Origin of the sequence: Delftia sp. ASV31 (assembly GCF_016428765.1) — a bacterium.
Taxonomy (GTDB): domain Bacteria; phylum Pseudomonadota; class Gammaproteobacteria; order Burkholderiales; family Burkholderiaceae_C; genus Comamonas; species Comamonas acidovorans.
In genome coordinates this window covers 1-52,866 of the sequence record NZ_JAELTK010000003.1, presented here as the reverse complement: position 1 = coordinate 52,866, position 52,866 = coordinate 1, and the positions used below count along the sequence as shown (strand labels likewise).

Annotated in this window: 66 protein-coding genes and 2 pseudogenes (1 of these 68 only partly in view); 16 read left to right on the top strand and 52 right to left on the bottom strand. The window is 65.8% G+C overall.

The window, feature by feature from the left end:
- Window positions 1-1,133 carry the 3' portion of an integrase family protein gene (locus JHD82_RS01915; RefSeq protein WP_199135257.1) on the top strand. Its footprint begins 157 nt before the window's first position, so 1,133 of the gene's 1,290 nt are visible here — the last part of the coding sequence; the start codon falls outside the window, past its left edge; the stop codon is at window positions 1,131-1,133.
- On the opposite strand, the gene JHD82_RS01910 is transcribed toward JHD82_RS01915, so the two are convergent.
- From JHD82_RS01910 to JHD82_RS01860, 11 genes are all read right to left on the bottom strand, one after another.
- Window positions 1,090-1,407: an AlpA family transcriptional regulator gene (locus tag JHD82_RS01910; RefSeq protein WP_199135256.1), complete on the bottom strand. Its 318-nt coding sequence runs from the start codon at window positions 1,405-1,407 to the stop codon at window positions 1,090-1,092. The genes JHD82_RS01915 and JHD82_RS01910 overlap by 44 nt on opposite strands.
- On the bottom strand, window positions 1,404-2,114 hold the full coding sequence (locus JHD82_RS01905) for a hypothetical protein (RefSeq protein ID WP_199135255.1): 711 nt from the start codon (window positions 2,112-2,114) through the stop codon (window positions 1,404-1,406). Before JHD82_RS01905 ends, JHD82_RS01910 begins: the two co-directional genes overlap by 4 nt.
- Window positions 2,111-2,347 (bottom strand): hypothetical protein, encoded by a 237-nt coding sequence (locus JHD82_RS01900; protein ID WP_199135254.1) that lies wholly within the window; start codon window positions 2,345-2,347, stop codon window positions 2,111-2,113. The genes JHD82_RS01905 and JHD82_RS01900 overlap by 4 nt, the downstream gene beginning before the upstream one ends.
- A 3-nt stretch (window positions 2,348-2,350) precedes the next feature.
- Window positions 2,351-2,557 (bottom strand): hypothetical protein, encoded by a 207-nt coding sequence (locus JHD82_RS01895; RefSeq protein ID WP_199135253.1) that lies wholly within the window; start codon window positions 2,555-2,557, stop codon window positions 2,351-2,353.
- Window positions 2,558-2,581: 24 nt separating this feature from the next.
- Window positions 2,582-2,812: a hypothetical protein gene (locus JHD82_RS01890; protein WP_199135252.1), complete on the bottom strand. Its 231-nt coding sequence runs from the start codon at window positions 2,810-2,812 to the stop codon at window positions 2,582-2,584.
- A gap of 15 nt (window positions 2,813-2,827) precedes the next feature.
- On the bottom strand, window positions 2,828-4,756 hold the full coding sequence (locus JHD82_RS01885) for a replication endonuclease (RefSeq protein WP_199135251.1): 1,929 nt from the start codon (window positions 4,754-4,756) through the stop codon (window positions 2,828-2,830).
- 2 nt (window positions 4,757-4,758) lie between these two features.
- Window positions 4,759-5,172 carry a hypothetical protein gene (locus JHD82_RS01880; protein WP_133073829.1) on the bottom strand — a complete coding sequence of 138 codons (414 nt, stop codon included), beginning with the start codon at window positions 5,170-5,172 and terminating at the stop codon, window positions 4,759-4,761.
- Window positions 5,169-5,327, bottom strand: coding sequence for a hypothetical protein (locus JHD82_RS01875; protein WP_199135250.1), 159 nt, complete (start codon window positions 5,325-5,327; stop codon window positions 5,169-5,171). Before JHD82_RS01875 ends, JHD82_RS01880 begins: the two co-directional genes overlap by 4 nt.
- Entirely contained in the window at window positions 5,324-5,734 is a 411-nt protein-coding gene (locus tag JHD82_RS01870) for a hypothetical protein (RefSeq protein WP_199135249.1), read from the bottom strand. The genes JHD82_RS01875 and JHD82_RS01870 overlap by 4 nt, the downstream gene beginning before the upstream one ends.
- 111 nt (window positions 5,735-5,845) lie before the next feature.
- On the bottom strand, window positions 5,846-6,256 hold the full coding sequence (locus tag JHD82_RS01865) for an ogr/Delta-like zinc finger family protein (RefSeq protein WP_307838072.1): 411 nt from the start codon (window positions 6,254-6,256) through the stop codon (window positions 5,846-5,848).
- A gap of 147 nt (window positions 6,257-6,403) precedes the next feature.
- The gene (locus JHD82_RS01860; RefSeq protein ID WP_034368495.1) at window positions 6,404-6,676 is read right to left on the bottom strand and encodes a hypothetical protein; all 273 of its coding nucleotides are present in this window, start codon (window positions 6,674-6,676) and stop codon (window positions 6,404-6,406) included.
- Between the two features lie 82 nt (window positions 6,677-6,758).
- Between JHD82_RS01860 and JHD82_RS01855 the strand changes: the two genes are divergently transcribed.
- The 5 genes from JHD82_RS01855 to JHD82_RS01835 all read left to right on the top strand — a co-directional run bounded on the left by JHD82_RS01855 (window position 6,759) and on the right by JHD82_RS01835 (window position 9,471).
- A complete protein-coding gene (locus tag JHD82_RS01855) occupies window positions 6,759-7,331 on the top strand; it encodes a helix-turn-helix domain-containing protein (RefSeq protein ID WP_199135247.1) in 573 nt (190 codons plus the stop codon).
- Window positions 7,332-7,407: 76 nt separating this feature from the next.
- Complete coding sequence (locus JHD82_RS01850; protein WP_199135246.1) at window positions 7,408-8,346, top strand: WYL domain-containing protein; 939 nt, start codon at window positions 7,408-7,410, stop codon at window positions 8,344-8,346.
- 153 nt (window positions 8,347-8,499) lie between these two features.
- Window positions 8,500-8,925 (top strand): hypothetical protein, encoded by a 426-nt coding sequence (locus JHD82_RS01845; RefSeq protein ID WP_199135245.1) that lies wholly within the window; start codon window positions 8,500-8,502, stop codon window positions 8,923-8,925.
- Window positions 8,909-9,130 (top strand): hypothetical protein, encoded by a 222-nt coding sequence (locus JHD82_RS01840; RefSeq protein ID WP_096915329.1) that lies wholly within the window; start codon window positions 8,909-8,911, stop codon window positions 9,128-9,130. The genes JHD82_RS01845 and JHD82_RS01840 overlap by 17 nt, the downstream gene beginning before the upstream one ends.
- A gap of 131 nt (window positions 9,131-9,261) precedes the next feature.
- The gene (locus JHD82_RS01835) at window positions 9,262-9,471 is read left to right on the top strand and encodes a hypothetical protein (RefSeq protein WP_199135244.1); all 210 of its coding nucleotides are present in this window, start codon (window positions 9,262-9,264) and stop codon (window positions 9,469-9,471) included.
- Window positions 9,472-9,534: 63 nt separating this feature from the next.
- On the opposite strand, the gene JHD82_RS01830 is transcribed toward JHD82_RS01835, so the two are convergent.
- From JHD82_RS01830 to JHD82_RS01700, 28 genes and pseudogenes are all read right to left on the bottom strand, one after another.
- Window positions 9,535-10,320 carry a hypothetical protein gene (locus JHD82_RS01830; protein ID WP_199135243.1) on the bottom strand — a complete coding sequence of 262 codons (786 nt, stop codon included), beginning with the start codon at window positions 10,318-10,320 and terminating at the stop codon, window positions 9,535-9,537.
- 128 nt (window positions 10,321-10,448) lie between these two features.
- Window positions 10,449-11,522, bottom strand: coding sequence for a contractile injection system protein, VgrG/Pvc8 family (locus JHD82_RS01825; protein WP_199135242.1), 1,074 nt, complete (start codon window positions 11,520-11,522; stop codon window positions 10,449-10,451).
- Window positions 11,522-11,986, bottom strand: a complete 465-nt coding sequence (locus JHD82_RS01820) for a phage tail protein (protein ID WP_199135241.1) — start codon at window positions 11,984-11,986, stop codon at window positions 11,522-11,524. Before JHD82_RS01820 ends, JHD82_RS01825 begins: the two co-directional genes overlap by 1 nt.
- Window positions 11,987-11,997: 11 nt before the next feature.
- On the bottom strand, window positions 11,998-14,502 hold the full coding sequence (locus JHD82_RS01815; protein WP_199135240.1) for a phage tail tape measure protein: 2,505 nt from the start codon (window positions 14,500-14,502) through the stop codon (window positions 11,998-12,000).
- Complete coding sequence (locus tag JHD82_RS01810; protein ID WP_016454096.1) at window positions 14,495-14,620, bottom strand: GpE family phage tail protein; 126 nt, start codon at window positions 14,618-14,620, stop codon at window positions 14,495-14,497. The genes JHD82_RS01815 and JHD82_RS01810 overlap by 8 nt, the downstream gene beginning before the upstream one ends.
- A gap of 8 nt (window positions 14,621-14,628) precedes the next feature.
- On the bottom strand, window positions 14,629-14,994 hold the full coding sequence (locus tag JHD82_RS01805) for a phage tail assembly protein (RefSeq protein ID WP_199135239.1): 366 nt from the start codon (window positions 14,992-14,994) through the stop codon (window positions 14,629-14,631).
- Window positions 14,995-15,127: 133 nt separating this feature from the next.
- Window positions 15,128-15,637: a phage major tail tube protein gene (locus JHD82_RS01800; RefSeq protein ID WP_199135238.1), complete on the bottom strand. Its 510-nt coding sequence runs from the start codon at window positions 15,635-15,637 to the stop codon at window positions 15,128-15,130.
- Window positions 15,638-15,673: 36 nt separating this feature from the next.
- Complete coding sequence (locus JHD82_RS01795; protein ID WP_199135237.1) at window positions 15,674-16,870, bottom strand: phage tail sheath protein; 1,197 nt, start codon at window positions 16,868-16,870, stop codon at window positions 15,674-15,676.
- Window positions 16,871-17,037: 167 nt separating this feature from the next.
- Window positions 17,038-17,463, bottom strand: a complete 426-nt coding sequence (locus JHD82_RS01790; RefSeq protein ID WP_199135236.1) for a hypothetical protein — start codon at window positions 17,461-17,463, stop codon at window positions 17,038-17,040.
- Between the two features lies 1 nt (window position 17,464).
- Window positions 17,465-18,277, bottom strand: a complete 813-nt coding sequence (locus JHD82_RS01785; protein ID WP_199135235.1) for a hypothetical protein — start codon at window positions 18,275-18,277, stop codon at window positions 17,465-17,467.
- A gap of 110 nt (window positions 18,278-18,387) precedes the next feature.
- On the bottom strand, window positions 18,388-19,092 hold the full coding sequence (locus tag JHD82_RS01780) for a hypothetical protein (protein ID WP_199135234.1): 705 nt from the start codon (window positions 19,090-19,092) through the stop codon (window positions 18,388-18,390).
- Window positions 19,093-19,100: 8 nt separating this feature from the next.
- Window positions 19,101-20,135 (bottom strand): virulence-associated protein, encoded by a 1,035-nt coding sequence (locus JHD82_RS01775; protein ID WP_199135233.1) that lies wholly within the window; start codon window positions 20,133-20,135, stop codon window positions 19,101-19,103.
- Window positions 20,125-22,281, bottom strand: coding sequence for a DUF4815 domain-containing protein (locus tag JHD82_RS01770; RefSeq protein WP_199135232.1), 2,157 nt, complete (start codon window positions 22,279-22,281; stop codon window positions 20,125-20,127). The genes JHD82_RS01775 and JHD82_RS01770 overlap by 11 nt, the downstream gene beginning before the upstream one ends.
- Before the next feature lie 7 nt (window positions 22,282-22,288).
- On the bottom strand, window positions 22,289-22,777 hold the full coding sequence (locus tag JHD82_RS01765; protein WP_199135231.1) for a hypothetical protein: 489 nt from the start codon (window positions 22,775-22,777) through the stop codon (window positions 22,289-22,291).
- A 3-nt stretch (window positions 22,778-22,780) separates the two neighbouring features.
- Window positions 22,781-23,728 carry a phage tail protein gene (locus JHD82_RS01760; protein ID WP_199135230.1) on the bottom strand — a complete coding sequence of 316 codons (948 nt, stop codon included), beginning with the start codon at window positions 23,726-23,728 and terminating at the stop codon, window positions 22,781-22,783.
- Window positions 23,728-24,582 carry a baseplate J/gp47 family protein gene (locus tag JHD82_RS01755; RefSeq protein ID WP_199135229.1) on the bottom strand — a complete coding sequence of 285 codons (855 nt, stop codon included), beginning with the start codon at window positions 24,580-24,582 and terminating at the stop codon, window positions 23,728-23,730. Before JHD82_RS01755 ends, JHD82_RS01760 begins: the two co-directional genes overlap by 1 nt.
- A complete protein-coding gene (locus JHD82_RS01750) occupies window positions 24,579-24,932 on the bottom strand; it encodes a GPW/gp25 family protein (RefSeq protein WP_034348225.1) in 354 nt (117 codons plus the stop codon). The genes JHD82_RS01755 and JHD82_RS01750 overlap by 4 nt, the downstream gene beginning before the upstream one ends.
- Entirely contained in the window at window positions 24,932-25,531 is a 600-nt protein-coding gene (locus JHD82_RS01745; protein ID WP_199135228.1) for a phage baseplate assembly protein V, read from the bottom strand. Before JHD82_RS01745 ends, JHD82_RS01750 begins: the two co-directional genes overlap by 1 nt.
- 97 nt (window positions 25,532-25,628) lie before the next feature.
- Window positions 25,629-26,081 (bottom strand): annotated as a pseudogene (locus tag JHD82_RS30440) (phage virion morphogenesis protein); the annotation flags it as partial.
- Window positions 26,082-26,084: 3 nt separating this feature from the next.
- Window positions 26,085-26,621 (bottom strand): phage tail protein, encoded by a 537-nt coding sequence (locus tag JHD82_RS01740; RefSeq protein ID WP_199135227.1) that lies wholly within the window; start codon window positions 26,619-26,621, stop codon window positions 26,085-26,087.
- 1 nt (window position 26,622) lies between these two features.
- Entirely contained in the window at window positions 26,623-27,204 is a 582-nt protein-coding gene (locus tag JHD82_RS01735; RefSeq protein WP_199135226.1) for a hypothetical protein, read from the bottom strand.
- Window positions 27,201-27,785, bottom strand: a complete 585-nt coding sequence (locus JHD82_RS01730) for a glycoside hydrolase family protein (RefSeq protein ID WP_199135225.1) — start codon at window positions 27,783-27,785, stop codon at window positions 27,201-27,203. Before JHD82_RS01730 ends, JHD82_RS01735 begins: the two co-directional genes overlap by 4 nt.
- Window positions 27,782-28,033: a hypothetical protein gene (locus tag JHD82_RS01725; RefSeq protein WP_096915352.1), complete on the bottom strand. Its 252-nt coding sequence runs from the start codon at window positions 28,031-28,033 to the stop codon at window positions 27,782-27,784. The genes JHD82_RS01730 and JHD82_RS01725 overlap by 4 nt, the downstream gene beginning before the upstream one ends.
- A gap of 1 nt (window position 28,034) precedes the next feature.
- Complete coding sequence (locus JHD82_RS01720) at window positions 28,035-28,259, bottom strand: tail protein X (RefSeq protein WP_133073860.1); 225 nt, start codon at window positions 28,257-28,259, stop codon at window positions 28,035-28,037.
- Window positions 28,260-28,261: 2 nt separating this feature from the next.
- On the bottom strand, window positions 28,262-28,747 hold the full coding sequence (locus JHD82_RS01715) for a head completion/stabilization protein (RefSeq protein WP_199135224.1): 486 nt from the start codon (window positions 28,745-28,747) through the stop codon (window positions 28,262-28,264).
- A 107-nt stretch (window positions 28,748-28,854) separates the two neighbouring features.
- A complete protein-coding gene (gene gpM, locus JHD82_RS01710) occupies window positions 28,855-29,577 on the bottom strand; it encodes a phage terminase small subunit (RefSeq protein WP_199135223.1) in 723 nt (240 codons plus the stop codon).
- Window positions 29,578-29,689: 112 nt separating this feature from the next.
- Window positions 29,690-30,700 carry a phage major capsid protein, P2 family gene (locus tag JHD82_RS01705; protein WP_096915356.1) on the bottom strand — a complete coding sequence of 337 codons (1,011 nt, stop codon included), beginning with the start codon at window positions 30,698-30,700 and terminating at the stop codon, window positions 29,690-29,692.
- Between the two features lie 49 nt (window positions 30,701-30,749).
- Window positions 30,750-31,589: a GPO family capsid scaffolding protein gene (locus JHD82_RS01700; protein ID WP_199135222.1), complete on the bottom strand. Its 840-nt coding sequence runs from the start codon at window positions 31,587-31,589 to the stop codon at window positions 30,750-30,752.
- A 157-nt stretch (window positions 31,590-31,746) separates the two neighbouring features.
- On the opposite strand from JHD82_RS01700, the gene JHD82_RS01695 reads away from it, so the two are divergent.
- Window positions 31,747-33,600 (top strand): terminase large subunit domain-containing protein, encoded by a 1,854-nt coding sequence (locus JHD82_RS01695; RefSeq protein ID WP_233174583.1) that lies wholly within the window; start codon window positions 31,747-31,749, stop codon window positions 33,598-33,600.
- Window positions 33,597-34,634 (top strand): phage portal protein, encoded by a 1,038-nt coding sequence (locus JHD82_RS01690; RefSeq protein WP_199135220.1) that lies wholly within the window; start codon window positions 33,597-33,599, stop codon window positions 34,632-34,634. The genes JHD82_RS01695 and JHD82_RS01690 overlap by 4 nt, the downstream gene beginning before the upstream one ends.
- A 56-nt stretch (window positions 34,635-34,690) precedes the next feature.
- Here JHD82_RS01690 and JHD82_RS01685 read toward each other — a convergent pair whose 3' ends face one another.
- The 3 genes from JHD82_RS01685 to JHD82_RS01675 all read right to left on the bottom strand — a co-directional run bounded on the left by JHD82_RS01685 (window position 34,691) and on the right by JHD82_RS01675 (window position 37,494).
- The gene (locus JHD82_RS01685; protein ID WP_199135219.1) at window positions 34,691-34,867 is read right to left on the bottom strand and encodes a hypothetical protein; all 177 of its coding nucleotides are present in this window, start codon (window positions 34,865-34,867) and stop codon (window positions 34,691-34,693) included.
- 649 nt (window positions 34,868-35,516) lie between these two features.
- Complete coding sequence (locus tag JHD82_RS01680; protein ID WP_199135218.1) at window positions 35,517-36,281, bottom strand: hypothetical protein; 765 nt, start codon at window positions 36,279-36,281, stop codon at window positions 35,517-35,519.
- Between the two features lie 508 nt (window positions 36,282-36,789).
- Window positions 36,790-37,494 (bottom strand): GntR family transcriptional regulator, encoded by a 705-nt coding sequence (locus JHD82_RS01675; RefSeq protein WP_199135217.1) that lies wholly within the window; start codon window positions 37,492-37,494, stop codon window positions 36,790-36,792.
- A 146-nt stretch (window positions 37,495-37,640) separates the two neighbouring features.
- Here JHD82_RS01675 and JHD82_RS01670 point away from each other — a divergent pair, with 146 nt between their 5' ends.
- From JHD82_RS01670 to JHD82_RS01655, 4 genes are all read left to right on the top strand, one after another.
- The gene (locus JHD82_RS01670; protein ID WP_199135216.1) at window positions 37,641-38,597 is read left to right on the top strand and encodes an SMP-30/gluconolactonase/LRE family protein; all 957 of its coding nucleotides are present in this window, start codon (window positions 37,641-37,643) and stop codon (window positions 38,595-38,597) included.
- Window positions 38,598-38,687: 90 nt separating this feature from the next.
- Window positions 38,688-40,415 carry an acetolactate synthase catalytic subunit gene (locus JHD82_RS01665; protein ID WP_199135215.1) on the top strand — a complete coding sequence of 576 codons (1,728 nt, stop codon included), beginning with the start codon at window positions 38,688-38,690 and terminating at the stop codon, window positions 40,413-40,415.
- Window positions 40,415-41,182, top strand: a complete 768-nt coding sequence (locus JHD82_RS01660) for an SDR family oxidoreductase (protein ID WP_012204207.1) — start codon at window positions 40,415-40,417, stop codon at window positions 41,180-41,182. Before JHD82_RS01665 ends, JHD82_RS01660 begins: the two co-directional genes overlap by 1 nt.
- A gap of 199 nt (window positions 41,183-41,381) precedes the next feature.
- Complete coding sequence (locus JHD82_RS01655; protein ID WP_199135214.1) at window positions 41,382-42,374, top strand: tripartite tricarboxylate transporter substrate binding protein; 993 nt, start codon at window positions 41,382-41,384, stop codon at window positions 42,372-42,374.
- A gap of 236 nt (window positions 42,375-42,610) precedes the next feature.
- Here JHD82_RS01655 and JHD82_RS01650 read toward each other — a convergent pair whose 3' ends face one another.
- The 4 genes from JHD82_RS01650 to JHD82_RS30265 form a co-directional block, all read right to left on the bottom strand.
- Entirely contained in the window at window positions 42,611-43,708 is a 1,098-nt protein-coding gene (locus JHD82_RS01650; protein ID WP_199135213.1) for a DNA glycosylase AlkZ-like family protein, read from the bottom strand.
- A 79-nt stretch (window positions 43,709-43,787) separates the two neighbouring features.
- Window positions 43,788-44,720: a DUF4349 domain-containing protein gene (locus tag JHD82_RS01645; RefSeq protein ID WP_199135212.1), complete on the bottom strand. Its 933-nt coding sequence runs from the start codon at window positions 44,718-44,720 to the stop codon at window positions 43,788-43,790.
- Between the two features lie 58 nt (window positions 44,721-44,778).
- Window positions 44,779-45,606: a hypothetical protein gene (locus JHD82_RS01640; protein WP_199135211.1), complete on the bottom strand. Its 828-nt coding sequence runs from the start codon at window positions 45,604-45,606 to the stop codon at window positions 44,779-44,781.
- A complete protein-coding gene (locus JHD82_RS30265) occupies window positions 45,597-45,731 on the bottom strand; it encodes a hypothetical protein (protein ID WP_269848126.1) in 135 nt (44 codons plus the stop codon). Before JHD82_RS30265 ends, JHD82_RS01640 begins: the two co-directional genes overlap by 10 nt.
- Window positions 45,732-45,966: 235 nt before the next feature.
- Between JHD82_RS30265 and JHD82_RS01635 the strand changes: the two genes are divergently transcribed.
- The 3 genes from JHD82_RS01635 to JHD82_RS01625 all read left to right on the top strand — a co-directional run bounded on the left by JHD82_RS01635 (window position 45,967) and on the right by JHD82_RS01625 (window position 49,431).
- Window positions 45,967-47,211, top strand: coding sequence for a cyclopropane-fatty-acyl-phospholipid synthase family protein (locus tag JHD82_RS01635; protein WP_199135210.1), 1,245 nt, complete (start codon window positions 45,967-45,969; stop codon window positions 47,209-47,211).
- Between the two features lie 473 nt (window positions 47,212-47,684).
- A complete protein-coding gene (locus tag JHD82_RS01630) occupies window positions 47,685-48,458 on the top strand; it encodes an SDR family oxidoreductase (RefSeq protein ID WP_016453872.1) in 774 nt (257 codons plus the stop codon).
- A gap of 40 nt (window positions 48,459-48,498) precedes the next feature.
- Complete coding sequence (locus JHD82_RS01625) at window positions 48,499-49,431, top strand: LysR family transcriptional regulator (protein WP_199135209.1); 933 nt, start codon at window positions 48,499-48,501, stop codon at window positions 49,429-49,431.
- On the opposite strand, the gene JHD82_RS01620 is transcribed toward JHD82_RS01625, so the two are convergent.
- Together JHD82_RS01620 and JHD82_RS01615 are read right to left on the bottom strand one after the other, a co-directional pair.
- Entirely contained in the window at window positions 49,385-50,509 is a 1,125-nt protein-coding gene (locus tag JHD82_RS01620; protein ID WP_199135208.1) for a sterol desaturase family protein, read from the bottom strand. The genes JHD82_RS01625 and JHD82_RS01620 overlap by 47 nt on opposite strands.
- A 155-nt stretch (window positions 50,510-50,664) precedes the next feature.
- Window positions 50,665-50,880 carry a hypothetical protein gene (locus JHD82_RS01615; RefSeq protein WP_199135207.1) on the bottom strand — a complete coding sequence of 72 codons (216 nt, stop codon included), beginning with the start codon at window positions 50,878-50,880 and terminating at the stop codon, window positions 50,665-50,667.
- Window positions 50,881-50,908: 28 nt separating this feature from the next.
- On the opposite strand from JHD82_RS01615, the gene JHD82_RS30435 reads away from it, so the two are divergent.
- Window positions 50,909-51,433: an IclR family transcriptional regulator C-terminal domain-containing protein gene (locus JHD82_RS30435; protein ID WP_199135300.1), complete on the top strand. Its 525-nt coding sequence runs from the start codon at window positions 50,909-50,911 to the stop codon at window positions 51,431-51,433.
- On the opposite strand, the gene JHD82_RS01605 is transcribed toward JHD82_RS30435, so the two are convergent.
- From JHD82_RS01605 to JHD82_RS30255, 4 genes and pseudogenes are all read right to left on the bottom strand, one after another.
- Entirely contained in the window at window positions 51,405-51,566 is a 162-nt protein-coding gene (locus JHD82_RS01605) for a TonB-dependent receptor (protein WP_199135206.1), read from the bottom strand. The two genes, JHD82_RS30435 and JHD82_RS01605, sit on opposite strands and share 29 nt — an antisense overlap.
- Window positions 51,567-51,698, bottom strand: coding sequence for a hypothetical protein (locus JHD82_RS30260; RefSeq protein WP_269848125.1), 132 nt, complete (start codon window positions 51,696-51,698; stop codon window positions 51,567-51,569).
- Between the two features lie 31 nt (window positions 51,699-51,729).
- A pseudogene (locus tag JHD82_RS29830) lies at window positions 51,730-52,235 on the bottom strand (IS3 family transposase); the annotation flags it as partial.
- A gap of 441 nt (window positions 52,236-52,676) precedes the next feature.
- Window positions 52,677-52,866: hypothetical protein (locus JHD82_RS30255; protein ID WP_269848124.1), on the bottom strand; the 190-nt coding region annotated here is incomplete at its 5' end.

The window sequence follows — 52,866 nt, the reverse complement described above, 5'->3', positions numbered from 1 at the left end:
TGGGCCAATGGCCCGAGATGAGCTACCCCAGCGCGCTTGCTGTGTGGGAGCAGCTCAAGCGAAGGCGCGATGCGGGTGAGGACTTGGCCAGGGAAAAGCGGCGTGCAGCCGCTGTCGCTCAGGCCCGATCCGATGTGCGGGGCCGCGATGGCATCTACACCGTGCGGCAGCTGATTGAGGACTACCTGCAGGGGCACGTCGAGCGGCATCGCAAGCCCAAGGGCAGCGCCGAAACGCGGCGCCTGATGGTCAACTACACCACCAAGATTCACGCACTGGAGCCGGCAGACGTTGGGCGCAGCATGGCGTTTTCTCTGCTGGAAGGCGTGGCTGTCAAAACGCCCGTGCTGGCAAACAGCCTGCGTTCAGAACTTGGCGCGGCCTGGGACTATGCGCTTGACGCAGGCCGTGTGCCGGAAGAGACGCCGAACTGGTGGCGCCAAGTGCTGCGCGGCAAGCTGCGCAGTCGGGGGAAGATCGTGGACGGCAAGCACCAGGGCGTGAAGCTCAGAACGCTGCAGGGCCGTGAGGTCGCGCAGCTGATCGCCCATCTACCCAGGTTCTCGGCCATGGTGGCGGACCTGCTGACGCTGTACCTTTGGACGGGCGCCCGTGGCGCCGAAATCATCGCCATGACCGGCGATGAGGTGGAGCAGGAGGCTGACGGCTGGTGGTGGACCGTGCCGCGCGAAAAGCAAAAGATGGCGCGCAATGAGAATTTGACCGACCTGCGCGTGCCGCTGGTGGGCCGCGCTCTGGACGTGGTCAGGCGCCGGCGCAGTGCCTATGGAGCCGGGTATCTATTCCCGTCCCGACCCGGCTCCAAGATGATGCATGTGGAGCAGAAGCTGATCGGCGTAGCGGTCTGGACCAGCCGGCCCGATGTGGTGAAGCGCTACAACTACGCGCCCGAGCGGGTTCTGGATATGGACCCCTGGGCTCCCCACGATTTGCGGCGCACGGTGCGCACGCAACTGGCGGCCCTGGGCTGCCAGGATGGAGTGGCCGAGGCAGTGCTCGGCCACTTGCCCGCCGGCATCGTGGGCACCTACAACCGGCACTCCTACGATGCGGAGAGGCGCACCTGGCTCACAAGGCTTTCGGAACACTGGGAGCAACTTGCTGCGCGATGACCTGGGCCTTTGTCAGACGGCTGCGCCTGATTCCGCAGTTCTCCGGGGGCAGCTGCGTGGAGATGGGCAGCCCCTGCAGCCAGGCGTCCAGATCCGAGCGCAGCCAAACGACTCGGCGCCGGCCTGGGATCTGGCGCGGCTTCGGCGCGATGCCTTTTTGCACGCAGTCTTCAAAGGTGGTGAGGCCAAGCGACACATACTCGGCGGCCAGTTCGCGGCTCAGGCCAGCGGGTGGGTAGTTGAGGATCATCTGGTTGCTTTCGTGCCGGGTCATGCCAGCGTCTCCATTTTTGGCAGTGACTTGAATGCAGAGGAATGGGGAGTGCAGGGCATTTGCTGTTTCGTGCTCCTTGCATTTCTTGCGATAGCCAGCAGCACTGATCGAAACTGCAGGGGCGTGGCATTGCGTATTCGGGTTTTGTCCTTGCCACCCACCAGGGCCATGCGGCCCACCCTACGCGCTTTTTCGTAGCCGTACCGCTCGATCATTTGCATGGTTGGGCCGCTGTCGCTTGGCCCCCAAATCAGCTCTGGCAATTGGTCAGGAGCATCGACAACGGCATAGAGCCAAGTGCCTTTGCCTGCGAAATGGCCGAAGTGTCCTTGCCAAACGCAGCAGGTCCATCCGCCGAAAGCATCGGCTTTCACCCAACCTCCTGCAGCAGGTGGATGCGTCAGACCGAAGTACTTCCATGCCAGAGAGTCTTTCGGGTGCTCCAGTACACCACCGTAGTTGCGCACGGCAGTAAGTGCGGCTGCGAAGCAGCCGCCATCCTCACCCAGGCGGTACTGATGAGGCTTGCGTGGAGCGCCGTGCCAGTAACGGCCCCAGCGCTGGCAGGGTGGGTGTGCGACAACCGGGTGTGGGCCGCTGTACTGGCGTGCATCGCGCTCGATATCCCAGGGCGTGACTTCGTCAAGGTCGAAATATGCACCGCGCGTTTCAACGTACAAGGCAGCGACTTCTATTGTCTTGGTCATGTGCGGACTCCCTCAATCGGTGTCGTTGCAAACGCGCCTTGGTCGCTGGCCAAGTCGCGCAGCACCATCAGGGTGGTGTGCAACTCCTGCTCGTGGTTGCGGATCTCGCGCACGGACTGTGCGCCCCACTCGCGTACTGGTGTGTTGGCCAATCGGCTGGCCAAGCCCTGGCGCGCTGTCTTGATGCGCTCCATCACTTGGCTCAGAGTCAGTTCGGGCAGTGGCTGGGCCATGGCTCAGGTCTCCACGCGCTCGACGCGCAGCACGGGCCGGCCGCTGGCGGCGCAGGCGCTGGTGGTGGCGTGGGATGCGCTGGCTGCTTTCAGCTGCAGCACGGGCAGCAGCTTGGCGTCGGCCAGTTGCTCCAGTTCTTCGGGGCAGGCGTCCTTGGGGATCAGGATTGCGCGGTAGCTGTGCGCGGTGGTGATGTTGTGCAGATGCATGGCGGTCCTCGGTAGTGGTGGTGATCAGGCGACCAGCGACAGCTGGGCGGGGTGGGAGATTGGTGGTGCTGGGCGCGCAGCGCGCCGGCGGCGCGGTTTGGCCAGGGCGGCAAGGCGCTCGCGCTCGGCGGCGAACACGCGTGCCAGGTGCTCGGGCGTCGTGCCTACGGCGTTGACGTAGCCGCCGTGCAGCGGCCGGGCCCAGCAGTGCACGGTGGGGTCCGTTCGGCGGGCGTGGGGTATGGATGCGGACACGGGTAGACCTCCTTTTCAGGAACAACGAGAAGAAGCGGGGGATGCGGTGGCGGTAGCTGGCCTGTAGAGCACTGAATCCGGGCTCGAAGGGCTGTTCCAGTCCTCGGCCTCATGGCGTCCACGGCCAAAAAGGGCTCGCAGCGTCTCGCCGCGCAGGCGGGCCGTACAGTTATTGAAACCAGTCCAAGGGCGCGCCAGCGGCGCGCGGTCAGCGCCCATCGCAAGCGCTTTGCCGCTATCGGCATCGGTGCACGTTGCGGGGTCGAAAGTCTCGGTTTCCTTGGGCACGCTGCGCCAGGAAATGCGGCGCGACACCAGCCAGCGGCCGGCACGGGTTTCCAGGCCCACCACGCGGCCCTGGCCCGGGGCAATCTCTTCGCCGTACTGGTTCACGGCGCCGGCCGGCACGGGGCGGCGTGCAATGCTCAGGTGCCAGCGGCCACGGCCCACGCAGTGGCCGCCCATGGCCTCCATGTAGCGGCGCCAATCGGCCTTGATGTCCTCGCTGTGCTTGTGGCATGCGCCCCAGGCCTGCCAGGTGGCGCGGTCGCCGTCCAGGCGCATGGTTTCGATCTGGTCTTTGCCCACGCGGCGCAGCTCGCGCCACACGCACACGCTGGGCATGCCAATGGCTTGGAACTGGCGAATGCCCCAGCACGCGGCCCAGGCGTCTACGCGGCGGTGGCCGGGCATATCGCCCTGCTCCACGTCCCACAGCTGGCCTTGCACCACATCCAGGTGGTCAGCCAGGGCCGCATGGCCCACGCTCTTGGCGATGTACTTGGCCACATAGCCGGCCGCGCCGCCCGTGGTCATGCGCTTGACGTTGATTCGATTCTTGGCCGCGCCGCGCTCGTCGCCATCGTCGGCCAGCCACTTGTCGCGGATGACCTGCTCAATGCGCTGGGCTGCGGCCTCATGCTCGGCCCAGACCAGGGCGTGCCAGTGGGGCGTGGCGTCGTGGTGGGGCTCGGCCACGCGGATGCCGTACATCCGCACGCCGTCGCGGTCCAATTGCGAGCGCACGCGCTGCCATTTGTTGCGCAGCCACAGCTGCGCATCGCGCGGGGTGCTCACGCCGTCATAGCGGGGATTGGGGCGGGGCCGGCCGCCGCTGCCCAGCGTCACGGCGTGGAAACGGCTGGGCGCTGTCAGCGTCAGGAACAGACCCACATGATTGCGGGCGTCTGCATATTCCTCGGCGCCACGGATGCGCGTCATCAGCTCGCCGCCGCGAATCACCGGGTTGGACGGGGACAGGGCCGCCAGCTCTGCCAGCGTGAACACCTGGCCGGCCTCGTTTTTGAACAGCGAGCGCTCCAGCGCCTTGGCGTTGCGCTCCAGCTGTGCGGTGCGGCGGCGCACCGTCGCATTGCTGGCATAGCCGCCCGCGAAGCGGTTGACCACGCCCAGCTTGACGGCGCCGGCCTCCACCGTGCGCGTGACGTGCTTGCGCAGCAGGCGCCGCCACCATGCGGGGTCCATGGCGCGCCGAATGGCAGGCTCACCGATCAGGGGCGCAGACTCCTGCACGCCCATCATGCGCAGCATCAGCCGCACCAGGTCCACGCGGGCTGGCAAGTCCAGCTCCTGCGCCTGGGCGCCTGAATCCAGCTCGGCCACCTCTTCGGCCAGGCGCTTGGCCATTCGGCATATTTCGTCGTGACCCAGATTCCACTCGGCCGCATTGCCGTGGCGCGCTGCAAAGTCGTCAATGGCCACCAGCGCGTCGAAGCACGCCGCCCACTCGGGCAGATCGCCCGCGCCCAGCTTGCCCAGGCCCATGGCGCGGATGGGCTGCAGCCACTGCGGCGGCAATGCCTTCTCCAGCGCCTGCATGGCGGCTTGCACCATGTGGGGCCTGGGCTTGTGGCGCTTCCATTCCTGCTGCGACGCAGTGCGCAGGCGGCGGCCGGTGGGCTTGGCGTTGAGCAGCGCGGACATGGCTAGTTCTTCACCGTCAGCGAATGCAGCTTCGCCATCTCGTCGGCCATGTAGCGGATCTGGGCCTTGATGGCATTGCGCTCAGGCGGCGGCAGCTCGCGCCACTCGCGGCGGCCCAGCTCTTCCAGCTCGCCCTCGATGCCCGCCAGCAGCAGCACCGACATGCGAATGCTGATGTGCAGCGTGGACCACTCGCGCGCCTCGGCATCGCTCCAGCGGCCATTGCTGGAGCGGTACACGGCATCGTCCTTGAGGCGGCGCAGATGCTCGCGGCACTCTGCAGGGGTCATGCGGGCAATGTGCGGCGCCACGGGCGGCGCAGGCAGGCGATGCAGGGCGGGCGCCAGGGACGGGGCAGCGTTGTGCACGCCCACCCACTGCAGGAATTGCGGTGCGGAGATTTCGGACAGGTTCACCGCGCACCCCCGTTCACGCGCACGGCGGTCAGGAACCAGGGCAGGCCGTAGATGCGTTCCACGGCGGCCTGGGCGGCGGCGCGGTTGGCGGCGCTGAGCACCAGGCGGCGGCGCACAAGCATTTCGTCCACATGGGTCACGGCGTACTGGCTCATGCCGCACTCCCTTGCGCACCGGCCCCAGCTGCGCGCGGGTCCACGTAGAAAGACAGGTGCAGGCCACCCAGGTCCAGCTCCACGGCAAAGCCGCCATCGCGGAAGGCAGCTTTGTTGCGGGCCTTGCCGCCCAGGCCCATGAGGGCCTGCAGCATGCGGCCGTTGCGGGCGCGGTCCTGGCCGCCGTGGATGAACAGGCCGTTGATGTTGGCGCACTCGTGGCCGCCCAGCTCCACGCCGGCCGCGCGCAGGGCGGGCAGGTGCTGCTGCAGCCGCTGCAGGTCGCTGGCGAGGCCGTCAATTTCCTTGAGCCGCGCAGCGTGCCGGGTGTGCTCGGCCCGCAGGGCCTCATCCACCAGGGTGATCTGCTGCGCGGGCCGGGGCCTGCGGAGTTCAAAGAATTGCATTGCGTCCTCTCGGGTTGCGTTTTTCAGGGTGAGCACGTCCCGCAGGGCCTTCTTTCAGGCTCCGCAGGGCAGGGGAAACGGGGTAGTTGGGTGGGGCTCTAAGCCCCGGGGTCAGTCCGCTGGCGGGCTGGTGCCGAACAGCTCCAGGGTGCTGGGCGCGGTCTGGGTGGTGCGGTAGTCCGATGGCTGGGCGCAGGCCAGCTGCTCGCGCATCAGATCGCGGCGCACATGGGTGCTCAGGGGCAGGCGCACGGTGGGGTTGGGCGTGGCGCTGGGGCTCAGGGTGCGCGTGATTTCCATCGTGGCGCTGAACGTGTGGCCGCACTCGAAATTCGTGCAGGCGAAGGCGTACTCGCGCGTCAGGTTGGTGACCTGGTTGCTGCGGCGGATGGTGGCCGGGCTCTCGCAGTGCGGGCAGGCGATGCGGTGGAATTCGGATTTCAGGCGCGGGCCTTCGTCCTGGGCCTGGGCCTGCGTGTCGGCGGTTGTTTCCGGCTTGGACAGGTTGTTACAGCCTTGCACGCCTTTTCGTACACCGGGGCGCGCCTTGGGGGCGGCCTTGCCGGCCCGGTGGCTTACAGCCAGTGCGGCCTTGGTGAATCCAATATTCGGCTGCGTGCCGAGCAGGGGCTGGAAGGGGTTTGGAGCTGCCTGTGCCATGGCTGTGCCTTAGACGCGGTCGCCGGTAGCGTTGCTGTCGGTGGCGCGTGTGGTGAGCCTTGCCACGGCGCCGAGTTCGATGCGCCCCAGGTGCTCATACAACTCCATGCCCATCAAGTGGATCATGCGAGCGAAATTGCTCTGGCTGCGGCCTTCGTGGGATGCGCCACCTTGCACCGCGTGGCGCTCACCATTTGTGAGTCGCAGAGCAATTTGCTTGTCATGCACAAGTGGCTCGACCGTGGCCGAGCGGTGGCGGGTCTGGTGCGCTGGGGTGGTCATGTAGTATTTGGATCTAGGTTGTTACAAGGTGGCTCGATTTTTATCGACGAATGTCGAGTTGTCAATAGGAAAGTATCGGCACATGTCGAATTTTTGCGAGAGGCTGAAAGAAGCCCGCAAGCATCTCAAGCTGAATCAGGGGGCTTTTGGCGCCCTTGCTGGCGTATCTGCTGAGACGCAGCTCAACTATGAAAAGGGCTCGCGTAAGCCCGATTCGTCGTACCTTGAGGCAGTGGCCGCACATGGGGTTGATGTCGCCTATCTGCTAACTGGTCTACGTTCGTTGGACCCTTGCGCTGCCCCGCACCCAAACCCAGGACAAACGCTTGCCGAGCGGCTGCAACAGGAGCGCAAGCGGCTGGAGTTGACCGTGGGCCAGCTAGCAGACAAGTCGGGCGTGGATCGCCTGGCACTGCTGAAATTTGAAGAGGGCGAGTTCGCACCCGACGCCAAGGCGCTGCAGCAGCTGCACGCCGTGGGCGTGGATGTGGGCTATGTGCTGCTGTCGCTGCGCGCAGGCGCGGCCGGTGGCAATGCCGGCGCGGCGGGCTCAGTCAGTTCTGAGTTACAGCAGCTGCTGCAGCACTACGAAAAGGTGCCCCAAGAGGCGCAGGCTGCGCTGCGCACGCTGGCGGCCATGCTGGCGCGCGGGTAGGCGGCCCGCCGCCTTCGCCAGCGGCTGATGGCCGCGACGAATTTGCAGAGAGGGGGAGCACATGGGAAATGGACTATTGGCACTCTTGCTGCTGGGCGGCTTGGTGCTTGGCGGCGCTTGGGCATATCGAGTGGTAGCCACGGCTCTGCAGGCACGGCGCTGGCCCGCGCGTATTTTGGCGGCGGTGCTCAGTGTGGGCGGCATGTTCGGGGGGCTTTGCGTGGGGGGCGGAATGGCACCCCAGCCGCATGGCAGCCCGATGATGGTGGTGCTGGGCCTGCTGGTGCTCTCGCCTTATGCCGTTGTGGCTTGGCGCGCTCATCGGCGCAAGCGAACTGCAGAGGAACGCACAGTTCCTGCAGCAAGCGCACCGCCTGCAGCTCCCGTAGCTCCTGCAGATCGTCCTGAGCCGGTATTGGCGCCCATAGCGCCCGAGCAATTCCACCTGGTTGCATCGCCTGCAGGTGCCACGCAGCCCGGAGCCGCTGCCCGCAGCACGTCCAACCCGTTGCCCCATCGCTACCGTTTCACTTACCAAGGATTCTCACGCGATGAGGGCCAGCGCACAGTTCTGGTGCAGAGCATTGGAGAGAACGAGGCGAACACCTACCTTGAAGGTCACTGCGAGCAGGCCGAGGCGCCGCGCACGTTTCGCACAGACCGCATCAGCGGCCCGCTGTTGGATATGGATACAGGCGAGCTATTGCAGGTGCAGGAGTTGCTGGACATGGTCCCGCAGCGAACCTACGTGGATGCAACATCCCCATCTGCGCCTGCACGCAAGTCAAAGGAGTGGCGCAATGCTGTGCTCTTCACGGGCTTCTCGCAGGATCGGCGCGATGAACTGGAAGAGATGGCCGAGGCGGCCGGCTGGCTGGTGCGCGGAAGTGTCGGGCCAACGCTCGATTACATGGTGACGGGGCCAAGGGCAGGCATGTCAAAGCTGACACAGGCCCAGGTGCACGGCACGATTGTGGTGGGCGAGGATGAGTTCCTCGCCATGCTGCGCAGCTGACCAACCCAAGCCCGCTGCATGCGGGCTTTTTTGCGCGCCGTCGCGCGCGGGCCACGACGCCCCTGCGATAGAGATTTTCAAAAACGGTAGTGAGTGCTGACACTGTATATTTATACAGTGAACTGCGAAATTACATTCCTCCGCCGCAACGGGGTGCGCCTGCACCCCCGTGACTGGCCCGCGCCCGTGGCAGGCGATCTGCGCATGGAGTACGCGGACGGCCGCAAGAACAACATGCGCCGCACGCTGCGCGAGTTCCAGCTGTGCGAGTGGTGGATATCGCTGGAACACTCCCGGTACCGGCTTGCGGACCCCGTGCCGGTGGACATCCTGGGCGACGCAATGCTGTGGCGTGGCTACACCACGGCGATGACGCCCGAGGGGCTGGCCGAGTTTGAGCAGCTGTGGCTGATCCGCCCCAGGCCCACGCTGGACGGCGAGCCACTGCCGCCCTTCGACTGGTCCGCGCATGTCCAGCAGCTGCCGCAAGCCATTGCACCCACGCCCGAGCGCGGCGCACGCACGGAAACCGTGGCAGAGCAGTGGCACAGGGAGCACGTCCGTGTACCCAGACGATGACCCGCTCAACGTGCTGCACCCCACCCTGGTGCGCCCGCCCCGCTGGGCAGGCATCTGGGGGGAGCGGGTGTTGCCGCTGCGCCCCGAGGACTACCGCGTAGAGCACACAGGGCCGCACTGGACGAGGGTTTACGCACCTGATGGTGAGCTCGTCTACGACTTTGTGGGCCCGGCCGAAGTGATTCGTTCACCTGCGCCGTTTTGAAAAAAGAAAACCCCGCAGTGCGGGGTTTGTTTAAATGGGTGAAGCGATTGAGGGCTACTCAAAAGTGATTGACCTCATGGTGATCAAGCGGCAGTTGCGCCACGGCGGGGAGCCCCCCAGATAATGGGGACATGGAAGCCCGTATCGCCAAGCTCGAAAGCACCACGCAGGATCTGCGGGATCGGCTTGTGCGCATCGAGGCCAAGCAAGACGAGTTCATCAAGCACTATGCGACCAAGGCTGATCTGACTGAGGCCAAGAACAGCATCATCATGTGGGTGGTCAGTGCCATCCTGCTTGCTCAGGTGCTTCCAGGGATACTCAAAAAGTTCGGGCTCTGACCTTTTTGGTGGATCTGTGGAACGAAAAAAGCCCGCTATCAGCGGGCTTTTGGTTTTGGATCGTCAGTCTGTTTGGGCCGCCTCAGGGTGGGAAGGCTTAGGCGTCCTGAGTCCTTGGGGTGCACGCTGAACCCCCAAGCGATGCAACAGCAGGTGCCACATGGCAAAACTTATCTTTTGGTGACTTTCAGCACCTTCATGAGCGGTGTACTTGCGGAAATTTTGAGCCGTAACGCCAACTAGCTCAGCGGCCTTCGGCCCCGACATGTTGATGTAGTCAACCAGAGCGCCTTGCGAGGCAACATGGCGGATCTCCCAACTAGTTGGCGCCCTCCACTCCCATTGATCGTGCGTTAGTACAGATCGAGGAAGCATTCCTGCGATCCATCCGTTGCGTGCTTCTTGCTCCGACGGTACATGGTTGGCGACGATCTCCATGTACTCGCGAATGTCATGGACATTGCGAACACGACCAGTCCTGGTGCAGCGCAACTGCCACTTCGTATCGGGGACGACCAGCTCGAGCGGCTCAAGACCTAGCTGGGTTGTGTCATAGCAGGCGAAGTCTGCAATAGAGCTGCCAGCCTTGACATCCATGAGGTCTACGCGTGTTGGACTATGGGTGTGTTTGGCTTTTTTGACAAAAGCCGTCAGAGCGTCGCTGAAGGCATCCATCAGCGTGCCTCGCGTGATTTCTAGGCCTGCTATGTGTCGCTGGGAGACCTGCTGGTCTCCATAGAACATGGTCCAACTACGACCAGGGGAGCCATTGGAAACACTGGGGAAGCTTGACTTGAAGTCGAACGGCCCGTGCCTGTACCCAGGGGTCTCGGAAAAAACTATCTTCATGGCCAACGTCCTTTCTGGTGCAGCGCTACAAAAAAATGCGCTCACAAAAGGATTCTACAGTGCGATTCGAGCTAGCGCAAATCGCGCTAGCTCAATGCGATCTAGCGCACTTCGATTTATTTTGTTACTTAAGGTGCTTCCGGATTAGGAGGCTCATCGTCAAGTTCAGGCCCCGAATCGGCATCGCCCCCGCCCTGTCGCTCCAACTCGATCTGCGTGGTGAAGCCGCCATCCCCCAGGGCATGCTCCACGGACTTGACCAGCCAGCCCTCGCCGTCAATCTCGGGCTTGAAGCCCTCCACGGTCACGGCCGCCTGGGGCATGAGGTGGGGCCGGCCCAGGGCCAGGGCCAGGCTCAGGGTGGCGGCGCCACGGTCCACGCGCTGCATCTCCGATTGCGCGGCCTGGCGCGCGGCTTCGGCGCTGGAGAATGTGTCTTTCAGGGTCTTGACGCTGCCGGTCTTGGAGCCCGCCAGCACGCCCCTGCGGCGAGCGCGCTTGCCGTCAGTCCAGTAGGCGCGCACCCCGGTGTAGTTGGTGCGGTCTGCGGTGTGCCATCGGTGTTGGTCGCCCGATTCGCGCGTGATGTGCATAGGGGCAATGGGCTGGCCGCTGGCGTTTGTCCTGCTGTTGGTGCGCAGAAAGATCAGCTGCCCCTTTTTGACCGTGGCCACGGCGTCGTGCTGGCGCGCCAGGCGGGAGAGGAAATGCAGGTCCGATTCGTTGGTCTGGTCGATGTGCTGTACCTTGCGCTCGGCCAGCTCAGGCGCAATGCGCGCCGGCAGGCTGTTGCGCGCGGCAATGTCCTGCACCACGGCGCCCACGGTCGAGTCGTTCCAGCTGTGGCTGGCACGCTCGCGCAGGCTCTTGGCCATGTCCGCGCTGCGCGCGCGCACGCTGATGCGGTCAGGGCTGCCGCCGTGCTCCACTTCGTCCACCACAAAGCTGCCCTTGTCCACCAGGCCCTCGTGCAGCCAGCCCAGGCGGATGGAGATGGTGGCGCCCTTGGGCGGGATGGCCATGCGGCCGTCTGCGTCGTCCAGGGTCAGATCCAGCTGGTCGGCCTCTTCGCCGCGGCTTTCGCGCAGGCGCAATTCGATCAGGCGTTTGCCCACCTTGGGCGTGATGTTGGCGCCGTTGATGGTGAGTTCGTAATCGGGCTGTTGGTAGGCGCCCGTAGCCTGGTTCTCTGTGCCCGCCATCACATCCACCAATCCCAGAAGTCGCCATCATCCCAATCACCGCCGCCCGTGCCGCCATCGGTGCCACCGCTGGGGTCGGCCTGGGCGTCGTCCACGCGGGCCAGCTCCACGGTGAAGTCGATGCGGCGGGGCAGGCCTTCCTTCACGAACACGCTGCCGTTTTCGCTCAGGCGCTGGATGACCCACGCGCCCAGGTTGTCCCCGGCCCCGTTGACCATGGCGTATGCGCTGCCGGCGTCGGCCATCTTGCGCAGTTCGTCCAGGGTCTTGCGGCCGCCACGGAATTCGGGGACGAACAGTCCGGTAAACGTGATGGTGTCATCGCCCTGGCCCACGTACTGGCGCGCCGGCCGGGCGCCCACGCGGCTGTTGCTGGGGTGGCGCCAGTCGGTGGCGCGCTGCATTTCCTGATACGCCACGGTATCGAGGCCAAACACGAATTGACCCAGGGTCATCATTGGCATGGGTCGGGCTCCTATCCCTCTGTGTCGCTGAGCTGGCTGAGCACGCGGGACTTGTTGGCGCGGTCGCGCTTGTCCAGCTCAGCCGCCACGGCGCGGGCTATGTCTTTGGGGTCCATGCCGGGCACGGCATGAATGTTGATGATGGTGGGGCCGCTGGGCGCCGCCATGGGCGCGCCCGCGCCGGCCGCAGTGCCACGCCCCAGGGCGCTGCCGCTGGGCGCCATCAGCGGCGCGGGCGCCGTGATGGGCATGGCCTGGGCAGCGGCCAGCGCATCGGTGCCGGCAGCGACCATGGGTGCGGCGGTGACGCCGGCCAGGCCCACGGCAGCCGCTGCCGCCAGGCCCTGGCCCTTCTGGATGCCCAGGGCCGCGCCCTCGGACACCCAGCCGCCGTACTCCATGAACACGCGGCTCGGGCTGGCAATGCCCAGCGTTTCCTTGAACCATTGGCCCACGGATGTGGCGGCGCCCACCACGGTGTCCTTGAGCGCGGTGAGCTTGGCGGTCACGCCGCTGATGAGGCCGTCAATCATCTGGCCGCCAATCTGCACAAAGTTGCCGGCCAGATGATTGAGGCTTTCCCACAGCGCCAGGGCGCCGGCCTTGATCTCTTCCCAGCGCGTAACGATGAGGTATGCCGCAGCGGCCAGGGCCACCAGGGCCAGGATGACGATGCCAATGGGGTTGGCCGCCAGGGCGGCATTGACCAGCCACTGCGCTGCGGCAAATGCCTTGCTGGCCAGCGCTGCGGTGCGGCTGATGACCATGCTGGCCACCATGGCGCCGGTCTGCAGAATCCAGGCCATGCGCGCCGCAATCAGCACGCCGCGCACGGTGAGCAGGGCGCCCTTGATCAACGCGAAACCGTAGCCCGCCGCAATGGCCACCACCTTGCCCAGCACCAGGGCGGCCACCAAGAGGACCACGGCGCGTGTGACACCGGGAAAGGCCTGGGTGAGTGCAGACAGGCGCTCCATCCAGGGCGTCAGCATGGTGAGCCCGTCATTGAGCGATGGCAGCAGGATGTTGCCCATGGAGATGCCCATGGCCGCCGCCTGGTTGCTGGCCAGTTTCAGGCGGTTGGCGGTGGTCGCTGCGCGCTTTTCGTACTCCGCATTCACGGCGCCGCCGTATTTGCTTTCGTCCGTGACCTTCTCGAAGTTTTCTTTGAGCGTGTCCAGCTGGCTGAGCAGGGGCGCAATGGCCTTGATGGATTCCTTGCCGAAGAGCGTTTGCAGGGCGGCGGCCTGCTGGTATTTCTCCAGCCCGCGCACCTTGTCGAACACGTTCATCATCGTGGCCGTGGCGTCCTGCTGCATGCTCTTGGCCACTTCGGTGGCGTCCAGGCCCAGGGCCTGCAGGCCCTCGCGCTGGCTCTTTGTGGCGCTTTCGCCGGCCACCAGTGCGAGCATCAGATTCTGGATGCCGGTGGACGCCACCTCTTCCTGCACGCCCATGCCGGCCAGGGTGGAGCCCAGGGCCGCAATGCCCCCGGCCGCCACGCCGGCCACGCCGCCCAGCGGACCCACGCGCGTGACGATGCCAAGGATCTGCTTTTCGTTGGCCGCGCCCGTGTTGCCCAGCAGGTTGATTTTGTCGGTGAGCGTGGCCACTTCGGGGATGGACATGCCGAAGGCAGATTTCATCTTGGCCATGGCCTCGCCGGACTCTTCGGCCGTCATGCCGAAGGCCGTGCCCATCTTCACGGCGTGCTCCACAAAGCCCACCTGTCCGTCGCCGCCCAGCAGCTGCTTTTCGTCCAGGCCCGACTGGCCGCCCAGGGCCATGATCTGGGCGATGTCCTTGGCCGCCATGGGCAGGTTTTTGGACAGGTCGATGGCGCTTTTGGACATGCGCTCAAGGCCGCTTTTGTCCAGGTCCATGACCTTGTCCACATCGGCCATGGACGACTCGAAATCAATGGCCATCTTCAAGGGCGCGGCCAGGGATGCGGCCATGGCGGCGCCGTCAAACAGGGCGCCACGCGCATCGCCCCGGGCTGCCTTGTTGGCGTCCACGGCGGCGCGGTGCTTGTTGGTCAGCTCCTGCGCCTTGCGCTGCCGTTCCAGGGCCTTGGTGGTGCGGTCGATGGCCTCGCGCAGCTTGCCCTCTGCCTGGGCCACGTTGGTGATGCCCATGCCGCTGAGCCCGGCGCGAAGGCGCTTGGCCTGGTCAATCTGGCGCTCATGGGCGGCCGAGAGTTTCTGCAGTTCCTCGGTGGTCTTGCGGTATTGCGCGCCCAGGGCCTGGGCGGTGGGGCCGCCCTTTTGCATCTCGGCACCCAGCGCGGCCTTGCCCGCCTTGAGCGCGGCCATGCGCTGCTGCGTTTCCTGCAGGCGCTCCTGCATGGAGCGCATCTTGCCCACGGCGGCCTGCTGCTGCTGGAGCTTGCGCAGCGCGTCCTGCGCGCCGCTCACGTCCACGCCCACGGACTTGGCGCCCGCGCCTATGCGCTTGAGCGGTGCTGATACCCGGTCGGCCAGGTCCAGCAGTACCTGCAGTTTGAGCTTATCCATGCTTGTTCATCTGTTGGAAGCGGTCTACAGCCAGGGCGCGCCAGTGCATCAGCTCGGCCAGGTCCATGGGGTCCATGTCGGCCGGCCGCCAATGGAAGATGGCAGCCACGTCCGCCATGGCGTCCTCTACACGCTCAGGGATTCCATGGCCATCGCCTGATTGGCCTTGACCGTCTCCAGCTGCCGCGCCGGCACCAAAAAATTGACCACCTCCGTAGCGCAGGCCACCAGGTCCACGGAGTCCATGGTCGCCACGTCTTCCCGCGTGAGGGTGGGAGTGGTGATGCGCGGCAGCAGCAGCATGACCGACTCGGCACGCAGGGTCAGCAGCTCGGCCAGGTTGATGCCGCGCAGTGCGCCGGCCAGGGGCTTGCGCAGCGTTACCACGTCGATGACGCCGCTGCCGCGCGGGATCGGTGTTTCCAGCGTGACGTTGACCTGCACGGTCTTGGGGCTGGTGGTGGTGTCGGTGGTCTTGGCTTGGGGGTCCATAGGTGCCTCGGTGGTTGGTTGTGAAGAAAAAAGCGCCGGCCAAGGTAGTGGCCCAGGCCGGCGCGAAGGGCCGTTTCCCATGCGGCCGGAGACAGACGAGAGGGGAAGGAAAACTGTTTGCGGATGCGGTCCGTCAGATGCCCAGGGCGGTGCGGGTCTGGGCCATGCGGTCCTCGCCGTGGACCTTCTCGACCAGGTTCACGAAGTCGATTTCAAGGATGGTTTCGCCGTCGATCACTTCCTTGTAGTAGCTCAGGCTGTACTTGAAGGTCTGCTCCACCATGTCGCCAGCCTTGGAGCTGCCGGGGTCGCGCTCGGTCAGGCGCCCGCGCATGACGACTTCGACGGCCTGCACGCCCTCGCTGTCATCGGTCTGCAGGGCGCCGGCAAAGCGCAGCATCACGGCATCGTGCTTGGCGGCGCCCCATTGCTTCATCAGGCCCTTCATGTAGCCGGCCGCCTTGAGTTCGGCTTCCATCTTGTCCTGGCCCATGTCCAGATCAACGGGGCCATTCATGCCGCCCCCACGGTATTCCTCCAGCTTGCGGGTGAGGGTGGGCAGGGTGACTTCGGGCATTTCGCCCATGTAGTTCTCGCCGTCGATGAAGGTGGCGAAGTTCTTGAGTTTGCGGGGCAGTCCCATGGTGTGGATCTCCTGTTTTCTGGAATGCGGCCGGGCTTATTGGCCGGTGCCCACGCGCATGGCGAAGTCGGCGAAGTACTTGTCGGTGATGCGCTGGCGGAATCCCAAGTCTTCCAGCGGCGGCACGGGCGTGTAGTCGTAGTCGATGACCAGCTTGCCGGCCTTGAGGGCTTCGGTGGTGTTGACTTCGTCGTCAAACCAGGCGCGGCCGTCGAGGATGTAGCCCAGGGCCTTGAGCTCGCGGAACTTGGCGTTGATGCCTTCGATGATGTCTTTCACCAGGCTGGGGTGCAGAGGCTTGTCGATGAATGCGAAATGGCCTTCTGCCACGGTGTCGGCCAGCACCTGGGCGGTGCGGGTGGCGGACTCGAAGCGGAACAGTTCGTCCGTGCTGCAGGTGCGCGACCCCCAGAAGCGGTAGCCCTGGTAGTTGATCAGCGTGGTGACGTTGCCCTCATTGAGAATGTTCGCGTCCGTCTCCGAGCTTTGCAGGTCGAAATGCACGTCCTTGCTGATGCCCACCGGGCCATTGAGCGGCACGTTGGAGAGGGTCTTGTGCCAACCCTGCTCCACGTCGATGCGGGCGCGCAGGCCCAGCGCATAGGCCACGGCCGGCACGTTGGTGGCCGCGTTTGTGGTGGTGCTCCAGGCCTTGAAGTCGGGCCAGATGACCATGGTTTCCCGGGCGCCGAAACTCTCTGCATAGGCCAGCGCCTCGCTCACATCGTCTGCGCCGTAGCCCTGCACGTAGGCCATGGCGCGCAGCTTGATGGCGGCGGCCGTCAGCGCATCGGCCACGGGCTTGGAATCCAGGCCCGGCGCGCCCAGGATGCGGGGCTTGACGCCCAGCTGCTGCTGCGCGGTGAGCAGGGCCTGAATGCCGGAGCGCTTGCCGCCCACGTTGTCGCCAATGACCAGGCTGGTCTGGTCGGCCTCGGCCTCTTCTGGCGTGGCACCTGCGCCCAAGGGCACGCGGACGATGACGAGCACGGGGCGGGACTGGTCCTTGATGGCCTTCAAGGCCTCGGGCAAGGTGCCGGTGGTGCCAGCCGCGTCCAGCGCCTTCTCGATGTTGGTGAAGAGGACAGGCGTATCCAGCGGGAATTTGGTGGGGTCGGCCCCGGGGCCGGTGGCCACCAAGCCGATGACGGCCGTGGAGACGATGCGCAGCGTGGTGGTCCCGGTGTTGACTTCCGAGACGCGCACGCCGTGGTGGTAGCCGGCGAGTGACATGGTGATGGGCTCCTGCAGGGGTTCGGTGGGTGTGCGGTGTGTGTCTGCATGTTCCCCCGCCCGCGCGTAGGCGGCCAGCGATAGGGCCGGTGCGAGCCGGTGCTACCCCAAAGACAAAGCCCGCCGAGTGGCGGGCTTGCGGTGGTGGTGCGGGTGGCGCGGCCAGGTCAGGCCGGCAGCTCGTCGGGGCGGGGCGGCGTGTCCGTGATCTGCAGCGCGCGGCCGTCTGCGATCAGGCCCACGGTTTCCAGCAGCTGCACGCCGGCCGCCACGTCCGGGTCGTCCAAGTCGATGAAGCTGGCCAGCTCCTGGTCCTTCAACGTGCTGCGCAGCTGCGCGGCCTGCTGGCGTTCACCGCTGGTGGCATCGGCGCGGTCCACGGCGGCCCATTCGATGGCGGCGCGCTCGGCGCCCGTGAAGCGGCGGCGGAAGGCCAGCGGGGTGATATGACGGTGGATCTGCGGCGCGGGCGCGGGCAGCTCCTGCTGCTCGGCCAGGCGCCAAGCGCCCGGGTAATGCTGCTGCGCGAAGTCTTCCGAGGCCCGGATGGTGTCCACGACTTTGCCGGCTTTCAGGATTTCGATGATGGGCATTTCAACCTCCCTTGTCCACGAAGAATTTCAGTAACGCATAGCCGTCGCCGCCCGGACCCGCGCCCACCTGCCCCGCGCCACCGCCGCCGCCCAGACCACCCCCGCTGCCATAGCCATTTCCCCCGGCAGCGCCGCCCCCGCCGCCGTTGCCTCCTTTCCCGGTTGGGGATGCGCCGCTGCCACCGCCACCACCGCCTCCGTTGCCACCCGGGTACCCCTGGCCCCCACTGGAGGCGCCTCCGCCGCCTCCAAAAAAGCTGATGCCCCATTCCCGGTCCGACGCATCAAAGAATGTGCCGTTGTTGGCAGAGATCGCTCCTGTGGCATCCGCGTTGCTGGGCATCGCGCCGCCGCCGCCAAATCCCGCGCCCGGTCCCGAGGTGCCACCGCCGCCGCCGCCATTGACGGAGGCTGATGTGGTGGCGTCCCCACCCTTGGCCATGATGTCCACGCCCGCGCCGCCCGTGGCACCTGCAACCAGCATGCCTGGCCTTACGCTGGCCGCGCCCACATCCCAATTTGCCGAAGGTGTCGGCCCAGCAGGCAGGGCGATGGCGCCTGCGCTGGCGAGTGCGTACCGACCACCCGGGCCGCCGTAGGCCACGTAGCTGACGCCTGCCACGGTGATCGTGGTATTGCCCCCGGCGCCTCCATTTTGGTTTGCTACTGCGTTTGCGCCGGCCGCGCCTACAGCCACCACCACCACGTCGCCAGCGCGCACGCGCAAACGCTTGGCGCCCCAGCTGCCGCTGTATCCGCCCGTCGCGGTGTTGGCCGAGCTGCTGCGCGCTGCACCCGCGCCACCTGCGCCCATGGCGCGGATCTCAAGGATGCCGTTGGCTGGTGCTGTCCATGTCGTAGACGCAAAGCAGATAACGGGAACGCACGGCCCCATGGCCCGCGTGCCTGCCAAGTCGCTGGCCCTCATAGATTCCCCCCCGTGTCATGCCCCATGGCCAGCAGCCACAGGTTGTCGCCGGCATACACGAGCCTGATGTGCCAGCAGTTGTAATCAAGAACCAGGTCGTCTTTGCGGCGGTTGATTTCGTGCAGCGGGTTGGCGCGCACGATGGTGATCAACCCCAGGCGCCACAGGCCCCAGGGGTCCAGCAGCACGATGGTGTCGCCCCGTTCAGGTGCGGCGGGCAGCGCGCGGCTGTAGGCGGCATCGGCCTTGAGCAGATAGGCCACGCCCGCCTGCAGGGCCTGGCCATTGGTTGCGCTGTCCGCGTAGCCGTGGCGCAGCCGGTCCAGCAGCGTTTGCCCGGTCTGCGCCTGCGCCGGGTTGCTGGCCTGCAGCACGGATTGCAGGTCCACGGACTTGTCGGCAATGTCTTGGGCCAGCTGCTGAATCCGAAGGGCCTGTTGCAGCAGGACTTGCGCCGTTTGCTGCTGCAGCTGGTCGATGGTTTGCCCGGTGGACTGCGCCAGGGCCTGCAGGGCTTCCTGGCTCGCGCTGGCCTCAATGGCCTGGCCCATGTCGTGGGCCACCTGGTCAATCATGCCCAGCGCTTCGCGCAGCCGGGGGTTGTCCACCTCCAGCTTGTTGCCGGGGTGCGGCAGGGGCAGGCCCAGGTGAGGCGTGTCCTCCAGGACGGGCGGCAGGTCTTGCACGGTATCGTCAGCCATTGTCCCTCCTACAGCACCACGGCGCGCAGGTTGTCCACCAGGGGGCGGGCGGTAGTGGTGCCCGTCAGCGTGAGGCGCAGGCGCAGGCTGGCCGCGCTGATGCCCTGCAGCCGGTGCGTGAGTTCGATGGTGCCGGCCGTCTGCGGGCTGCTGGACAGGTAGGGCACCTCGGTCCACTGCTCGCTGGCACCCAGCTGCGCATGCACGGCCACGGCCGCGCCGGCCGGGATGGTGCCCTCGAAGATCACGCGCAGCTCGGTGCCGCCCGCAGTGGCGATGGCGGGCGTGATGTAGGTGCCCGACTGCAGCAGGCTGCCCACGGCCAGCAGGGTGGCAGGGGCCAGCACGGCGCCCATGCCCGACTCACCCACGCGCAGCGTTGCTTTGACGCGCACGGTGCCGGTGTGGGGCTCATCCAGGCGCACGGGCTGGCCCGCGTCGGCCTCGATGGTTCGCAGCACGGCGCCGCCCGCGCCCAGCATCTCGATGGCGTAGGTGATGCGCGCCGTGGGGTCGGGCTGCTCGGCGCCGGCATTGATCAGCAGCATGGTGGCGTTTTCCACGTCCTGCGCGCCGACATCCACGGTCTTGACTGTGGCCGGGTATTGGGCCTCGAACAGATCAAAGCGCAGCACGCGGTTGGCGTGGCGCGTGACGATGCCCGAGGCGTTGATTTCCAGCAACTGGCCCACTTCGGCCGGCGCGGCCGTGACCCAGCCCGTGCCGTCCTGGCGGGCATCTCCGACCTGGGCCACGGCCAGAGCCGTATCGGTGTCTGCAGCGGACACGCACAGCGCGTAGCTGGTGCCCGCCTGCAGCTGGACCAGGGCCGGCCAGCTCACGCGCGTGGCCGTGCCATCGGTCTTGGTCTGCGCGCTCTCCACGCGCTGCTCGCGCAGGGCCAGGCCCGGCAGGCCGGCATCGTCCAGGGCCGCCAGCAGCACCAGGGCCGGGCCGCCGCTGGCCGTGAAGTACAGATCCAGCGCTGCGCACTGCTGGGTGCGCGCAGGTGTGATGATTTGGGTGAGGGTGCTATAGGACATAGGTGACGGTGCCAAAGCCTGCGATTCGGGCGCTGTACCAGTTGGACCCGAGAACTTGCAGATTGAGTTTCAGGGTTGCGCTGCCCACGTATTGCGCCCGGCCCGTGCTGCCGTGCTCGCCCTTGATTTCAACGGTCTTGGCCCCCACGGGGACGCCCTCGGGGATGGTGAATTTCCCCGCCAGCACGCCGGCAGCGTTGGCCACCAGGCCGCCACCTGCCAGCGGGTGGGCGGTGACGGGCTGGCCGTCGAAATGCAGGCTTTGCAGGGCCTCCAGCGAGCGGAATCCCGCCAGCGCGAATTGAACTTCGATGGGGCGCAGGGTGATGCCGCTCAGGTCCAGCAACTCGGTGTTGATCTGGTTGCGGAACTGCGTTTCCCTGTCTACCGCTGCGCTGCCGAACCCGTCGTAGAACCGGACGAGCTTCGGATAATTGAGGGTCTCAGGAACCTCCCAGCGGTCCACGCTGGGCACCAGCTCAACGCTGGCCGGCAAGGCGCCTGCCGTGGCCTGTGCGTTGATCTTCATGGCGCGGCTGGTGGCCGTCTGGCCCATGGTCTTGGCCAGCGTGTACTCCAGGCTGTGGACAGTCTTGCCATCGCCCAGCATGTAGGCGTTGTCGGCCTCATACAACTGCAGCGCCCCGCCCGCCACCATGGCGGTCTGCTGCAGACCTTGATCCCGCATGCTGTCGTCCATCATGGGATCGGCGAAGTAGCCTTTTTTCAGGCCGCTGTAACGACCCGCGGTGTCGGTGGCCAAGCGCAGCTCGGCCAGGTCCAGCTCGATGCGGTCCATGCGGTCGCGGTAGGCCACCAGGGTGGGCATGGACACCACGCGCACGCCGTCCGGCTCGGTGCGGCGCGTGTCGGGCTCCCAGGTCTGGTAGATGCTGCCCAGGGCCAGCACGTTGCCCGGCACATCAGGCGGCACGGGCTGCCATGTCGCCGGGATGCCCTTGACCACGTTGATGCCCCCATCGCCACCCATCACGATGCGGTCAATGCGGCGCAGCGCATAGCGGTAGTCCACGAGGATCAGTGTGGCAGGCAGCGCGCCCTGCACGTCAAAGCCGCGCGTGGTCTGGTTCTGCGCAGGCTCGGTGCTGATGTAGTCATAGCTCACGCTGTAGGTGCTGCCCGGTGTGGGTTCGGCGCCGGCCGGGCTCCAGTCGATTTGCCCGGCCGTCAGTTTGTAGTCCACGTCCTTGGTGTACGTGGTCCCGCCCTGGGTGACGCTGTTGATCTGCACCACGCTGGCGTCGGGCAGCGGGTCGGCAGCGCCGACGAAACTGCCGTGCACCACCTGGGCCGACTTGCGGCGCGTGATGCGCAGGGTGGCCTGCTCCAGCACGGGCCAGCGGTCGAATGCCACATGCTGCAGCGCATCCGTGCTGCTGCTGTGGGGCTCACTGTTGACCTGGGCCATGTTGGCCTTGGCTTCAAAGACGAGGCGCCGGTCGGCAGGCACTTCGATGGCCACGCCGCCCACACGCGCGGCGCCGGCCGTGATGGCGTAGACCTGGCGGCCCTGGTCATCGTCGGGCAGCTGCAGCGTGATCAGGCCGCGCACGACATAGGTGCCTCCGCCCGTGCTCTGCTCGTCATAGCGCTCGATGGCCTTGGTGACGGCGTTGAGCTGGGGCGCGGGCTCGCGCGGCTTGACGATGCCATCTTCAACGGTCCACACGGGATAGAAATCCCCTTCGCCCTGGCCCTGCAGGCCCCAGGCGACGGACACCTGCAGGCGGTCGGCGCCGGGCTCCCCGTAGCCGCTGGTGCCCACTGCGGGGTTGTACAGGGTCGGGTCTTGCTCGGCCGTGACGATGCGCGTGGCGTAGTGCACCCCAATGTAGACGGTGCCCTGCACGGCAATTTGCAGCGCGGCGGCGGCCACGTCATGGACGGCGCCGTTCAGGTAGATGCTGCCGGCTTCCAGCTGGCAGGCGCCGGTTTCTGCATTGACACTGCAGCGCGCGCCGGCCGTGATGTCGCCATCGGCGAACAGCACATCGGCCACGCGGCGCAGGGCATAGCGGGCCTGGGCCTGCATTTCGTTGGGCTCGGCAGACTGCGCCACGCGGTCGGCGTGAAAGATGTGCTGCGTGTAGCCCTTGGCGGGGTCGTGTCGGTTGTAGCTGGTCATGCGCGGCTCACAGTGGGATCACGATTTCTTCGGTGGCTTTGGTCGTGCCGCTGCGCAGGACCGGCGAGCGGTATTCCAGGCAGTACACGGTGCCGGGGTTCTCCACCTCGGCCGGCGTCAGGTAGCGCTGGCCAGGCGGCACGCCGGCCTTGGCCACGGTGCCGAAGAACACGCCGCACTCGCGCACGGTTTCGCCCTGGGCATCGCCAAAGCCGAACGTGGTGCGCAGCAGCAGAAAGGGCGTGGGCACCGGGCTGGTCTTGTAGTAGACCTGGCCGGGCATCTCGATATCGTGGTCCTGGGCGGTGCCGGGCACGGCATAGCCCACATCCACCACGGCGCGGCGGCCGATTTCGTCCTGCAGCGCGGTGCGGTTGGATGGGTTGGCAGGTGGCGCGGTCCACGCTCCATCGCCACGGCCCCATGCGATGTGCACGGCCATGGCGGCCAGGGATTTGGCCAGCGCAATGCGGCCGGCGTCTTGCAGTGTTTGCATGGGCTATTCCTCGGATTCGGTGGTCTTGCTGTGGATGTTGGATTGCTGCCAGCGGTCGCTGTCCCAGCGGCCCGTCCAGCCCCGGGCCGGGGCCATGCGGGGCTGGCAGGCAGCGGCCGCCAGGTGGTGGGCGGCGCCAGGCCACTGGCCCGGCCGCGTGCCTGCGCTGGCGGCCCAGGCTTCGCCGTTGGTGGTCCATGGCTGATGCTGGGCGCGCTGCGGCGCCAGGCCCGGGGTGGACTGCAGCTGCCCGCCTGTGGCCAGGCGCTGCATGCGGCCGTCCCAGCGCCACACATCCAGGCGCAGCTGGTCGGCACGGCGCATGCGGCCACTGGTGTGCAGGTGGTTCGCGCTGCGCAGGGGCGTGAGCTTGGGGGGCTGGGACTGGGACTGGTTGATGCGGCCTTGGCTACCGATAACGGGCGGCTCACCTTCGCCCACGTCCACAGGCGTGCCGCTGTCGTTGTCCCAGAGGGCGCCGTCCAGCTCGGGCGCACGGTCCCAGCGCAGGGCGCGCAGATCGAAGCGATAGAACACGCGGTAGAAATGGACGTGCGGCGGGATGCTGGCCCGTACCACATGGGCCATGCGCGCGATATCGGCATTGCTGACTTCGCGGCCCGGGTTGATGTGCAGGCGGGCGCCGTCCTCTTCCAGGGTCACAGCCAGGTAGCCCTGCCAGGCCAGCGCACGGCGCACGGCGGCGGCGCTGCCACGCTCGCGCAGCCATGGCAGGCCCTTGGCCAGCAGCTCGCGCGGGTCGGAAAAATAGCGCTCGAATTGCCCCAGCTGCCACTGCTGTGCCAGCCAGGGCAGCAGGGCCGGGTGCTGGGCGGTGTTGGCCGGCTCGGCCGCATCGGCCATGGTGCCCCAGTCGCGCGGCAGCGTGGTGTCTATCACGCGCTCCAGGCTTGTGGATGCGGGCGGCAGGATGCTGCGGCGGGCGTCCATCAGGCCACCCCTGCGTCGATCAGGTCCACGGCGCCCAGGGCCGGGAATTCGCCGGCGGCGATGGGCGTGATGGGCGCGGGCAGGGCGTTGTCCGGGTAGTCCACGGCGTGCACGCCATCGACGTGCAGCAGCGTGGTGATGTAGCTGCGTGCCACGCTGCCGTCCAGGCTGGCCATGCCGGCAAAGGCCGCCTGCAGGCGCGCCTGCAGCTGCTGCAGCAGGCCGGCCGGCGCGGTGCGCGTGCGGGTGATGCGTGCGGTGATTGCGATGGTGCGCGGCACGGCCACGGCCACATTGACGGGCACGCCCAGCATGCGGGCGTTGTCGGCATTCAGGGTCTCGGACACCAGCTGCCGCACGGCCTGGGCCTGGGCCTGGTCGGTGACCCACAGCATGACGAGCACGCTGCCCGGCGCCTGCTGGCTGGCCCGCACGGCGCGCACCAGGGGCGAGGCGGTGAGGGCGTGAAATTCGTAGTGCTCGCGCGTGCCCTGGCCGGCGAGGGCGGCGATGCGCAGCTGCAGGCGGGTGCGCAGGCGGTCGTCGGTTTCGCCATCCTGGCGGGTCACGCCGTACTGCGCGGCCAGGTGGTCGAGGTCGCCGCCCGTGGCAAAGGCCAGCAGGTGGGCGCGGGCGGCATCGTTGACGCGGGCGCGGTACAGCAACTCACGGTAGGCGCAGGCCTCTAGCAGCTTGACGAGGGGATCAGATTCGAGCGCCAGGACTTCTGCTAGCTCGGGCGCGCGGGCCAGAATGTCGGCCTTGAGGTCGGCCAGTATCTGCTCGAAGTCCAGCGGCTCGATGATCTGCGGTGCGGGGAGGGTGGCCAGGTCTGTGCCCAGGGATTGGCTCATGGCGCGCCCCCGATGGTGACGGCCAGGCGCAGGGCGCGGGCCTTGGCGGCGGCGCCGGTCAGCAGGTTGCCCACCACGGTGATGGTGGCCCGGCCCTTGGTCAGCGGGTCGCGCTCGATGTTGAGCTGCTGCAGCTGCAAGCGCGGCTCCCAGCGCATCAGGGCACTGGCGGCGGCGGACAGCAGGCGGATTTCGGTGGTGCGGTTGTCGGGCTGGTCCACCAGCGCGGGCACGAGCGAGCCGTAATCGCGGCGCATGACGCGCGTGCCGATGGGCGTGGCCAGGATGTCGCCGATGGACTGGCGCAGATGCTCCACCTCGGTGATGGCGCGGCCGGTGTTGCGGTCCATCATCGCGGCGCCCCAGTGTTGCTGTCGCCGGAGCGCACGCCGCCGTGTACGTGCTTCACCAGGCTGATGCCCTGGGCCTCGATATCCACGTTGGTGCTGATGCCCCCGGCCGTCATGCTGAGTGATGCGCCGCCCACGTTGAGCTGCAGGCTGCTGGGGGTCATGTGCAGGCGGCACTGGCCCTGCCCCACGTCCAGCGTGATGGACTCCAGGCACATGATTTCCAGGGCGCCGCGCAGCCACTGCAGGTAGTTGTCTTGCGCCCAGTCCATGCGCTCGCATTCAGGCTGGTCGCTGGGCTGCGGCATGGCGTCGGAGTACAGGCCCACCAGGGCCACGCCCTGGGTCATGTCGCCGCCCTGGCACAGCACCACGGCCTGCTCGCCCACCACGGGCGGGGACCAGTGCCGGCCGCCCTGGGCGCCGCCAGCGCGCAGGGCCAGCCAGGGGAGCCATGCCGTGGTGTTGTCGCCCACCTTGACGCGCAGGCGGGCCGGGCTGGCCAGCTGCACGGCGGCCACGGTGCCGCGCCGGATCAGGTTCTCCAGGCGGCGGGCGGCCTCGTAGGGCGATTCGGTTTGTGCGACGGGCGATTCCATGGCCCCCATGGTGGCCACGCACGCGCGCGAAGGCCACAAGCATGGCCGGTGCCAGGCGGTGCAACCGCCGAGAGGCGATCTTGAGTTTCAGGTGCTGCAGCACCAGGGTGCGCAGTTTGTCCAGATCCTCGTCGCCGTAGCCCAGCAGCTCGCGTGCCGGGTAGTCGTAGCGCGGGCCACGGCCGGGGTTCACGTTGTCGGTTTCGCCGAAGTGGTGGACGCGGGCCACGCGCTGGGCACGGCCCAGGAATTCGACCACGGCGCCGTCTGTCTGGCCCTTGGCCTGCAGGGCTTTGGCGCGCTTGAGCTTGGCCATCATGGGGCCGGTCTTGGTTTCAAAGCGGGGCTTGCGCCGGCCCTTGAGCGACGGGGGCGGCTTGCGTGCTTCCCAGCGGCTGCCGTCTGGCGCCTGCTGCTGCGTCATGCGGCGCGTGTTGGTGGTGCGCAGGCTGCGCGCCACCTGGGCGGCCAGGCGCTTGCGCTCAGGCGGGCTGAGCTTTTCGAGGAAGGCGCCGGCCCAATCCTCCAGGGCCTTGAGTTCCTGGGCCATGGTTTACAGCGGCATGCGTTGGCGCCAGGCGGGCGGCAAAAATTCCCAGGTGGCCAGCTTTTGGTCCCGCATCCACAGCTCCCAGACTTCGAGCTGCCGCACGTCCTTGCCATCGAAGCGCTGCAGGCCTACGGGGCCGGGTTCGTCGGGGTGTGTGATGCGCAGGCGCGTGTCGTGGTCCGGGTCGGGTGTGACGATGGCGCGCTCTGTGAGGTCTATCTCTATGCCCAGGTCGTAGGTGGATGCGCTTTGTGGTGCCACGCCGAAGCGGATGGCGTTCTCACGCTTGGCAGGGTTGTCGAACAGCACGGGCTGGTTGACCTGGCACCAGGCCAGCAGCGGCACCATGATGGCGTCCGGGTGGCCCGCGTAGCCCAGCAGTGTGGCATAGGCGGTGTATCGATACTCGAAGGACAGCGAGGCCGTGCCCGTGGCGATGAGGCGGCCGTCATCGCCATAGACGATGAAATTCTCAGGGTCGCGCGCCAGGTCGGGCGCGCATTGGGCCAGGAAGTCGCGCAGGCTTTGCAGCTTGAGCATGTCAGCCCCCCATGCCGGCCAGCGTCCGCTCGGTCCACAGGTCCATGGCCTTGCGCATCAGCTCGTATTGACCGATGCAGTGATTCAGCTCCCTGATTCCCTGATCCCCATCGTTGGCGATGCCGGCAAGATTTGCCGCTGCCTCTGGGTCAAGTTGGGCATACGCGGTTTCAGGCCCAGCGGCTCCACCCTGGGCGGGGCCGCGTGGCGCAGGTCCACCGCAGGCGGGCACTGCAGGGACGATGGGGACGCGCACGCGGACAGTGCCAGCACGCACGCCAGCGACATGGGTTTGATGAGCTGCATTGGCGTTTCCTTGGGTGGTTTCGAGTTTGGCTTTCTGGTCTGCGATCTGCTTGCGCAAGTCGCGCTCTGTGTCGTCGCGCTCGGCGCGCAGCTTGTCCACAGCCTCGTCGGCCTTGCGCTGCTGAGCCTGCAGGGCGGTCTGCTGGGCCTTGGCGGCGCTGCCGCCTTCGTAGAGCACGCCCGCGTAGAACGTGGCCAGGACCAGGGCCAGGAGCAGCACGCCGGTCAGCAGGAATTGCGAGCCGAGCAGGCCGCGCTGGTGGTTGTGTGGTGTCACGTCAGGGCCTCCATGCAGGCGCTGTGCCGCGCGAGCTGCCGGGTCCAGACGCCGCGGCAAACGCGGTTGCCCGGCGTGCTGCAGTCAAAGCGCCAGCGGCGCGGCCGGCCCGCGCTGTCCCATTGGTAGGCGGTCCAGCCTGCGGCCTCCTGCCGCGTGCTGGTCATGTAGCGATAGGCCAGGTAGGCCTGGCAGGCGCCCGCATAGTCGCCGGCCCAGGTGCGCGCCAGCATGCTGGAGCCGCGCCAGGCGCCGCAGCCGTACTGCCCGGCAAAGTCCACGGCCTGGGCGAATTCAGCGGGGTGCATGGGCGTGTCGCCCAGCGAGTCGCGCACGCAGGTGCCGTATTGCGCTTCCAGCAGGTTGGTGGCCAGCTGCCGGGCACGTTCGCGCGTGATGGGCGGATCTTCCATGGTCACGCGCTTGCCGTCCTCGTAGTGCGTGGTGCCGTGGCCGATGGTGGGCACGTCTCCCTGCACCGGCACGATGGGCGCCGAGCTGAAACCCTCGGCCGCAATCCAGGCGGTGACGATGGCCGCACCGATGCCCAGCAGCTTTGCGGGGATGCGCTGGCCGCTCATGCCTGCACCTTGCAGGCTGCGGCCTGGTCCAGCGCTTCGCGCGCCTGCTTGGCGCGGCGGTCATCGCGTTCATTGCTCCAGCGCCACAGCAGGTAGGCGGCCTGCAGCAGGAGGTAGAGGATGGTGAGCGCGGTCACGGTGTGGGTCATGGTCCAGCCATTGGCCAGATTGGTGGCCACCACGGTGACGGGTGGAGCGGCCTTGGCTCCCTCTACCGCAACGGCTTTCACGATGGTTTCGCGGTCCATATCAATCCCACAGTTGAATCATTGGGCGTGCCGGCGCGGGCGCGGCCACCAGTTGGACGGGCTCCCCAGCGCCCAGGCCTGCGGCGCGCTTGGCCAGGCCCGGGTGGGCGTTGAGCGTGGCTTCCACGGCGCCGGCCGTGCGGCCCAGGTGCCGGTGGCACAGGGCGTCCAGCGTGTCGTGCTCATGGGCGCGCACGGTGGTGGTGGGGCTGCTGGTGGTGGCCATGGCTACAGCAGTTCCACGGTGCAGCGGGCACTGCCCACCAGGTCGGCAATGGCCCAGCGCTGGTTTTTGCGGTGGTAATCCACCTTGGCCGCCAGGGCCTCGCGCACGGCTTCCTCGCCGCCGCCACCCACCTTGGTGGCCGCGCTTTCGCGGTAGGCCTCCTGCAGATCCGCCTGCAGGCATTCGTGCACGGCGCGGCGGTAGTGCAGGAGCTTGGCGCTTTCACCGCCCACCTGGGGCGCGAGCACGTCCGCCAGCTGCTCATAGCCCCAGCGGGCGCGCTGCTCGGCCGCCCATTCCTGCAGCTCGGCATTGACGCTGAGCATTGCGGCCTTGAGGGCGAGCAGCAGGCGCGGTGTGGTCACGGTGCCGTCCAGGCGGCAGGCATCGCGCACCTGGGTGGGCACCAGGTCGGGAAACCAGCCGTCATTGCTTACGGTGGGCTCTGCGGTGGATGCGGGCGGGTTGGCGTTGGCAATGAAGGACATGGCGGGCGGGGGCGGATGGTGAAGGTGGGCGGTGGTCCGTGGCGTTGGCCGTGCATGGCATGGCCAGATGGCCGTGGCCACGGAGCCGCCCGGCGCGGGGGGTGCGCTCAGGTGGGAGCGTCGGACTGCTGCAGCTCGGTCAAGCGGCGCTCCAATCGCTCCACGTCTTTTTTCACGCCCACCTTTTCAAACAAGGTGACGGCGCGTGTCAGGTGCTCCAGCGCGATTTGCACGGGCTGCAGCTCCAGCTGTTTAGGGTCCACCTCGGTTGTGGTGGTCTTGCCCATGGCGGCCCAGCCGATGGCCTTGTGCAGCTTGGCGCGCACTTGGTCATGGATGTCCAGGCCAGCGGTGAGCTGGTCCACCTTGGCCAGCGTTACCAGGGCGTCATGGCCGGCCAGCTTGCCGGCAATGGCGGCCTCGGCGGTTTCCTCCATGACCACCGAGGCCAGGTCGCGGCTGTACCTGTCGGACATCTGCAGGCCGTGGCGTAGCGCGTAGTCGGCCAGCTCCAGGACGCGGGGCCAGTTGCCCACGTCGATCTGCCACACGAGCACCTCCACCAGCACCGGGTCCTGGGCGCCGGCATCGGCCTGCAGCACGCCGTCGATGTAGGCATCGAAGTCGGGCAGCAGCTTGACCTTGGCCGCGATCTTGTTGTCCACGGCCTTGATGTTTTTCAGCGTGGCCTTGTGGGCGTACAGCGTGGCCAGCATGAGCTGGTGTTCGCTGCCTTGCATGGGGCCGTGCGGGTCGGCCGCTGCTGCCAGGGCGGCCTGCTGCTCGGCCAGCACGCGGGCTAGGTGGCGTTGGGCGGGAGTCTGCGGCATTGGTTGCTCTCTTGGATGGCGGAATTGCGGGGCCACGTCTTGGCGAAAGTCGTGGCCCCAAAGGCCCGGAGACGGTGCGATCAATCTCTGGGGGTGGCCTCGATGCTTTGGGCTATTCCAGAATCTCGATGTTTTCCACGAGGGCACACAGGCCGTAGTCCTCGATCACGTAGTCATCGTTCGAGCTTTCATAGAACTCGATGCGGTTGCGTTCGGGGACTTCCTTGATGGCGCGGCGGCGTGCGCCGTTCTGGTAGTAGATGGAAAGGTTGTCCAGGCGGGTGACGAGCACGCTGTCGGCCGGGAAGTAGGGCACGGTCAGGCCTGGCAGGTTTCCCAGACGCTTCTGGCTGCGCACGATGTCTGCCGCCAGTCGTTCGGTGGGCGCGTCGTAATCCGACACCAGGGGGAACAGCTTGTCATGCATCAGCTTGCGGCCGGTGATGGCAACAAGCCCGGGATCTTCCTGATGCCAGGTGTCCAGCAGCGTGTTGGTCACGTCGAAGACCAGGGCATCAAGGTTCTTGTAGTCGCCGCCAGACCCCACAGAAACCTTGCCAGCTTGCTTGCCTTCGCTCATGACACGGGCGGCCGCCTTCTGGCGGATGTTTTCCAGCCAACCGATGTTGACGTCCTGCAGCAGCGGGTTCTGCACGCGATTGGTGTTGTCCGCTGCGGTCCTGCCATTCCACCCGATCATGATGCGATCGAGCGCGCAACGCTTGGCCACCACTCCGCTGATACGGGTCTGAAAGTCTTTGAACTTCGCCCAGGAGTCGATCTTCGCGTAGGTCAGGTGCGTGTCGTAGTCGGTATGGCGGCAAAAATACTTGCCGCTGTCCATCGTGGTGGGGTCGCTGGTCTTGCGCACGCCGTTGCCGCTGGTGTCAGTGCGACTGGCGATGGTGCCACCCACCCCCAGGCCGACCTTTTCACCAGACTGCTCGGCAACGCCGTTGATGTTGATCAGGCCGAGAAATTCACTCGACTCCTGAATCTTGGTTTCCAGGCGCTGCTGGACCGTGGGGTCAACGTTGAATTTCAGGGATGCATCGGACACGCCCGACATTTGAGCCTGGCGGGCCATGTAGTCGTTGTAGAGCTTGCGCGTGGTGTTGAGCATGGTCTTTTCCTATGGGGTCTGCGGTATGAGGGGGCCAGGGTGGCCGGTATCAGTAGTCGGCCTGTTCCACGCCGCTGCCGCCATTGGCGGGCGGGCGTTGGTGGCCGGGCTGCTCTTCCTGGCTGAGCTTTTTCACCAGGTCGGTGTGCTGGGTTTGGAGCTGGGCGAATTGGCTGGCCACCGCATCCTGCTTTTTCGCCATGGTTTCGAGCACTTGGCCGATTCCGGTGAAGGCTTCCAGCACCTTGTCCTTGTCCATGCTGTGCGACTGCACGGGCTCGGGCTTTTTTTCGGGCTGCGGCATGAGGCGCTCCAGCACCTTGGTGAATGCGCTCACCACGGCTTGCACTGCGCCGGATTCGCCACCAGTGACTGCCGGTGTCTCTTCAAACACCAGCTCCGCCGGTTCAGCCACCGAGAACATCAGCGCCTGGTCCACCTTGCGGCCGACAAACGGGCTTTTCGCCAGGTCGCCAGCCGAGAACTTCAGCACCTCGGTACTGAGCGAGGCGGGGCTATCGGTAACGGCCAGGCCGAAGAAGTAGGCGCCGCCCGTCTTGGGAAAGCTGGGATGAATTTCGATGGAGCTGAAAATCTTCTGCCCCTTCTTGTTCATCTCGATGAGGCCCTGCAGCGGCTCGATCTGCGCGAACAGCTGCAGCTTCTTGTCCTCGTTTTCTTCGGCTTTGAGTGCCAGCACGTCTCCCAGGGCGTCGAATGGACCACCGGGCACGGTGCCCCGGTAGTGCTCCAGCCAGACCCGCGCACCATAGGTTTTTTCGCGGTCATAGCTGGCGGCCATTTGCTGGATTTCGGCGCGCGTGATTTCGCGGCCATCGGTGGTGGCGCCTTCGGTGGCCACGCGGAACCATTTGGACTTGGTGGGCATGTGCTGCAGTTCGGTGGATGGTGTGGATCGGCCCCTTTTGGGGATGCCTCTATGCTCCCGCCGCACCGCGTAGGCGTCCAACTGAATGGCCGGTGCGAGGCGATCACAGCGGGCAAAGGTGATGCGCGCGCGCGAGGGCATGCAGACACTCGATGGCATGACTTCTGCCGTGCGCCGAAAGAGGCCTGCCAACCCCTTCCCCATCCAACCCGACGCCACGCCGGCCGACGATGTGCAGCTACTGCATGACCTCACTGCAGAGGGTGAGGCGGGCCTGCGGCGCCAAGCCCGCGCGCTGTACTGGATGCATTGGCGCATCACGCACATCGCCGAGCACCTGGGCATCCCGCGCACCACGCTGCACGACTGGAAAAAGGCCGATGGCTGGGACGCGGCCAAGCCCGTGGAGCGCGTCGAGGGATCGCTGGAAATGCGCCTGTGCACGCTCATCCACAAGGAGGGCAAAGGCAACGGCGATTACAAGGAAATGGACGCGCTAGGGCGCGCCATGGAGCGATTGGCGCGCGTGCAAAAGTACGAGCGCACGGGCCGCGAAACGGATCTGAATCCCACCATCGAACGGCGCAATGCCGGGCCAAAGAAGCAGCCCGAGCGCAATCACTTCACGTCCGAGGATGTGGACAAGATCACACGGGCATTTCTGGATTCGCTTTTCAACTACCAAAACACATGGTGGGAGCAAATCCAGCAGCGCACGCGCGCCATTCTCAAATCGCGCCAGATCGGCGCAACGTGGTACTTCGCCCGCGAGGCCCTGATTGATGCCCTGCAGACGGGCCGCAATCAGATTTTTCTTTCGGCCAGCCGTGCGCAGGCCCATGTTTTCCGGCAGTACATCATCGCGTTTGCAAAGGAGCATTGCGATATCGATTTGAAGGGCGATCCCATCGTCCTGAGCAATGGCGCCACGCTGTATTTCCTGGGCACGAGCGCCCGCACCGCGCAGTCGTACCACGGTAATCTCTATTTCGATGAATTCTTCTGGGTCAACAACTTCACGGAGCTGTGGAAAGTGGCCAGCGGCATGGCCATTCACAAGCATTGGCGCAAGACGCTGTTTTCCACGCCCAGCAGCCTGCAGCACCAGGCCTATGCCCTGTGGAGTGCGGAGCGCATCAACAAGAAGCGCGCCAAGAAGGACCGCATAGAGCTGGACCTGAGCCATTCGCACCTGGCTGGTGGCTTCGTCGGCGAGGACAAGATATGGCGGCAGATTGTCACGGTGCTTGATGCGCAGCGCGGCGGCTGCAATCTGTTCGACCTTGACGAGCTGCGCTTCGAGTATTCGGACGAGGAATGGGACAACCTGCTCATGTGCGGGTTTGTCGATGACACCTTCGCCGTATTCCCTCTGTCCACGCTGATGCGCTGCCATGCGGACAGCTGGGACGCATGGAGCGATTTCAAACCTTTCACGCTGCGGCCGTATGGCAGCAAACCCGTCTGGATTGGCTATGACCCCAGCCACACGGGCGACTCTGCCGGCCTGGTGGTACTGGCACCTCCTGACAAGCCGGGCGGCAAGTTCCGCGTGCTGGAGCGCATGCAATTCAAGGGATCGGACTTTGAGGGGCAGGCCGAAGTCATCCGCCAGATGACAGAGAAATACAACGTGGCGCACATCTGCATTGATTCCACAGGACTGGGCCAGGGCGTCCTGCAGATCGTGAAGAAGTTCTTCCCGTCCGTGAAGTCATTGCAGTACAGCGTGGAGGTCAAAACGCGCCTGGTGATGAAGGCGCAAAGCCTTATGCGCGCCGGCCGCTTTGAGTTCGATTCTGGCGACGTGGACCTGCAGCGCAGTTTCCTGGCCATCAAGCGCGAAATGACGGGCTCAGGCAAGAGCGTGACCTATGCGGCTGGTCGGGGCGGCGAAACAGGGCATGCAGACCTGGCCTGGGCTTGCATGAATGCGATGGACAACGAGCCGCTGGAGGCCGTCGCCGTGGGCGGCGTTCCCAGTCGCACGACTTTGGAGATTTTTGGATGACAGAACCCACAACCCCAGCGGGCACCATGACGGCGCCAGCCACTGCCGAGGCTTTCTCTTTCGGCGATCCCGAGGCCGTGCTGGACCGGCGAGAAATCTTGGATTACGTGGAATGCTGGCTCAATGGGGATTGGTATGAAACCCCCATCAGCTTCGATGGTCTGGCGCGCACCCTGCGCGCTGCCACCCACCACGAAAGCGCCATCCAGTTCAAGGCCCAGGTGCTCGCCAGCACGCTGCGCCCGCATCCCCTGCTGAGCCGCGCCACGGTGCATTGGGCTGCTCTGGACTTCCTTGTTTTTGGCAATGGCTACTTGGAGCGCCCGCGCAATCGCCTTGGTGGCTCATTGCCCCTGCGCCACGTACTGGCCAAGTACACGCGGCGGCACCGTGGTCTGAAACTTTTCGGCTTCCGTCGCACCTGGCAGGAAGAGCACACGTTTCCCGAAGGCAGCATTTGCCACATCTTCCAGCCCGATGTGCACCAGGAAATCTATGGACTGCCGCAGTACCTGGCCGCCCTGCAATCTGCCTGGCTCAATGAGTCGGCCACGCTGTTTCGGCGCCGGTATTACAACAATGGGAGCCATGCCGGATACATCCTCTATCTGAGCGATCCCGAAGTGGCAAAAGACGATGTGGATGCGCTGCGCCAGGCCTTGAAATCTTCCAAGGGCATGGGCAATTTCCGCAATCTGTTTTTCCATTCGCCTGGCGGCAAAGAAAAAGCCATCCAGCTGCTGCCCATCGGCGAGGCGGCGGCCAAGGATGAATTTTTCAACATCAAGAACGTGAGCCGTGATGACCAATTGGCCGCCCATCGCGTGCCTCCGCAGCTTATGGGCGTGGTGCCGGCCAATGCTGGCGGCTTCGGCGATGTGGTCAACGCTGCACGGGTGTTCGCGCGCAACGAAATCCATCCCCTGCAGACGCACTTCGCGCAGGCCATCAATGAATGGATGGGGGATGTTGTCTGCAGCTTTGACCCCTACCTACTGCCCAGCGTTGAGCCGGCCCAGCAAGGTCTGGTGTAGACGGGAAACGATGGAACAAAGGGGCCTGCATGCAGGCCCCTTTTTCTTGGGCGCCGTCAGCTGGTGGTGCGGTCCAGCGTCTTGAGAGCGGGTTGCAGCAGCTGCCGTACATGGCAGGCGGGGATGGGGTTTGCCTGCGCCGCCTGCAGCAATGCATCCAGGGCAATCAGGCTCGCGTAGATGTCCCGCGCTGCCGCATGCATCGGGTCGTCGGTCTCATTGCTATCGCTCACTCGTGGCCCCTTGTGTCTCTTGATTCTGCGGAAATATACAGTGTTCTACTGTTTAAATATACAGTACTTTTGAATCTGTAACTTTTCGCTTGTGCACCTGCAGGCCTCCAGCGCGCTAGACCCATGCGCCCTGCTCCACCCCTTGCCGCTACCCCGACGCGCTGCCCAGAGGCCCGCCACGTCCCTGCATGCCCCCGTCGCAGGGCACCCCTTTCCCGCCATCCAGCCGAAAAGGCCTATCTTGACCGCCAGCGCGCGCCGAGACCCCCGCCTCGCCCCCGCCCTAAATAGGTGGCTTACGACGGCCCTGCCGGCCAGGGCCAGCGCCAAGCGCAGTGCGGCCTGCGCGGCGATGAGGCCTGTATTTCACATGACGGGATTTGACGTAGATATGCGCGTTTTGACGGTGTTGGACAGGCAGCTGCGGGACGCCGGGGGCGCCAGGGCCAGGAAAAGCGCGCGAACGCGGTCCAGAAGTGACTAGGCCCGCGAGGACTCATTCTGTCCGCGCGGGCCTTGGTGATAAGAAAGTGTCGGGAATAAGTGTTGTAAGTTCGCGACTGAATATTTAACTGTTTTGTAGAATCCTCTATCGATCCATTTTTTCAAATTTATAGCTTCTTGGTTATTTGGTTAACTGAATGGTGCTTTAGCGAACACCATATGTCGGCTTTCTGCTTAAATCTGATAATTTAATTTTATCTGACAAACGAGGTGCGAGAGATTTAACAATTGCAACAACTGCTTCGTAATAATAGGTTGGGGAATATGGGCTTATTATAATGCTATCTATTTTTTCTTCGCAGTTCCACGGAATATTTATAACACTAGGCCGTGTTATTTCACGTTTCTTGTAATATTTAAATGGAATTTGAACTAATCTTATTTCTTTTTCATATTCAAAGCTGACCCTTTTGTGCATACATGGGTTGAATATATTGCCACCCTCAAATACTTCACTGTGATAGTCAATATACTTTACTGCGCCTATGTAGGTGTCTGGGCATTCTTCAAGTGAGCTTGCTAAGCTTTTATATGACGTTTGGATTGCCAGACCACCGATTCCACTGTAATGCCTCCACATTGCATCTGATTCATGGTCATTCCCATGCCAGCAGGAGATATAAGTAATTCCTTTTATTTCCTGATATGCGTCGGATAAAGTTGAATATAGTTTATGTTCGCCATTTTCAGTGCTAGCTAATTCCATCAGCTCGGCAGCCTTATACGTCAGACTGCCTTCGTGCTGATCCTGGAATAGATCTGCGCGAATTAGAGTTATTTTTGATTCGGATAGTAGCCAAGTAAATTTGGCCAAATCCATGTACCTCCAAACTTTCTGGTTCGGGTTTGAGGGCTGGGGGAAACTGGGGTGATTTAGCCTATTTTCTAACGTATTGGTATCTTCGGTCAAAATGATCTCCAGTGTTGGAATGTTATGCTTATTTGAAAAATTTTCTTGGAATTTTCAATAGATTTAGACTGCTTGTTTTTGGTGTTGATTTTATTGGTGGAATACCTGAATCACCCTTGCGTGTGCTGAGTTAAGTATATTTTTCTCACGAAGCACTTATAAATACAAATATCTCACTGGTGGAAATTTTTTCCATCGTACAACGAGTTACTAAAGTGTGAAAGCTTACCCAAGTTCAAGCGCCACTTGTCTGAGCGGGCAGTTGCGATGTAGGCGTAAGTTTTGGCGTAAATTTCAAGAAAGGCGAACAAATTTTCCTAAGCAAATGATCCCATGCATCATTGGCGTGTGCACCGAAAGGTCGGGAGCCGGGGAGGGCTGTCTGTTTTGCGAGAGGTCGCTCGTTGGCCTGGGAGTCAACGGGTTGCAGCGGCGCGAAGGCGCTAGACAAGACCTGCCTGGACGACAGGGAACAACCACGTAAGCACAGGCGTGCGGGGCCAATGCCTTACCCCGCCACTTCCCACTCCTGCGGAAACTCCAAACCCTCATCCTTGGCAATCTTCCTGAGGATATGCAGGCAGGCGCTTTGCAGGTCCTGCACCACGGCCTGCCGGGCGGCGGGGCCGTCCCTTTGCTCCAGCGCATGGATCAGCCGGATGTGCGGATGTTCGGCCGCGCGGGCGTAGGTGCCCCGGTACAGGTAGCGCACGGACGGGCCGCACTTGAGCCATAGCAGGCCGATGAGGCTGGCCAGCACGGGCTGCTGCGCGGCTTCGATGATGGAGAAGTGGAAGCGCTCGTTGGCGATCAGCGTGGCGTCGTCGTCCACGGCGATGGATTTTTCCAGGTCCTGGTGCAGCCGGGTGAGGGTGTCGATGAAGCCCTGGCCCGGATGGCGGCTGGCGGCGGCTGCGGCGGCGCGGCCTTCCAGTTCGATGCGCAGGGCGATGATTTCCACGTACTGCTCCACGCTGAGCACGGGCACGGTGGCCACGCCGCGGTCGTCCAGGTCCAGGGCGCCTTCGGAGGCCAGGCGCTGTATGGCATCGCGCACGGGCGTGGGGCTGATGCCGAACTCTTCGGCCAGGCTGCGGTAGACGAGGCGCTGCGCGGGTTGCAGCTGGCCTCTCACGATGGCGTCACGGATCTGCAGGTAGGTTTTTTCGGCAAGGGTCTGATTGGTTCGGATCTGTGAAAAAACGCTGGACATCGGGCCTCCGCAACTGCTTGGGCGCAATGGTACCTCCCGAGGAAGGACGGTTTGCCCATGGCCACGGAGTGCGGCTGTGCCAAGGGCTAACCCTGTAATTGGTGTTTGATGCATCAAGTACCATGCATCATATCTAAGGGGGGTGCATGCGGACATACACGTTGGAAAAAGCAGAACCAAGGATTCGTGAGCTGGCCGACGGCCTGGAGTTTCCCGAAGGCCCGGTGGCCATGCCCGATGGATCGGTCGTGCTGGTGGAGATCGCCAACGGCTGGCTGACCCGGGTGACGGCCGATGGCACAAGGCGGCAGCTCGTCCACCTGGGTGCAGGCCCGAACGGCGCCGCCATAGGCCCCGGCGGCAAGCTGTTCATCTGCAACAACGGTGGCTTCCAGTGGCACCGCAGTGCGGAGCATGGGCTGCGGCCCATAGGCCAGGCCAACGACTATTCAGGCGGGCGCATAGAGGCCGTGGACCTGGCCTCGGGCCAGGTCGAATGCCTGTACACGCAAAGCGGCAGCGGACCCTTGAAGGGGCCCAACGACCTGGTCTTCGACCGGCATGGCGGGTTCTGGTTCACCGACCACGGCAAGGTGCGGCCGCGTGAGGTGGACCGGGGCGGCGTCTGCTACGCGCTGGCCGATGGCAGCGCCATCCGCGAGGCCGTCTTCCCGCTGTGGTCGCCCAACGGAATCGGTCTTTCTCCCGATGAGAAGACGCTCTATGTGGCGGAGACCTTCACGGGGCGGCTGTGGGCCTTCGACATCGGCGAGCCCGGGCACATCCTGGCCCGGCCCTGGCCCGATTCGCCCAATGGCGGACGGCTGGTCTGCCGCCTGCCGGGCATGCAGAACATCGACTCCCTGGCCGTGGATGCCGAAGGGAACATCTGCCTTGCCACGCTGGGCGAGGGCGGCATCACCGTGGTCTCGCCAGCCGGGCAGGTGCTGCACCGGGTCGAGTTGCCCGACCCCATGACCACCAACATCTGCTTTGGTGGCAAGGACCTGAAGACGGCTTTTGTCACCCTGTCTTCCACGGGGCGGCTGGTGGCGCTGGACTGGCCGTGTCCTGGATTGCCTTTGAATTTCCTGAATAGATAAGTTCCCCCTGGCTTCCCTTTCCGTATCGCTGGCGATTGTCATGGCGAGGGAGCCGCTACGCCTTTTTTTGTTGAACGGAAACCGCAACCCATGTCGAAACCCCTGAGCAACCCTGGATTGAACAAGCAGGACACCGTAGGCCACCTGGTGGCCCGGGTCCTGAAGCGGCACGGCATCACGCAGTTCTTCGGGCAGAGCCTGCCCAGCATGTTCGTGCTGGCCGCCGAGGAATTGGGCCTGCGCCAGATCGCCTACCGCACCGAGAACGCGGGCGGCTACATGGCCGATGCCCATGCCCGCATGAGCGGCAGGCCGGCCGTGATCACCGCGCAGAACGGGCCGGCCGCAGCGTTGCTGGTGGCGCCGCTGGCCGAGGCGCTGAAGGTCTCCATCCCCATCATCGCGCTCGTGCAGGACGTGGCGCGCGACCAGACCGACAGGAACGCCTTCCAGGATCTGGACCACATGGGCCTGTTCAAGCCCGTGACCAAGTGGGTGCGCCGCGTGGACCAGGCATCGCGCGTGGAAGACTATGTGGAGCAGGCCATCATCGCCGCCTGCAGCGGCCGGCCTGGCCCCGTGGCGCTGATGCTGCCGGCCGACCTGCTCACCGAGCCTGCCCAGCCCTCCAGCGTGCCCCGGCCCGCTGCACTGGCCCGCTTTCCGCTGGACCGCGCCGTGCCCGAACGGCAATTGCTGGAACAGGCCGTGGGCGCGCTGCTCCAGGCCCGCGCGCCGGTCATCGTTGCCGGTGGCGGCGTGCACATCTCGGGTGCCAGCGAGGCACTGAGCGCCTTTTCCGAAGCGCTGAGCCTGCCCGTGGCCACCACCAACATGGGCAAGGGTGCCGTGGCCGAAACGCATGAGCTGTCGCTGGGCGTGGTCGCCAACTGCCTGGGCCCCAACGGCTCGGGCCGCTACCTGAAGGATTTCGTGGCCGGGGCCGACGTGGTGCTCCTGATCGGCAACCGCACCAACCAGAACGGCACGGACAGCTGGACGCTGTACCCGCGCGATGCGCAATTCATCCACCTCGATATCGACGGCCAGGAGATAGGGCGCAACTACGACGCCATGCGCCTGGTGGGCGATGCGCGGCTGGCGCTGCAGGCCATGCTGGACATCGCCGGGCCGATGGATCTGTCGGCCCGTACCGGCCAGCGCGCTGCCTTGGCCGCACGCATTGCCAAGGGCAGGGAAAGGCATCGGCAGGAATCAGCCGAAGTGCGCCTGTCCAACGCCGCTCCCATACGGCCAGAACGCATCATGCATGAGCTCGATGCCCTGCTGACCGCCGAGGACACCGTGGTGGCCGATGCCAGCTACTCCACGCTGTGGGTCACCAACTACCTGACCGCGCGCCGGACCGGCCAGCGCTTCCTCACTCCGCGCGGCCTGGCGGGCCTGGGCTGGGGCATGCCCATGGCCATGGGCGCGCGCCTGGCGCAGGACGGCGGCCAGGTGTTCTGCCTGGTGGGCGACGGCGGCTTCGGCCATGTGTGGTCGGAGATGGAGACCTGCAGGCGCATGGGCATCAAGGTCATCACCGTCCTCATCAACAACGGCATCCTGGGCTACCAGAAGCATGCCGAGCACGTGAAGTTCGGCGAGCACACCTCGGCCGTGAACTTCAGCGGCGTGGACCATGCGGCCATCGCACGGGCCTGCGGCATCCACGGCGTGCGCGTGGAATCGGCCGATGCCATCGCTCCCGCGCTGCGCGCCGCCATGGCCGCCGAGCGCTCCACGCTGATCGAGGTCATGTGCACCGAAGACGCCTTTCCCCCCATCACCTTCTACACGCCGGAGAGCCACTGATGAGCGCGCCTGAGAACTTCCCCATCCGCACGGCCCTGGTGACCGGCGCCGCACGCGGCATTGGCCTGGCCACCGCCATCGAACTGCTGCGCGACGGCCGCCGCGTGGTGCTGGCTGACCTGGCCGCGCCCGACCTGGATCTGGTTCCGCAGGAACTGCGTGCCCGGGCAAGCGCCGTGGTGCTCGATGTCTGCGACGAGGCAGCCCGCCAGCGCGTGGTCGCGGACATGGTGCAGCGCCACGGCGGCGTGGACATCCTGGTCAACAACGCCGGCATCAGCCTCAAGAACGCCAGCGGACAGTCCAACGGCATCCTCGAAGTGGGGCTGGGCGAGGTGCAACAGATCCTGGACGTCAACCTGCTGTCCATGCTGCGCCTGTGCCAGCTGGCGCTGCCGGGCATGAAGCAGCGGGGCTGGGGGCGCATCGTCAACGTGTCCTCGCTGGCCGGGCGCGGCAAGTCCATCGTGGCCGGCCCCGCCTACATGCTGAGCAAGTCCGCCGTGCTGGGCCTGAGCCGCTCCATCGCCTCGGAGATGGGCCAGTACGGCATCACCACCAACTGCGTGGCGCCGGGCCGCATCCTGACGCCGATGGCGCAGCAGGCCGGCGACGAGGTCAACCGCCGCTATGCCGAGCAGATCCCTGTGCGGCGCCTGGGCGAGGCGGCCGAGGTCGGTGCCGCCATCCGCTACCTGTGCAGCGAGTCCGCAGGCTTCACCAATGGCGCGGTGATCGACGTCAACGGCGGCTTCTTCATGAATTGAGGAAGGACGACCCCCTGAGCGGCTGCGCCGCTTCCCCCTCTCGCTTCGCGGGGGGACGGCACCCTCGGTGCGGGGCGGCCCTTCCTCGGTGCCCCCACTTCCAGGGCGTGCCTGTTTCCCGGTCAGTGGGTAGTGCGCAGCACCGTGAAAGCACGACTTCCAAAGACGACAGAACCCAAGATCGCAACGAGAGACAACCATGCATGCATATCCATCCCCCGCATCTCGCAGATGCCTGCTTTCGGCCTTCTGCGCGGCAGCGCTGGCGGCCGCAGCCGGCGCCCCGGCGCTGGCCCAGGGCACGGACGCGTTTCCCGAGCGGGAACTGACCCTGATCATCAACTACGGCGCAGGCGGCAATACCGACGTGGCCTCGCGCGCCATCGGCAATGCCATGGAGGGCCTGCTCAAAAAGCCCGTGGTGCCCAACAACCGCGCGGGGGCGCAGGGCACGCTGGGCGTCTCGTCTCTGGCCCGGCAAAAGCCCGACGGCTATACGCTGGGCGTGGTGACGTTTTCGACCATCGCCATCACGCCCCACCTCATGAAGGTGGACTACAAGGTCGATGACTTCGACTTCATCGCAGGCGTGGCCCGCTACCGCTATGGCGTGGCCGTGCGCGCGGACTCGCCCTATAAAACCATGGCCGACCTGGTGGCCGCGTCCCGCCAGGGCAAGGGCATCTTCTTCGGCGCGCCGTCCGCGCCCAACAACCTGGCCATGTACGAGCTGGGGCGCAAGACGGGCGGCAGGTTCGAGGAGATCAACTACAAGTCCGGCGCAGAGACCGTGGCCGGCCTGATCGGCGGGCAGGTGGACGTCATCGTGCAGAACCCCTCGGACATCGTCCAGCACGTCAAGGCCGGAAAAATGCGCCTGCTGGCCAGCGCCAGCCCCATGCGCTGGAAGGAGTTGCCCGAGGTGCCCACGCTCAGGGAGCAGGGCTACGACGTGGAGATCGACTCCTGGATCGGCCTGGCCTACCCCAAGGGCGTACCCCCGGCCCTGCGCGACAGGCTGGAACGCGTCGCCATGGCAGCCGCCGAGGGGTCCCAGGTGGCGCGCATCTTCGAGTCAGCCGGCGTGGACCCGGCGCCGCTCACCGGCGCCGAATACCGCAGGAAGCTGGTCCAGGGCCATGAGTCCATGGGCGCGGCCATCAAGGCGGCGAATCTGCCGCGCATGAACTGAGGGCGGTCCGGCTGCCTGCCGGCCTTGAGGCACGGGTACTGCTGCAGCATGTGCCCAGAGACCATGAAAGGCCGCTCGTCGGCGGGGGAGCGCTCGCGCCCGCTCCCTGCGTTCGCTGTATCGGTCCACCAGGTAGCCTGTGCAGTCCAGCCGGTGCAGTCTCGTGCTTCAGCAGGGTGAACTTGACCAGTTCCCCCAATCACGTCCACCGCGCCCAGGGGGCGAGTGCCTGCGCATCAGCGCGGCGCCAGGAACTGCTCCATGCGCTGCAGCTCCTCATCCAGCGCGCTGCGAAAGGCGGCATCGCCGGGCGCCGCGCCGGCCACATAGCCGAATGACGGCTCCAGCCGGCCGTCGCGCGCCTGCAGGTTGGCCCAGCCGATCACATGGCCGCGCCAGAGCATGGGCAGGGCGTAGTAGCCCAGCTGGCGCCGGGCCGGTGGCGTATAGGCCTCGAACTTGTAGGTCCAGCCCCAGAGCAGCGTGAAGCGTCGCCGGTCCCAGACCACGGGATCGAAGGGCGCGAGCAGGCGCAGCCGCTCGTCGAAGGCATGGCGGCGCGAGCGTGGGTTCTCGTCGGCGGGCCAGTACCAGGTGGTTCCGTCGATGCGGCAGGTGGCCAGCTGCTCGCGCGCCAGCCGCAGCGCCGCCTGGGTCTGCTGCGCCAGATGGGGTGCGCCATAGCCCAGCAGGCGCACCAGGTAGGTGAGGCTGGAGGCTGGCAGCGGTGCGTACTTGCGCACCACCAGGTCGATCAGCGCGGCGGCGCGCCGGGCGCTGGCGGCGGGGCTGTCGTCGGCAGGCGGGTGGGCGATGGCCTCGTAGACGCGCGTGCCGCTGTCACGGCGCTTGACGCGCAGCAGGCCGCGGTAGTGCATGCCGTCGAGCAACTGCGTGCTGGCGCTGCCCGAGCCGCCCCAGTAGTTCTTCACGCTTCCGTGCGAGAAATGCTGCTCCACCTCGCGCGGATGCACGGCGCCGCGTTCGCGCACGAACGCCAGCACCTCGGCAGCCTTGCGCTGCGTCTCGGCATCCCAGGCCTTGCGGGCCTGGCGCGGGTGCATCAGCGCCAGGTGCTCGCTGGGCAGAAAGCCGTAGTTGACCAGGCAGTCCTCGTCGATCGCCAGGCGCGCGTAGCGGCGCTCCAGGTCGCCGGCGCGGTAGTCCTTGACGCGGTGGCGCAGCGTCAGGTCCTGCGCCCGGGCCGGCGCGCGGATCGGGTCTGCCTGCACAAAGCCCAGGCGCTGTATGGCCGCAGGCAGGGTGGTCGGTGTGAACAGGGTACGCGCCACGGCATGGCGGCGCAGGTCGTCAAGGCTCGGTTCGGTGGGCATGGCTTGATTGGAGCACGGCAGGGCCGCCGGGCGGGCCGGTCTCCGTGCCCCGCCGTACTTCCTGATCCTGCCGTGCCGCTCAGGCCTTCCTGGCACGCCTGCGCCGCCACAGCGCGCGCAGCACCCAGCCCAGCGGCAGCACCACCAGCACCAGCCAGGGCAGCACGGCCGCCACGAAGGTGATCAGGGCGGCCATGCTCTCGCCCAGCACATGGCTGGCATCGCGCAGCGCGCGGCCTATGGGGCTGTAGCTGGTGCCGCCCTGCACCAGGGCGCGGGTGGGCGTGAACTGGATCTGTATGTGCTGCTTGCTGGTCTGCTGCTCCAGCACCTTGCGCTGGGCGGCCATGGCGTCCAGCTCGGCCTGCGTGTCCGACAGCGTGCGCTGTATCTCCAGCAGGTCGGACATGGTGCGCTTGGTCGTGGTGTCGCGCAGCATCAGGCGCAGGCTGTCGCGGAACTCGGTGCGGTTCCTGATGCGCGCCTCCACGTCGATCACCTCGGCCGTCTTGTCCTCGCTGATGGTGTTCTGCGACACGATGGTGGCCACGCCGGCCAGCGTGCCCAGCAGCCGCTGCACATCGGCCGGCGCCACGCGCATCTCCAGCATGGCGTTGCCGGGCTGCTGGGGCGTCTCGCGCAGCAGCGATGCCGACAGCAGCTCGCAGCGCAGCGTGGCACACAGGTCGCGCACCTGGCCCCAGGCATCGGCCAGCTGCGCCTGCGGCACTTCCACGTTCAGCTCCTGGCGCACGGCCAGGAAACGCTGGGCCATCTCGTCCTGCGCCGATGTCTCTGGGGCGGCTGCTGCCGCATCCTCGGCCTGCACGGTGGCGGCGCGGCCTTGCTTCATGCCGGCGCCGCCCGCCATGGGCGCGGGGGCGGGCGCAGATTCCATGGCTGCTGTGTCATGCCGCTGGTTGCAGCCCGCAAGGGCCAGCGTGGCAGCCATTGCCAGCGCGGCCGGCAAGGCCATGCGGGAAGACGGAGTGGAAGGCCGGGGATGCGTCATGAATTTCCTCTTGAAAACAGGCAAGAACAGGCCGCTGTCAGGACTCAAAGCTCAAGGCTCAGGGCTTGCCGCCGGGGCCGAACATGGAGTCCACCTCGGACTGCAGCTCGAAGATGTCGGACACCGTGTAGAGCCAGTCACCCTTTTGCAGATGGCCGGGGTCCGGCGGCGTCTCCACGCAGGCCTTGACCAGGGTGAACTGGCCTGCCGGGTCGGGCAGGAACTTCAGGCCCGATATGGAAAACCGCGCCACCCGTCCCACGCCATCGTTGTAGCGCCGGCCCCGGGCGCGCACGTCGGCCAGCTCCGCCATCTGCGGCACATGGTCGAACACCGCGTCGTAGAACTCGACGATGGGGCTCTGGTTGGTCCGGGCGCAGCCGTGCACGTACAGGGCGTAAAAGCGCCCGTCCAGCTCCATGGCCACCACGTCGGCCGCGCGGTAGAAGGTCAGGCTGTCGGGCAGGCCCGGCGAGCGTTTGGGCGGCGTGGGCGGCGTGTCCAGGAAGTCCTGGCGGATCTGCGCCGACTTGCGAAAGAAGTCATCGCTGAGCGCCACCTCGGCATTGAGCACATCGATGGCCGTGCGCGCGGCCGTGTTCAGGCCCGCGTCGGCCAGGCCGTTCCGGTGCAGCACGATGGCCAGGGCCAGCGCCGTCTTGTGCCGGTACAGCGCCGTTGCCTTGGCGTCACCGGCCTGCAGCACGCAGCTCCAGCGCCGCAGCAGGGGCGGCAGGGCATGGCCGCCGTAGTTGGCCGCGATAGCGGCATCGTGCCGGCCCAGTGCAAACGTGCGCGCCATCACGCGCGCCACGTCTTCCTCCAGGGTCTGCACAAGGGTGTCGGCGGCCAGCTTGGACAGCGCCTGGGTATGGGTCATGGCCATGGCGTCACTGGCTCCAGTTCGATGGCAGGTTCCTGAAATCCGGCCGGCAGGCCATAGCCGCCGGTGCTGCGTTGTTCGTTGCGGTGCTCGACGCAGTGCTCGATGCTCAGGTCATAGGCTTGCATAGTGTCTGTCGCAGGCGCTTTCGCGCCGGGGCCGTTGGAACGCCGGCCAGTGTGCCCCAAGCCGGGCCGCAGGCGGGGTGTGGGCGCCATCGGGTCTGTATCGATCCGCTACCGGCGCGGGCTGTCGTGCTGACGTCTTGCCGTCACATGAAGCGGCAAGACTCGTCATTTGCTTTTCATGCGGTTCATGCGGTTCATGTCAAAGGGGGCGCCGCCAGCCCCGGGGAGATGCACGATGTTCTGGGACAAGAAGCTCAGGCGCTGGGCCGAGGCTGTGCGTGCGCGGGCCGATCTGCCGGCGCGGCTGGTGCTGTGGAATGGCGAGCAGTTCGACTTCGGCCGCTTCGAGCAGCCGCGCGTCACGCTCACCGTGCGCAGCGCCTCGGCCCTGCCGCTGCTGCTGGACCCCAGCCTGGACCACCTGGGCCAGGCCTATGTGAAGGGCCAGATCGACATCGACGGCCGGCTGCCCGACATCATCGACTTCGGCTATGCGCTGGCTCGCCGCATGTCCAAGACCCAGGGCACGGGCAAGGGGCCGGGGCGGCTGGCGCTTGCGGCGCGCGCGGCCAGGCGCTTCAGGCACAGCCGCAGCACGGACCGCGAATCCATCCAGTACCACTACGACGTGTCCGATGACTTCTACCGGCTCTGGCTGGACGAGGGCATGGTCTATTCATGCGCCTACTTCGAGAACGGCGACGAGGACCTGGCCACCGCCCAGCGCAAGAAGCTGGACCACATCCTCACCAAGATCCGCCTGCAGCCCGGCCAGCGCCTGCTGGACATCGGCTGCGGCTGGGGTGCCCTGGTGCTGCGCGCGGCCCAGCACTTTGGCGCGCACTGCGTGGGCGTGACCCTGTCGCGCAATCAGTTCGAAGCGGCCACCGAGCGCGTGCGCGCCGCAGGCCTGCAGGACCGCATCGAGATCCGCCTGCAGGACTACCGCGACGTGCAGGGGCGCTTCGACCGCATCACCAGCGTCGGCATGTTCGAGCATGTGGGCCGCCGCAACCTGCCCATGTACTTTGCGCACATGCGCGAGCTGCTGGCCGATGACGGCCTGGCGTTGAACCACGGCATCACCTCCACCGATGCGGACGTGGGCGCCACGGCGTTGGGCGGCGGTGCGTTCATCGACCGCTATGTGTTTCCTGATGGCGAACTGCCGCATCTGAGCCTGGCGCTGGAGGCCATGCAGCGTGGGGGGCTGGAGGTGCTGGATGTGGAAGGGTTGCGGCGGCATTACGTGCGCACGTTGCAGTTGTGGCTGGAGCGGTTTGAGGCTTGCGTGCCGGAGATTCGGGCGTTGGTGGAGGAGGAGAGGTTTCGGATTTGGAGGGTGTATTTGGCGGGGTGTGCTTATGCGTTTGAGCATGACGATGTGTCTATTTTTCAGGTTGTTTGTCGGAGGGCGGGGCAGGGGGCTGCTTCGTTGCCTTGGTCGCGGAGGTATATGTACGAGCGGGAACTGTCCTGATGTCTTGGCGCGCGGGCGGTGTGTAGCTTGTTCTTGACCCTGCCGGGGGGTGTTTTTTCGAGGCCGGGTCTCGGCCCGGCGGCCGACCCGCTTTCTTGTCTCGCCAAGAAACCGGGCCAAAGAAGGCGACCCGGATGCCCGCGACCCTCCGCTTCGCTGCGGGCAACCTGCGTCGTGGCGCTTGCGGGGTTTGCCGCAGAACTCTCTGCGCGCTTCGCGCTCCGCTCAGACAACTGCGGCAAGTCAGATCACGAAGCAAGCCTGTCCTTCGGCAGGCTTGCAACCCCGCAAGCGCCACGACGCAGGCGCGGGCATACGGGAGGGGGGGAGCGGAGTGAACTGCCCTGGGGCAGGGGCCGCTGGCGCGGCTGATTGTTCTGGTTTTCTGGATGATCCATCCCGGCTGCGCGGGTTTATCGCGGGGGGCTGGCTGCCTAAGCTGGGTGCTTCATCCAAGCACAAGGAGCGTTTCCATGGCAGACCATTCCATTCGCGGCAAGGTGGCGCTGATTGCAGGCGGCGGCAAGAATCTGGGCGGGCTGATTGCCCGGGATCTGGCGGGGCACGGCGCGCGGGCCGTGGTGGTGCACTACAACAGCGAGTCTTCCCGGGCCGAGGCTGAGACCACGGTGGCCGCAGTGCGGGCGCTGGGCGCAGAAGCCGTGGCGCTGCAGGGCGACCTCACCCGTGCCGGCGCTGTCGAGCGGCTTTTTGCAGAGGCCGTGGACGCCGTGGGCCGGCCGGACATTGCCATCAACACCGTGGGCAAGGTGCTCAAGAAGCCGCTGATGGAGATCAGCGAGGCGGAGTACGACGAGATGGCGGCCGTCAACGGCAAGTCGGCGTTTTTCTTCCTCAAGGAGGCGGGGCGCCATGTCAACGACCACGGCAAGATCGTGACCCTGGTGACCTCGCTGCTGGGCGCGTTCACGCCGTTTTATTCCTCCTACGCGGGCACCAAGGCGCCGGTGGAGCATTTCACGCGGGCGGCGGCCAAGGAGTTCGGGGCGCGGGGCATTTCGGTCACAGCCGTGGGGCCGGGGCCCATGGACACGCCGTTCTTCTACGGCCAGGAAGGCGCGGACGCCGTGGCCTATCACAAGAGCGCGGCGGCGCTGTCGCCGTTTTCGCCATCGGGGCTGACGCATATCGAAGACGTGGTGCCCTTCATCCGCCACCTGGTCAGCGACGGCTGGTGGATCACCGGGCAGACCATCCTGATCAACGGCGGCTACACCACCAAGTAGGCCAAATGGAAGGACCGCTGCACGGACTATGCTGCGTCCCATGGACCGACTCGACCGATACCGGATCTTCATGCAGGTGGCCGAGATGGGCAGCTTCATCAAGGCCGCCCATGCGCTGGACCTGCCGCGCGCCACGGTGTCTGCCGCCGTGCAGCAGTTGGAGGAGCAGGTGGGCGCCAGACTCCTGCACCGCACCACGCGCCAGGTCAGCCTGACGGCCGATGGTGCCCAGTTGCTGGAGCGTGTGCGCCCGCTGCTGTCAGAGGCCGAGGATGTGGAGCAGATGTTCCAGGCCCGCACGCGCCAAGCCACGGGCCGGCTGCATGTGGACGTGCCCAGCCGCATCGCGCGCCGCCTGCTGGCGCCTGCGCTGCCGGGGCTCATGCGCCGGCACCCGGGGCTGCAGCTGGTGCTGGGTTCGTCAGACCGCGCCATCGACCTGGTGCAGGAAGGCGTGGACTGCGCCGTGCGCGTGGGCACGCTGCATGACAGCAGCCTGGTCGTGCGCCCGCTGGGCTGCATTGCCCTCATCAACTGCGCCAGCCCCGCCTACCTGCGCGAGCACAGCCTGCCCGAGCAGCCCCAGGATCTGCTGCACGGCCACTGGAGCGTGGGCTATGCCTCGCCGCGCACGGGGCGGGAACTGCCCTGGGAATGGAGTGGGGCGAGCGATGTGGATGGGGTGGATGGAGTGGATGGGCCGCAGACCCTGGCCGTGCCCAGCCGCGTAGTGACCAACAATGCAGAAAGCTACATCGCCTGCTGCCGCGCAGGCCTGGGGCTCATCCAGATACCGCGCTATGACGTGCAGCACCTGCTGGACACGGGCGAGCTGGTGGAAGTGCTGCCCGCCCACCGCGCAGCGCCCATGCCCGTGGCGCTGCTGTACCCGCACCGCCGCCAGCGCTCGCGCCGGCTGGCGGTTTTCATCGATTGGTTCGAGGCGCTGATGCGGCCGAACCTGGAGCCGTAGGCGCAGCCCCGGCGGTCCCAGTCACCGCAGCCGCCCCGGCCGCAGGGTGGGGCTGGGCCCCGTCGTCGTCATGAATGGGCCGGTAACCAGGCCCGAAGGACACATCGCCCAGCCGCCAGCCCTCGCGCCGGCGGAAGGCCCCCCAGAACCGCTTGAGCGTGTGCCACTGCATGGCCACCAGCCCGCGCTCGTTGTCGGCATCCACCTCGGGGTCGCTCACGCCCGTGGGGCGCACGGGCTCGTCGGTGTACAGCGCCGTGCCAAACAGCATGTCCCACCAGGGCAGCACCTGCCCAAAATTGCAGTTGTGGCGCGTGGGCCGCTCCGGGTCGCGCAGCATGTGGTGGTGGCGGTGGAACAGCGGGCCCACCAGCACGCGCTCACCCACGCGGCCCAGCCAGCCCAGGCGCAGCCGCACATTGGCGTGCGAGAAGTTCTGCACCAGCTCGCTCAGCAGCCCCAGCAGCGCAAACTCCGAAGGCTCCACCCCCATCGCCAGCCCCACCGTGGCCAGGATGAAGGACTGCAGCATGCCGTCCAGGTAATGGCTGCGGTCATTGCTCCAGCAGCTCATCTGGCGCTGGCTGTGGTGCATGCTGTGCATGGCCCACCACCAGGGAATCACATGCTGGGCGCGGTGCATCCAGTAATACACCAGGTCGTAGACCACGTAATACACCAGGAACAGCGCCACCGGATGGTCCGCAAACCACGGCACCCAGTGCTTGAGCCCCGTGGCCTCCTCGGCCGCCGGCCCGCCGCCCAGCATGCTGGCAAACGGCATCAGCACCAGAAAACTGAACAGTGGAAACAGCCCCAGCAGCATCAGCAGCGTGTAGTTGCGGTCCACCGTGGTCAGCCGCCGGTCGCTCCAGCGCTCGGCCGGAAACAGGCTCTCCAGCGGCCGCATCACGCCCGCGATCAGGAACAGCTGCAGTGCGGCAATCAGCACCGCCTCGGCAATCTCGCGCGGATCGCCGGCCGCCTGGGCGATGTCCAGCCAGTGGACGGTGGGGGTTACGGCGTGGGTGGCGAGCCAGGTGATGGCTGCCTGCCACAGCTCGGTCAGTGGGGTCATGGGTTGTGCCTGCCTGCGAAAAGCCTGGGGGAGGGCTGGGGGGTGCGGGCGGGATTATGGGGTGGGGGTGTGGAGGGAGTGTGTGGGGGAGGGGCTGGGGGTCAGCGCCCACCCGTGCGTGCACCCACTGAACGAATGTTTGTAAAGCAGCTAAGTTATGGTTTTTCCAGATATTTGCTGTGCAGCAAATATCTGGAAAAAAGCAAACATGCTGCCCGTTGGTGCCAGTCGAAACCGCTGCGGCGAATGACTCTGTCCAGCCTGAAGTAGCCCTGCCTGCTAGCGAATACAGCCACCAAGCCACGCTCGTTGTCGGCATTCACCTGGCAGTCGCTCACGCCCGTGGGGTGCATGGAGATGTTGGTGTACAAGGCAAAGTCGAATGTTTGCGCATAGTCAATCGCTTCGAAGGCGGCAGAAACCGGTCTCTGCTGGAGCTGCGCGTGGGCAGCGTGCTGCCCCTGCTGTCATCGGCCCTGGGCCGCAACTTCCTCGCCCACCTGCCCCCCGCCGCCACCCACCAGGCCGTGCAGGACGAACTGCAACTGCAAGCCCCCTGGCTTATCCCCGGGCGCCCAACTGCCACGGACCCAGGAAGACGTTCAGGCCCTGGTCGCCGACATCCGCGCCCAAGGCTATAGCCGCTGCCAGCACACGCTGCTGCCGCATTTCACCTCGCCGTCGGTGCCCATCTTCGACCTGTCGGGCAGCATCATCGCGGCGCTGACGGTGATGGGGCCCAGTCATTTGCTGGATGCGGAATCCGAGCGGCGGGTGCTGGGGTTGCTGAAGCGGTATGCGGGGGAGATTTCGCAGGTTGGGGGGGGATGGGTAGAGATGATCGGACGAGTGAGCAGTCCGGCCAAGGTGTGCCGGGCCGGACCGCTGCCGCAGTTCAGAACCGGTACTTGGCCGACGCGATGACGCTGCGCGGTGCGGCGTAGGTGGCGCTGGTGCCGGGGAAGCTGTAGTCGCTGCGGTCGATCAAGTTGTCCACGTTGAGCGCGACGCTCAGGTGACGGTCGATGTCGTAGCGCGCCATCAGGCTGGCGCTCACCTAGCCTGTCTGCCAGATGCCGTCGTTGCCCGTCTTGTTCTGCCAGCGCAGGCTGCCGCCCACGGTCAGCCCCTGCAGGGCGCCGGACAGGCGGCAGCTGCTGTACAGCTTGGCGCTGTTGCGCGGCAGCACGGAGAACACCGGCTGGCCGTTGGCGTCTGGTGGAGCGGGTGGGCTGCCAGCCGTCGAAGCACCGATCCAGAATGTTGGCAGCCACCGGCAACCGATCCACGGAAGCGGTGGTCACCACATATGCGCGCCGATAGACCGGGCGCAAGCCCTGAAGCCTGAGACTTCGACGAACAGGCTCGGCGCTCACGCACTGACCCTGCTGGCGAAGCTGCTGCGTGATCCGAGGCCGGCCGTAGCTTCTTCGGCTGTCACGATGGATCGTCGCCACCTGCGCATCCAGGGCCTCGTTCGCCAGCGCCCGTGTGCTGAGCGGCTGCACGCGCCACTGACAGTACCTTGTGCGGGACACCAACAACACCCGGCACAGCCGGCTGACTGTGTACTTGCCGCGATTGTTCTCGATCCAGGCGTACTTCATCGCGACACCTTGGCAAAGTACGCCGTCGCTTTTCGAAGAATTTCTACGTCCAGCTTCGCATCGGCGAGCTCCTTGCGAAGCCGGCTGTTCTCGGCTTCCAGCTTCGTCACCAGCCGACGAAGTGGTTATGCAGAGCTCGTGGCGAATTAAAGACAAATGCACTGAAAAAACTCTGACCGCATCTCAATCAGGCGGCAACCCCTTCAGCAGCTGAACAGTATCGCAAAACCGTCCTCAGCATCCAAATTATGAGGTTGTGATCCGCCTAAAAAGCCGGCACAACTAATTTTCGGAGTAAAGCTGCTCCTGATTTTCGTAGGAATGGCAACATAGCACCGTCCGTATCAAAAATTACAGCCGATGAACATTGGAGCAGGCTGCAATGAAATATATCAAACAGCCCTCCAAATTTCTAAAGTCCAGACCGCAGGCTTACGAAGCCAGGGCGCGTGGCCAGCGTCGAATAACGGTGTAGCAAGTGGTCAACAATAGCACCTCGCACCCGAAACACCACCTCACAATCAGCAGGCAAGTCGTCGGTTTGCCTGCTTAAAAATCGCTTACAGCACACCGCCAATGAGGCAATATTCTTGCTGTCTCTTATACACATCTGACGCTGCCGACGAAATGCGAACAGTGTAGTTCTCGGTGGTGGGCGGGTCATTGTAAGGGGGGGGGGGGGGGGGGGGGGGGGGGGGGGGGGGGGGGGGGGGGGGGGGGGGGGGGGGGGGGGGGGGGGGGGGGGGGGGG

Bases quoted from the DNA above. Each gene is read 5' to 3' on its own strand.
- JHD82_RS01910 (WP_199135256.1), bottom strand. From the start codon at position 1,407: ATGACCCGGCACGAAAGCAACCAGATGATCCTCAACTACCCACCCGCT.
- JHD82_RS01905 (WP_199135255.1), bottom strand. From the start codon at position 2,114: ATGACCAAGACAATAGAAGTCGCTGCCTTGTACGTTGAAACGCGCGGT.
- JHD82_RS01900 (WP_199135254.1), bottom strand. From the start codon at position 2,347: ATGGCCCAGCCACTGCCCGAACTGACTCTGAGCCAAGTGATGGAGCGC.
- JHD82_RS01895 (WP_199135253.1), bottom strand. From the start codon at position 2,557: ATGCATCTGCACAACATCACCACCGCGCACAGCTACCGCGCAATCCTG.
- JHD82_RS01885 (WP_199135251.1), bottom strand. From the start codon at position 4,756: ATGTCCGCGCTGCTCAACGCCAAGCCCACCGGCCGCCGCCTGCGCACT.
- JHD82_RS01875 (WP_199135250.1), bottom strand. From the start codon at position 5,327: ATGAGCCAGTACGCCGTGACCCATGTGGACGAAATGCTTGTGCGCCGC.
- JHD82_RS01870 (WP_199135249.1), bottom strand. From the start codon at position 5,734: ATGCAATTCTTTGAACTCCGCAGGCCCCGGCCCGCGCAGCAGATCACC.
- JHD82_RS01860 (WP_034368495.1), bottom strand. From the start codon at position 6,676: ATGACCACCCCAGCGCACCAGACCCGCCACCGCTCGGCCACGGTCGAG.
- JHD82_RS01855 (WP_199135247.1), top strand. From the start codon at position 6,759: ATGTCGAATTTTTGCGAGAGGCTGAAAGAAGCCCGCAAGCATCTCAAG.
- JHD82_RS01835 (WP_199135244.1), top strand. From the start codon at position 9,262: ATGGAAGCCCGTATCGCCAAGCTCGAAAGCACCACGCAGGATCTGCGG.
- JHD82_RS01830 (WP_199135243.1), bottom strand. From the start codon at position 10,320: ATGAAGATAGTTTTTTCCGAGACCCCTGGGTACAGGCACGGGCCGTTC.
- JHD82_RS01825 (WP_199135242.1), bottom strand. From the start codon at position 11,522: ATGGCGGGCACAGAGAACCAGGCTACGGGCGCCTACCAACAGCCCGAT.
- JHD82_RS01820 (WP_199135241.1), bottom strand. From the start codon at position 11,986: ATGCCAATGATGACCCTGGGTCAATTCGTGTTTGGCCTCGATACCGTG.
- JHD82_RS01815 (WP_199135240.1), bottom strand. From the start codon at position 14,502: ATGGATAAGCTCAAACTGCAGGTACTGCTGGACCTGGCCGACCGGGTA.
- JHD82_RS01810 (WP_016454096.1), bottom strand. From the start codon at position 14,620: ATGGCGGACGTGGCTGCCATCTTCCATTGGCGGCCGGCCGACATGGAC.
- JHD82_RS01805 (WP_199135239.1), bottom strand. From the start codon at position 14,994: ATGGACCCCCAAGCCAAGACCACCGACACCACCACCAGCCCCAAGACC.
- JHD82_RS01800 (WP_199135238.1), bottom strand. From the start codon at position 15,637: ATGGGACTGCCCCGCAAACTCAAGAACTTCGCCACCTTCATCGACGGC.
- JHD82_RS01795 (WP_199135237.1), bottom strand. From the start codon at position 16,870: ATGTCACTCGCCGGCTACCACCACGGCGTGCGCGTCTCGGAAGTCAAC.
- JHD82_RS01790 (WP_199135236.1), bottom strand. From the start codon at position 17,463: ATGCCCATCATCGAAATCCTGAAAGCCGGCAAAGTCGTGGACACCATC.
- JHD82_RS01785 (WP_199135235.1), bottom strand. From the start codon at position 18,277: ATGGGCGCAGGTGGCGCGGGTGCAGCGCGCAGCAGCTCGGCCAACACC.
- JHD82_RS01780 (WP_199135234.1), bottom strand. From the start codon at position 19,092: ATGGCTGACGATACCGTGCAAGACCTGCCGCCCGTCCTGGAGGACACG.
- JHD82_RS01775 (WP_199135233.1), bottom strand. From the start codon at position 20,135: ATGTCCTATAGCACCCTCACCCAAATCATCACACCTGCGCGCACCCAG.
- JHD82_RS01770 (WP_199135232.1), bottom strand. From the start codon at position 22,281: ATGACCAGCTACAACCGACACGACCCCGCCAAGGGCTACACGCAGCAC.
- JHD82_RS01765 (WP_199135231.1), bottom strand. From the start codon at position 22,777: ATGCAAACACTGCAAGACGCCGGCCGCATTGCGCTGGCCAAATCCCTG.
- JHD82_RS01760 (WP_199135230.1), bottom strand. From the start codon at position 23,728: ATGGACGCCCGCCGCAGCATCCTGCCGCCCGCATCCACAAGCCTGGAG.
- JHD82_RS01755 (WP_199135229.1), bottom strand. From the start codon at position 24,582: ATGAGCCAATCCCTGGGCACAGACCTGGCCACCCTCCCCGCACCGCAG.
- JHD82_RS01750 (WP_034348225.1), bottom strand. From the start codon at position 24,932: ATGGACCGCAACACCGGCCGCGCCATCACCGAGGTGGAGCATCTGCGC.
- JHD82_RS01745 (WP_199135228.1), bottom strand. From the start codon at position 25,531: ATGGAATCGCCCGTCGCACAAACCGAATCGCCCTACGAGGCCGCCCGC.
- JHD82_RS01740 (WP_199135227.1), bottom strand. From the start codon at position 26,621: ATGCTCAAGCTGCAAAGCCTGCGCGACTTCCTGGCCCAATGCGCGCCC.
- JHD82_RS01730 (WP_199135225.1), bottom strand. From the start codon at position 27,785: ATGAGCGGCCAGCGCATCCCCGCAAAGCTGCTGGGCATCGGTGCGGCC.
- JHD82_RS01725 (WP_096915352.1), bottom strand. From the start codon at position 28,033: ATGGACCGCGAAACCATCGTGAAAGCCGTTGCGGTAGAGGGAGCCAAG.
- JHD82_RS01720 (WP_133073860.1), bottom strand. From the start codon at position 28,259: ATGGCCACCACCAGCAGCCCCACCACCACCGTGCGCGCCCATGAGCAC.
- JHD82_RS01715 (WP_199135224.1), bottom strand. From the start codon at position 28,747: ATGTCCTTCATTGCCAACGCCAACCCGCCCGCATCCACCGCAGAGCCC.
- gpM (WP_199135223.1), bottom strand. From the start codon at position 29,577: ATGCCGCAGACTCCCGCCCAACGCCACCTAGCCCGCGTGCTGGCCGAG.
- JHD82_RS01705 (WP_096915356.1), bottom strand. From the start codon at position 30,700: ATGCTCAACACCACGCGCAAGCTCTACAACGACTACATGGCCCGCCAG.
- JHD82_RS01700 (WP_199135222.1), bottom strand. From the start codon at position 31,589: ATGCCCACCAAGTCCAAATGGTTCCGCGTGGCCACCGAAGGCGCCACC.
- JHD82_RS01695 (WP_233174583.1), top strand. From the start codon at position 31,747: ATGACTTCTGCCGTGCGCCGAAAGAGGCCTGCCAACCCCTTCCCCATC.
- JHD82_RS01690 (WP_199135220.1), top strand. From the start codon at position 33,597: ATGACAGAACCCACAACCCCAGCGGGCACCATGACGGCGCCAGCCACT.
- JHD82_RS01675 (WP_199135217.1), bottom strand. From the start codon at position 37,494: ATGTCCAGCGTTTTTTCACAGATCCGAACCAATCAGACCCTTGCCGAA.
- JHD82_RS01670 (WP_199135216.1), top strand. From the start codon at position 37,641: ATGCGGACATACACGTTGGAAAAAGCAGAACCAAGGATTCGTGAGCTG.
- JHD82_RS01665 (WP_199135215.1), top strand. From the start codon at position 38,688: ATGTCGAAACCCCTGAGCAACCCTGGATTGAACAAGCAGGACACCGTA.
- JHD82_RS01660 (WP_012204207.1), top strand. From the start codon at position 40,415: ATGAGCGCGCCTGAGAACTTCCCCATCCGCACGGCCCTGGTGACCGGC.
- JHD82_RS01655 (WP_199135214.1), top strand. From the start codon at position 41,382: ATGCATGCATATCCATCCCCCGCATCTCGCAGATGCCTGCTTTCGGCC.
- JHD82_RS01650 (WP_199135213.1), bottom strand. From the start codon at position 43,708: ATGCCCACCGAACCGAGCCTTGACGACCTGCGCCGCCATGCCGTGGCG.
- JHD82_RS01645 (WP_199135212.1), bottom strand. From the start codon at position 44,720: ATGACGCATCCCCGGCCTTCCACTCCGTCTTCCCGCATGGCCTTGCCG.
- JHD82_RS01640 (WP_199135211.1), bottom strand. From the start codon at position 45,606: ATGGCCATGACCCATACCCAGGCGCTGTCCAAGCTGGCCGCCGACACC.
- JHD82_RS30265 (WP_269848126.1), bottom strand. From the start codon at position 45,731: ATGCAAGCCTATGACCTGAGCATCGAGCACTGCGTCGAGCACCGCAAC.
- JHD82_RS01635 (WP_199135210.1), top strand. From the start codon at position 45,967: ATGTTCTGGGACAAGAAGCTCAGGCGCTGGGCCGAGGCTGTGCGTGCG.
- JHD82_RS01630 (WP_016453872.1), top strand. From the start codon at position 47,685: ATGGCAGACCATTCCATTCGCGGCAAGGTGGCGCTGATTGCAGGCGGC.
- JHD82_RS01625 (WP_199135209.1), top strand. From the start codon at position 48,499: ATGGACCGACTCGACCGATACCGGATCTTCATGCAGGTGGCCGAGATG.
- JHD82_RS01620 (WP_199135208.1), bottom strand. From the start codon at position 50,509: ATGACCCCACTGACCGAGCTGTGGCAGGCAGCCATCACCTGGCTCGCC.